The 56584-nt window shown below is 63.2% G+C and carries 52 protein-coding genes and 1 riboswitch (1 of these 53 cut by a window edge); of the genes, 27 read left to right on the plus strand and 25 right to left on the minus strand.

Annotated features, from left to right (window positions below; translation table 11 throughout):
- On the minus strand, positions 1-1117 hold a 1117-nt coding region (gene glmS / locus AC1DXM_RS28625; protein WP_477238401.1), incomplete at its 3' end, for a glutamine--fructose-6-phosphate transaminase (isomerizing).
- 212 nt (positions 1118-1329) lie between these two features.
- On the opposite strand from glmS, the gene AC1DXM_RS28630 reads away from it, so the two are divergent.
- Positions 1330-1692: an ADP-ribosylation/crystallin J1 gene (locus tag AC1DXM_RS28630; RefSeq protein WP_477238403.1), complete on the plus strand. Its 363-nt coding sequence runs from the start codon at positions 1330-1332 to the stop codon at positions 1690-1692.
- Positions 1693-1695: 3 nt separating this feature from the next.
- On the opposite strand, the gene glmU is transcribed toward AC1DXM_RS28630, so the two are convergent.
- Both glmU and AC1DXM_RS28640 read right to left on the minus strand, forming a co-directional pair.
- Positions 1696-3069: a bifunctional UDP-N-acetylglucosamine diphosphorylase/glucosamine-1-phosphate N-acetyltransferase GlmU gene (gene glmU, locus AC1DXM_RS28635; RefSeq protein WP_477238405.1), complete on the minus strand. Its 1374-nt coding sequence runs from the start codon at positions 3067-3069 to the stop codon at positions 1696-1698.
- Positions 3070-3214: 145 nt separating this feature from the next.
- Positions 3215-3961 (minus strand): cytochrome c biogenesis CcdA family protein, encoded by a 747-nt coding sequence (locus AC1DXM_RS28640; RefSeq protein ID WP_091575136.1) that lies wholly within the window; start codon positions 3959-3961, stop codon positions 3215-3217.
- A 218-nt stretch (positions 3962-4179) separates the two neighbouring features.
- Between AC1DXM_RS28640 and AC1DXM_RS28645 the strand changes: the two genes are divergently transcribed.
- The 8 genes from AC1DXM_RS28645 (at position 4180) to rpmG (ending at position 13247) form a co-directional block, all read left to right on the plus strand.
- Positions 4180-4557 carry a COG4315 family predicted lipoprotein gene (locus tag AC1DXM_RS28645; protein WP_477238407.1) on the plus strand — a complete coding sequence of 126 codons (378 nt, stop codon included), beginning with the start codon at positions 4180-4182 and terminating at the stop codon, positions 4555-4557.
- 333 nt (positions 4558-4890) lie between these two features.
- On the plus strand, positions 4891-7527 hold the full coding sequence (topA, locus tag AC1DXM_RS28650; RefSeq protein ID WP_477238409.1) for a type I DNA topoisomerase: 2637 nt from the start codon (positions 4891-4893) through the stop codon (positions 7525-7527).
- Between the two features lie 4 nt (positions 7528-7531).
- On the plus strand, positions 7532-9838 hold the full coding sequence (rnr, locus tag AC1DXM_RS28655) for a ribonuclease R (protein ID WP_477238411.1): 2307 nt from the start codon (positions 7532-7534) through the stop codon (positions 9836-9838).
- 18 nt (positions 9839-9856) lie between these two features.
- Positions 9857-10309: a DUF983 domain-containing protein gene (locus AC1DXM_RS28660; protein WP_477238589.1), complete on the plus strand. Its 453-nt coding sequence runs from the start codon at positions 9857-9859 to the stop codon at positions 10307-10309.
- Between the two features lie 87 nt (positions 10310-10396).
- Positions 10397-11137 (plus strand): NUDIX hydrolase, encoded by a 741-nt coding sequence (locus AC1DXM_RS28665; RefSeq protein ID WP_477238413.1) that lies wholly within the window; start codon positions 10397-10399, stop codon positions 11135-11137.
- A 37-nt stretch (positions 11138-11174) separates the two neighbouring features.
- Positions 11175-12353 (plus strand): MFS transporter, encoded by a 1179-nt coding sequence (locus AC1DXM_RS28670; RefSeq protein ID WP_477238415.1) that lies wholly within the window; start codon positions 11175-11177, stop codon positions 12351-12353.
- A gap of 113 nt (positions 12354-12466) precedes the next feature.
- Positions 12467-12925 carry a YqfO family protein gene (locus AC1DXM_RS28675; RefSeq protein WP_477238417.1) on the plus strand — a complete coding sequence of 153 codons (459 nt, stop codon included), beginning with the start codon at positions 12467-12469 and terminating at the stop codon, positions 12923-12925.
- 154 nt (positions 12926-13079) lie between these two features.
- The gene (rpmG, locus tag AC1DXM_RS28680; protein ID WP_006201775.1) at positions 13080-13247 is read left to right on the plus strand and encodes a 50S ribosomal protein L33; all 168 of its coding nucleotides are present in this window, start codon (positions 13080-13082) and stop codon (positions 13245-13247) included.
- A gap of 407 nt (positions 13248-13654) precedes the next feature.
- On the opposite strand, the gene AC1DXM_RS28685 is transcribed toward rpmG, so the two are convergent.
- Positions 13655-15028: a PleD family two-component system response regulator gene (locus AC1DXM_RS28685; protein ID WP_477238419.1), complete on the minus strand. Its 1374-nt coding sequence runs from the start codon at positions 15026-15028 to the stop codon at positions 13655-13657.
- 33 nt (positions 15029-15061) lie between these two features.
- Positions 15062-15433 (minus strand): response regulator, encoded by a 372-nt coding sequence (locus tag AC1DXM_RS28690; RefSeq protein ID WP_142864985.1) that lies wholly within the window; start codon positions 15431-15433, stop codon positions 15062-15064.
- 238 nt (positions 15434-15671) lie between these two features.
- Here AC1DXM_RS28690 and AC1DXM_RS28695 point away from each other — a divergent pair, with 238 nt between their 5' ends.
- The gene (locus tag AC1DXM_RS28695) at positions 15672-15971 is read left to right on the plus strand and encodes a DUF3572 domain-containing protein (protein WP_192258736.1); all 300 of its coding nucleotides are present in this window, start codon (positions 15672-15674) and stop codon (positions 15969-15971) included.
- Entirely contained in the window at positions 15968-16621 is a 654-nt protein-coding gene (locus AC1DXM_RS28700) for a hypothetical protein (RefSeq protein WP_477238422.1), read from the plus strand. The genes AC1DXM_RS28695 and AC1DXM_RS28700 overlap by 4 nt, the downstream gene beginning before the upstream one ends.
- A gap of 25 nt (positions 16622-16646) precedes the next feature.
- On the opposite strand, the gene AC1DXM_RS28705 is transcribed toward AC1DXM_RS28700, so the two are convergent.
- The 3 genes from AC1DXM_RS28705 to AC1DXM_RS28715 all read right to left on the minus strand — a co-directional run bounded on the left by AC1DXM_RS28705 (position 16647) and on the right by AC1DXM_RS28715 (position 18847).
- Positions 16647-17696, minus strand: coding sequence for a hypothetical protein (locus AC1DXM_RS28705; protein WP_477238424.1), 1050 nt, complete (start codon positions 17694-17696; stop codon positions 16647-16649).
- Between the two features lie 24 nt (positions 17697-17720).
- On the minus strand, positions 17721-18176 hold the full coding sequence (locus AC1DXM_RS28710) for a hypothetical protein (RefSeq protein WP_477238426.1): 456 nt from the start codon (positions 18174-18176) through the stop codon (positions 17721-17723).
- Positions 18177-18271: 95 nt separating this feature from the next.
- On the minus strand, positions 18272-18847 hold the full coding sequence (locus AC1DXM_RS28715; RefSeq protein WP_477238428.1) for an N-acetyltransferase family protein: 576 nt from the start codon (positions 18845-18847) through the stop codon (positions 18272-18274).
- Between the two features lie 67 nt (positions 18848-18914).
- Here AC1DXM_RS28715 and AC1DXM_RS28720 point away from each other — a divergent pair, with 67 nt between their 5' ends.
- Positions 18915-20243, plus strand: a complete 1329-nt coding sequence (locus AC1DXM_RS28720) for a DNA polymerase IV (RefSeq protein WP_477238430.1) — start codon at positions 18915-18917, stop codon at positions 20241-20243.
- A gap of 9 nt (positions 20244-20252) precedes the next feature.
- Here the strand turns inward: AC1DXM_RS28720 and AC1DXM_RS28725 are convergent, their stop codons facing one another.
- Positions 20253-20759, minus strand: a complete 507-nt coding sequence (locus AC1DXM_RS28725; protein ID WP_477238432.1) for a hypothetical protein — start codon at positions 20757-20759, stop codon at positions 20253-20255.
- Positions 20760-20920: 161 nt separating this feature from the next.
- Positions 20921-21502, minus strand: coding sequence for a hypothetical protein (locus AC1DXM_RS28730; protein ID WP_477238434.1), 582 nt, complete (start codon positions 21500-21502; stop codon positions 20921-20923).
- Positions 21503-21623: 121 nt separating this feature from the next.
- On the opposite strand from AC1DXM_RS28730, the gene AC1DXM_RS28735 reads away from it, so the two are divergent.
- Positions 21624-22505 carry a DMT family transporter gene (locus AC1DXM_RS28735; protein WP_477238436.1) on the plus strand — a complete coding sequence of 294 codons (882 nt, stop codon included), beginning with the start codon at positions 21624-21626 and terminating at the stop codon, positions 22503-22505.
- 96 nt (positions 22506-22601) lie between these two features.
- Here AC1DXM_RS28735 and AC1DXM_RS28740 read toward each other — a convergent pair whose 3' ends face one another.
- The 3 genes from AC1DXM_RS28740 to AC1DXM_RS28750 all read right to left on the minus strand — a co-directional run bounded on the left by AC1DXM_RS28740 (position 22602) and on the right by AC1DXM_RS28750 (position 28830).
- Positions 22602-22997 (minus strand): nuclear transport factor 2 family protein, encoded by a 396-nt coding sequence (locus tag AC1DXM_RS28740; protein WP_477238438.1) that lies wholly within the window; start codon positions 22995-22997, stop codon positions 22602-22604.
- A gap of 180 nt (positions 22998-23177) precedes the next feature.
- The gene (gene dnaE, locus AC1DXM_RS28745; protein WP_477238440.1) at positions 23178-26705 is read right to left on the minus strand and encodes a DNA polymerase III subunit alpha; all 3528 of its coding nucleotides are present in this window, start codon (positions 26703-26705) and stop codon (positions 23178-23180) included.
- A gap of 112 nt (positions 26706-26817) precedes the next feature.
- Positions 26818-28830 (minus strand): acetyl-CoA carboxylase biotin carboxylase subunit, encoded by a 2013-nt coding sequence (locus AC1DXM_RS28750; RefSeq protein WP_477238442.1) that lies wholly within the window; start codon positions 28828-28830, stop codon positions 26818-26820.
- A gap of 238 nt (positions 28831-29068) precedes the next feature.
- On the opposite strand from AC1DXM_RS28750, the gene AC1DXM_RS28755 reads away from it, so the two are divergent.
- From AC1DXM_RS28755 to AC1DXM_RS28790, 8 genes are all read left to right on the plus strand, one after another.
- Positions 29069-30196 carry an S-(hydroxymethyl)glutathione dehydrogenase/class III alcohol dehydrogenase gene (locus tag AC1DXM_RS28755; protein ID WP_477238444.1) on the plus strand — a complete coding sequence of 376 codons (1128 nt, stop codon included), beginning with the start codon at positions 29069-29071 and terminating at the stop codon, positions 30194-30196.
- A complete protein-coding gene (locus AC1DXM_RS28760) occupies positions 30193-30444 on the plus strand; it encodes a hypothetical protein (protein WP_477238448.1) in 252 nt (83 codons plus the stop codon). Before AC1DXM_RS28755 ends, AC1DXM_RS28760 begins: the two co-directional genes overlap by 4 nt.
- A 28-nt stretch (positions 30445-30472) precedes the next feature.
- Positions 30473-31042, plus strand: coding sequence for an S-(hydroxymethyl)glutathione synthase (gfa, locus tag AC1DXM_RS28765; RefSeq protein ID WP_477238450.1), 570 nt, complete (start codon positions 30473-30475; stop codon positions 31040-31042).
- 73 nt (positions 31043-31115) lie between these two features.
- Positions 31116-31445, plus strand: a complete 330-nt coding sequence (locus tag AC1DXM_RS28770; RefSeq protein WP_352588868.1) for a hypothetical protein — start codon at positions 31116-31118, stop codon at positions 31443-31445.
- A complete protein-coding gene (locus AC1DXM_RS28775) occupies positions 31432-31914 on the plus strand; it encodes a YaiI/YqxD family protein (protein WP_142864998.1) in 483 nt (160 codons plus the stop codon). Before AC1DXM_RS28770 ends, AC1DXM_RS28775 begins: the two co-directional genes overlap by 14 nt.
- A 142-nt stretch (positions 31915-32056) precedes the next feature.
- The gene (locus tag AC1DXM_RS28780) at positions 32057-32743 is read left to right on the plus strand and encodes a DUF1345 domain-containing protein (protein ID WP_477238452.1); all 687 of its coding nucleotides are present in this window, start codon (positions 32057-32059) and stop codon (positions 32741-32743) included.
- 135 nt (positions 32744-32878) lie between these two features.
- Positions 32879-33745, plus strand: a complete 867-nt coding sequence (locus tag AC1DXM_RS28785; protein WP_477238454.1) for a cytochrome b/b6 domain-containing protein — start codon at positions 32879-32881, stop codon at positions 33743-33745.
- 1 nt (position 33746) lies between these two features.
- The gene (locus AC1DXM_RS28790; protein ID WP_477238456.1) at positions 33747-34538 is read left to right on the plus strand and encodes a molybdopterin-binding protein; all 792 of its coding nucleotides are present in this window, start codon (positions 33747-33749) and stop codon (positions 34536-34538) included.
- A gap of 19 nt (positions 34539-34557) precedes the next feature.
- Here AC1DXM_RS28790 and AC1DXM_RS28795 read toward each other — a convergent pair whose 3' ends face one another.
- Positions 34558-35559 carry a hypothetical protein gene (locus AC1DXM_RS28795; protein WP_477238458.1) on the minus strand — a complete coding sequence of 334 codons (1002 nt, stop codon included), beginning with the start codon at positions 35557-35559 and terminating at the stop codon, positions 34558-34560.
- Between the two features lie 175 nt (positions 35560-35734).
- A riboswitch (glycine riboswitch) is annotated at positions 35735-35821 on the plus strand.
- 149 nt (positions 35822-35970) lie between these two features.
- Between AC1DXM_RS28795 and gcvT the strand changes: the two genes are divergently transcribed.
- From gcvT to gcvP, 3 genes are read left to right on the plus strand one after another with little or no spacing between them, the layout of a single operon-like run.
- Positions 35971-37071, plus strand: coding sequence for a glycine cleavage system aminomethyltransferase GcvT (gene gcvT / locus AC1DXM_RS28800; protein ID WP_477238460.1), 1101 nt, complete (start codon positions 35971-35973; stop codon positions 37069-37071).
- Between the two features lie 6 nt (positions 37072-37077).
- Positions 37078-37446 carry a glycine cleavage system protein GcvH gene (gcvH, locus tag AC1DXM_RS28805; protein ID WP_477238462.1) on the plus strand — a complete coding sequence of 123 codons (369 nt, stop codon included), beginning with the start codon at positions 37078-37080 and terminating at the stop codon, positions 37444-37446.
- Between the two features lie 18 nt (positions 37447-37464).
- Entirely contained in the window at positions 37465-40275 is a 2811-nt protein-coding gene (gene gcvP, locus AC1DXM_RS28810; RefSeq protein WP_477238464.1) for an aminomethyl-transferring glycine dehydrogenase, read from the plus strand.
- A 12-nt stretch (positions 40276-40287) separates the two neighbouring features.
- On the opposite strand, the gene AC1DXM_RS28815 is transcribed toward gcvP, so the two are convergent.
- From AC1DXM_RS28815 to cpaB, 10 genes are all read right to left on the minus strand, one after another.
- Complete coding sequence (locus AC1DXM_RS28815) at positions 40288-41460, minus strand: GGDEF domain-containing protein (protein WP_477238466.1); 1173 nt, start codon at positions 41458-41460, stop codon at positions 40288-40290.
- A gap of 162 nt (positions 41461-41622) precedes the next feature.
- Positions 41623-42093, minus strand: coding sequence for a hypothetical protein (locus AC1DXM_RS28820; protein ID WP_477238468.1), 471 nt, complete (start codon positions 42091-42093; stop codon positions 41623-41625).
- A 162-nt stretch (positions 42094-42255) separates the two neighbouring features.
- Entirely contained in the window at positions 42256-43077 is an 822-nt protein-coding gene (locus AC1DXM_RS28825) for a PA3715 family protein (protein ID WP_477238470.1), read from the minus strand.
- Between the two features lie 132 nt (positions 43078-43209).
- On the minus strand, positions 43210-44175 hold the full coding sequence (locus AC1DXM_RS28830) for a type II secretion system F family protein (RefSeq protein WP_477238472.1): 966 nt from the start codon (positions 44173-44175) through the stop codon (positions 43210-43212).
- Position 44176: 1 nt separating this feature from the next.
- Positions 44177-45142 (minus strand): type II secretion system F family protein, encoded by a 966-nt coding sequence (locus AC1DXM_RS28835; protein WP_477238474.1) that lies wholly within the window; start codon positions 45140-45142, stop codon positions 44177-44179.
- A 4-nt stretch (positions 45143-45146) separates the two neighbouring features.
- On the minus strand, positions 45147-46568 hold the full coding sequence (locus tag AC1DXM_RS28840; RefSeq protein WP_112564632.1) for a TadA family conjugal transfer-associated ATPase: 1422 nt from the start codon (positions 46566-46568) through the stop codon (positions 45147-45149).
- A complete protein-coding gene (locus AC1DXM_RS28845) occupies positions 46565-47779 on the minus strand; it encodes a CpaE/TadZ family protein (protein ID WP_477238477.1) in 1215 nt (404 codons plus the stop codon). Before AC1DXM_RS28845 ends, AC1DXM_RS28840 begins: the two co-directional genes overlap by 4 nt.
- A gap of 44 nt (positions 47780-47823) precedes the next feature.
- Positions 47824-48090, minus strand: coding sequence for a hypothetical protein (locus tag AC1DXM_RS28850; RefSeq protein WP_477238479.1), 267 nt, complete (start codon positions 48088-48090; stop codon positions 47824-47826).
- A gap of 4 nt (positions 48091-48094) precedes the next feature.
- The gene (locus AC1DXM_RS28855) at positions 48095-49495 is read right to left on the minus strand and encodes a type II and III secretion system protein family protein (RefSeq protein ID WP_477238481.1); all 1401 of its coding nucleotides are present in this window, start codon (positions 49493-49495) and stop codon (positions 48095-48097) included.
- Between the two features lie 78 nt (positions 49496-49573).
- Positions 49574-50500: a Flp pilus assembly protein CpaB gene (cpaB, locus tag AC1DXM_RS28860; protein WP_477238483.1), complete on the minus strand. Its 927-nt coding sequence runs from the start codon at positions 50498-50500 to the stop codon at positions 49574-49576.
- Between the two features lie 238 nt (positions 50501-50738).
- Here cpaB and parE point away from each other — a divergent pair, with 238 nt between their 5' ends.
- Together parE and AC1DXM_RS28870 are read left to right on the plus strand one after the other, a co-directional pair.
- Positions 50739-52793, plus strand: a complete 2055-nt coding sequence (parE, locus tag AC1DXM_RS28865) for a DNA topoisomerase IV subunit B (RefSeq protein WP_477238485.1) — start codon at positions 50739-50741, stop codon at positions 52791-52793.
- A gap of 44 nt (positions 52794-52837) precedes the next feature.
- A complete protein-coding gene (locus AC1DXM_RS28870) occupies positions 52838-54907 on the plus strand; it encodes an FUSC family protein (protein ID WP_477238487.1) in 2070 nt (689 codons plus the stop codon).
- A 4-nt stretch (positions 54908-54911) separates the two neighbouring features.
- Here AC1DXM_RS28870 and AC1DXM_RS28875 read toward each other — a convergent pair whose 3' ends face one another.
- On the minus strand, positions 54912-56036 hold the full coding sequence (locus AC1DXM_RS28875; protein ID WP_477238489.1) for a DUF2336 domain-containing protein: 1125 nt from the start codon (positions 56034-56036) through the stop codon (positions 54912-54914).
- Positions 56037-56187: 151 nt separating this feature from the next.
- Here AC1DXM_RS28875 and AC1DXM_RS28880 point away from each other — a divergent pair, with 151 nt between their 5' ends.
- Positions 56188-56584: the 5' portion of a MaoC family dehydratase gene (locus AC1DXM_RS28880; protein WP_477238491.1), read on the plus strand. The gene runs 56 nt beyond the window's last position; only the first 397 of its 453 coding nucleotides appear in the window; its start codon is at positions 56188-56190; the stop codon falls past the right edge of the window.

Raw genomic sequence — 56584 nt, forward strand, 5'->3', positions numbered from 1 at the left:
CATTGACGACGGCGCCGATCTTCATACCGGCCTTGCGGCAATAGCGCAGCGAGGCAAGCGTGTCGGCGGTCTCGCCCGATTGCGAGATGAAGAAGGCGGCGTCATCCGCCGACAGCGGCATTTCGCGGTAGCGGAATTCAGAGGCGACATCGATGTCGACCGGCAGCCGCGCATAGCGCTCGAACCAGTATTTTGAGATCAGGCCGGCGAGATAGGCGGTGCCGCAGGCGGAGATCGCCAGCCGGCCGATCTTGGCGAAGTCGAAGGGCAGCTCCAGCGGCTTCGACACGCCGGAGACGAAATCGACGTAGTGCGCCAGCGTGTGCGAGATCACTTCCGGCTGTTCATGGATTTCCTTCTCCATGAAGTGGCGGCGGTTGCCCTTGTCGACCATGAAACTGGTCGACAGCGACTGCTGGCGCTTGCGGTCGACTTTTTTGCCATCGATGTCGAAGATGCTGACGCCGTCGCGGCGCACCACCGCCCAGTCGCCGTCTTCGAGATAGGTGATCGAGTTGGTGAACGGCGCGAGCGCAATGGCGTCGGAGCCCAAAAACATCTCGCCGTCGCCATGGCCGACGGCCAGAGGCGGGCCGTTGCGGGCGCCGACGATGAGGTCCTCGTCGCCCGTGAACATGATGGCCAGCGCAAAGGCGCCTTCCAGCCGCTTCAGCGCCTTGTGCGCGGCCTCGACCGGCTTCAGCCCTTTGGCCAGTTCCCGCGCCACCAGATGCGCGACGACCTCGGTGTCGGTCTGCGACGAGAAGACGTAGCCGTTGCGGATCAGCTCGTCGCGCAACTCGGCGAAATTCTCGATGATGCCGTTGTGGACAATGGCGACGCCGTCGGAAAAATGCGGATGCGCATTGGTCTCGTTGGGCACGCCATGCGTCGCCCAACGCGTGTGGCCGATGCCGATCGTGCCATCGAGCGGCTCGTCCTTCAGCCGCCGTTCGAGGTTGATCAACTTGCCTTCGGCGCGGCGGCGACCGAGCGCACCTTTCTCGACGGTGGCGACGCCAGCCGAGTCATAACCGCGATACTCCAGCCGTTTCAAAGCGTCGACAATGAGCGGCGCGACCTGGTGCTGGCCGACAATTCCGACGATACCGCACATGCGCCTGCCCCCGAGTCCCGATGGAAAACCAGCGCTATCTAGGGATTGCCGGCCTGCCGCGAAAGTCACTTTGCGTTTCGTCTGGTGTAACGGAGCGCTTGTCAACTCGATGCACCATGACAGACCGCTCTTGCAATCCGGTTACTGCAATCGCTCGATTTTTCAGGCGTCCGGTTCTCGTTTTCGCAATATCTGGCTAAGGTCCGGCCACGATGAGCCAAGCCACCGTCACACTCTGGCGTCCTGTCGGACCGAAGGAACTGGAACTGATCAAGGCGTCAGGGATGCAGGGATTCCCGCCGCGCCTGCCCGATCAGCCGATCTTCTACCCGGTTCTGACCGAAGCCTATGCGACGCAGATTGCCCGCGACTGGAACGTACCGGCCAGCGGCTCCGGCTTCGTCACCCGCTTCGACGTGCTGAAAAGCTTTCTCGACCGCTATCATGTCGAACATGCCGGCAGCAGGGCACATCTGGAATACTGGATCCCTGCCGAAGACCTCGCTGATTTCAACAAGGCGATCGTCGGCCGGATCGAGGTGACGGCCAGCTTCGGCAAGGCTGCTACCGACTGACCGCTAGTGGTCGGCGCCGGCTTTCTTTTTCGCCGCCGCCGCTGAGGCAAAGCGCTCGCGCAATTCCTTGCCCTTGCCGGGGATGGTCTTCTGGCGGGCGCGGCCGAAGGCCAGCGCATCGTCGGGCACGCTTTGGGTGATGACGCTGCCCGAGGCGATGTAGCCGCCCTTGCCGATGGTCACCGGCGCCACCAGCGACGAATTCGAGCCGATAAAGGCGCCCTCGCCGATATCGGTGAAGAATTTCGAGTAGCCGTCATAGTTGCAGGTGATGGTGCCGGCGCCGATATTGGCGCCCGCACCCACTCGTGCGTCGCCGATATAGGTCAGATGGTTGACCTTGGCGCCTTCCTCGATAACCGCCTGCTTGACCTCGCAGAAATTGCCGACCTTGGCCTTCTGCCGAAGATCGGCACCGGGCCTGAGCCGCGCGAATGGCCCGACATCGCAATTGGAGGCAACGCTGGCGCCTTCGATGTGGCTGAAAGCGTGGATCTTGGCGCCGGTGGCGATCTTCACGCCCGGGCCGAACCAGACATTGGGCTCGACGATCGTATCGGCGCCGATTTCGGTATCATGCGAGAAATACACACTTTCCGGTGCGATCAGCGTCACGCCCGACAGCATCGCCTCGCGCCGCTTGCGCGTCTGCCAGATGGCTTCCGCTTCGGCGAGCTCGGCCCGATTGTTGATGCCGAGCGCGCTTTCGAAGCTGGCTTCGGTGGCGACGACATCGAGGCCTTCGGCGCTGGCGATCTCGACGATGTCGGTGAGATAATACTCGCCTTTGGCGTTTTTGCTGCCGACCTGGTCGAGCAGATCGAGCGCATGCTTGCCCGCCACCGCCATCATGCCTGCATTGCAGAAGCCGATCTTTTTCTCCTCCGCGGAACAATCCTTTTCCTCGCGGATGGCGGTGAGCTTGCCAGCCTTTTCAATCAGCCGGCCATAGCCGGTCGGATTGGGCGGACGAAAGCCGACGACCACGACGGCAGCCCCGTCGGCCAGCTTCTGCCGGGCATTGGTGAGCGCCTCGGCATCGATCAGCGGTGTGTCGCCAAACATGATGAGGATGTCGTCATAACCCTTTGATATCGCTTCGCGGGCGGCCAGCACGGCATGCGCGGTGCCGAGGCGCTTTTCCTGCACGAACGTCTCGGCCCTGGGCGCGAATTTCGTCGCAGCCTTGCGCATCTCGTCGGCGCCATGCCCGATCACCAGAGCCTGGCTGGCAGCACCGGCGGCTTCCGCCGCCTTCACCACATGCGCGACCATCGGCAGCCCGGCGATCTGGTGCAGCACCTTCGGCAGCGCGCTCTTCATGCGCGTGCCTTCGCCGGCGGCGAGGATGACGGACAGGCAGGATCTCTGGCTCATGGAAAGACAACCGTATGAAATGGGATCAGGAATCGGAGAGTGGTAGCATCTGGCGCCATGTTGCACCAATGCGGTTAAATTCCGGTGAGACCATAGAGCAGCTGGCTCTTAATCAGCGGGTTTGCGGTGCAGTTTGGCAGGCGACCTACCCCAGCCGCCCCAGCACCGGGAAATTCTCCAGCAGCCAGTAAGACACCGTCTGCACGCCGCCGGTGAGGAAAAACACGCCGGCGACGACCAGCAGTGCGCCGATCGCCTTTTCGACACGGCCGAGATGGACGCGGAATTTGCCGAGGAAGCGCATGAAGGCGCCGGAAAACAGCGCCGCGATCAGGAACGGGATGCCGAGGCCAAGCGAATAGGCGGCGAGCAGCAGCGCGCCCTCGCCCACGGTTTCACGGCCGCCGGCCAGCGTCAGGATCGGTCCCAGAACCGGCCCGATGCAGGGCGTCCAGCCGAAGGCGAAGGCCAGTCCCATGACATAGGCGGCAAGGGCATTTGCCGGCTTGCCTTGCGACTGGAAGCGCGCCTCGCGCGACAGCAGCGGAATGCGCAAGATGCCGAGGAAATTCAGGCCCATCAGGATGATGAGCACACCGGCCGCCATCGCCAGCGGCTCCTGCCAGACCCGTAGCCAATGGCCGATGGTTGAAGCGCCGGCACCGAGCGCCACGAACACGGTCGAGAAGCCGAGCACGAAGGCGACCGATGAATAGAGCAGCGCGCCACGCGTGCCTTCCCGAGCCGTCACGCCCGCATCGCCGCGAAAATCGTCGACCGAGACGCCAGCCATATAGCAGAGATAGGGCGGCACCAGCGGCAGCACGCAGGGCGACAGGAACGAGATCGCCCCCGCCCCGACCGCGCTGACATAGCCGATATCCAATGCCATCCCGAAACTCCAAATTCGCTGGCGCCGATATAGCGACGCAAAACATCGTTCGCCAATCACCATCGTGTGGCATTTGGCTACAGGTACGGTTCGGCCGGAGGAATTGTTACCGGCCCATCGTCAGATGACCAAGCCAGGGAAGAAACGCTCCTCGCCAAGCGTTCACAGAGCGAAGCCGCGATTTCTGCGCGCTTCTTCGGATACCCAGGGAGATTTCCATGAAAACGATCACTGTTGGCCTGGCCGCGCTTTTGCTCAGCACCGCCGCATCCTTCGCCGCCGAAGCGTGGAAGGAAGCCGAAGTCAACGGCACCAAGATCTACACCGATGCCAACGGCATGACGCTCTATACCTACGACAAGGACGAGAAGGGCAAGTCCAACTGCTACGACAAATGCGCCGCTAACTGGCCGCCGCTGAAGGCCGAGGCCGGCGCCAAGGCTGACGACGAATGGACCATTGTCGACCGCACCGACGGCACCAAGATGTGGGCCTATGACGGCAAGCCGGTCTACACCTTCATCAAGGACAAGAAGGCCGGCGACATGACCGGCGACGGCGTCGGTGAAGTCTGGCATATCGTCAAGGCCGACTGATCGTTCGACCTCTACCCCGCCTGACCGACAGGACTCAGTTGGCTGCCGGCTCCAAGCGACCCGGCGGCCGGTTTCGTTTTTGCGGAACCTCGCAAGGACCGACAAGCGCGCAATCCCGAGTCGTTCCTCAAGACTTGGCGCTCAAACCGCGTGTCCTCGAATTCTGTGATTTTCTCCATACACTCTTAGAGTGTATTGCGTCAGACGTGCCAGCAATTTGGCCGCCTCCCCTTGACCGGATGCAAAAGCGCGGCCATGTGAGCGACAAATAGAACGAGATTTCGTCGCGCGCAGCGGAATCCTTCTGCCGCACCACAGCTGATATGAGAACTCATGGACGTCGTCGTCGTCGAATCGCCGGCCAAGGCAAAGACAATCAACAAATACCTCGGCAAGAACTATAAGGTTCTGGCCTCGTTCGGCCATGTCCGCGATCTGCCGGCTAAGGATGGCTCGGTGCGTCCGGACGAGGATTTCGCCATGTCCTGGGCCGTCGACACCGCGTCGGGCAAGCGCCTCGCCGACATCGCCAAGGCGGTCAAGGACGCCGATGGCCTGATCCTCGCCACCGACCCGGATCGCGAGGGTGAAGCGATTTCCTGGCACGTACTGGAAGTGCTGAAGCAGAAGCGCGCGCTGAAGGACAAGCCGGTCAGCCGCGTCGTCTTTAATGCCATCACCAAATCCTCGGTGCTGGAAGCGATGGCCAATCCGCGCCAGATCGATGCGCCGCTGGTCGATGCCTATCTCGCCCGCCGTGCGCTCGACTATCTCGTCGGCTTCACGCTGTCGCCGGTGTTGTGGCGCAAATTGCCGGGTGCCCGTTCGGCCGGCCGCGTCCAGTCGGTGGCACTGCGCCTCGTCTGCGACCGCGAATCCGAAATCGAGCGCTTCATCCGCGAGGAATACTGGCAGATCGCCGCTCTGCTGGGCACGCCGCGCAATGAGACTTTCGAGGCGCGGCTGACCGCTTTCGAGCGCAAGAAGCTGCAGAAGCTCGATATCGCCAACAAGGCGCAGGCCGACGACATCAAGGGCATGCTCGAGGGCGCAACCTTCAAGGCGCTGTCGGTGGAAGCCAAGCCGACCCGGCGCAATCCCGGCCCGCCCTTCACCACCTCGACGCTGCAGCAGGCGGCATCCTCTGGCCTCGGCTTTTCGGCCACGCGCACCATGCAGGTGGCGCAGCGCCTCTATGAAGGCATGGAGATCGGCGGCGAGACCACCGGCCTGATCACCTATATGCGAACCGACGGCGTGCAGATGGCGCCCGAGGCGATCGACGCCGCCCGTGACGCCATCGCCAAGGAATTCGGCCCCAAATATCTGCCGGAAAAGCCGCGTCAGTACACGACCAAGGCCAAGAACGCCCAGGAAGCGCACGAGGCGATCCGCCCGACCGATTTCATGCGCACCCCGGCTTCGGTCAGGCAGTATCTCGATTCCGACCAGCTGCGACTTTACGAGCTGATCTGGAAGCGCGCCATCGCCAGCCAGATGCAGTCGGCCGAGATCGAGCGCACCACGGTCGAAATCGAGGCGGTCAACGGCGCGCGCACGGCGGAGCTTCGCGCCGTCGGTTCGGTCGTCCGCTTCGACGGCTTCATTGCCGCCTACACCGACCAGAAGGACGACGACGCGGAGGACGAGGAAAACCGCCGCCTGCCCGAGATTCGCGCCGGCGAGCAGCTCGCTCGCCAGGCCATCAACGCCACCCAGCACACCACCGAGCCGCCGCCGCGCTATTCCGAGGCCTCGCTGATCAAGAAGCTGGAAGAGCTCGGCATCGGCAGGCCGTCGACCTACACCGCGATCCTGAAGACGCTGGAAGACCGCGACTACGTCACCATCGACAAGCGCCGGCTGGTGCCGCAGGCCAAGGGCCGGCTTTTGTCGGCCTTTCTCGAAAGCTTCTTCGAGCGCTATGTCGAATATGACTTCACGGCCTCGCTTGAGGAAAAGCTCGACGAGATTTCCGACGGCAAGCTCGCCTGGAAGGACGTGCTGCGTGACTTCTGGAAGGATTTTTCCGGCGCCGTCGCCGACATCAAGGAACTACGCGTCACCGACGTGCTCGATGCGCTGAACGAGGAATTGGCGCCGCTGGTGTTTCCCGCGCGCGAGGATGGCTCGAACCCGCGCATCTGCCCGAAATGCGGAACCGGCAATCTGTCGCTGAAGCTCGGCAAGTTCGGCGCCTTTGTCGGCTGCTCGAACTATCCGGAGTGTTCGTTCACCCGCCAGCTCGGCGACGCTGCCAACCCCAATGGCGAAAATGGCGGCGGCGAGGAGGGCACCAAGGTGCTGGGCAAGGACCCCTACACCGCTGAGGAAATCACGCTGCGCTCAGGCCGCTTCGGCCCCTACATTCAGCGCGGCGACGGCAAGGAAGCCAAGCGCTCCAGCCTGCCCAAGGGCTGGACGCCGGATACAATCGACCATGAAAAGGCGCTCGCTTTGCTGTCGCTGCCGCGCGATGTCGGCAAGCATCCGGAGTCGGGCAAGATGATCTCGGCCGGGCTCGGCCGCTACGGTCCGTTCGTGCTGCATGACGGCACCTATGCCAATGTAGACAGCATCGAGGACGTCTTCTCGATCGGCCTCAACCGCGCCGTGTCGGTCATCGCCGAGAAACAGCTGAAGGGCAAGGGCGGCCGCAATGGCGGCACTGCCGCAGCACTCAAGGAACTCGGCGACCATCCCGACGGCGGCGGAAAGATCGTCGTGCGCGACGGCAAATACGGACCTTACGTCAATTACGGCAAGGTCAATGCGACCCTGCCCAAGGGCAAGGATCCGCAGTCAGTGACGGTCGAGGACGCGCTGGCGCTGATTGCCGAAAAGGAAGCCAAGGGCGGCGGCGGCAAGAAGCCATTCCGCAAGGCGGCAGCGGCCAAGGCGCCTGCAGCCAAGAAAACCACAGCAAAGAAGTCGGCAACCAAGAAGCCGGCGGCGAAGAAAAAGGGATAGCAGCGTGGCGCGCAGGATCACCGGTAGAAGCCACGGCGATCCGCGCACCGCCGACACCAGGGCCAAGGTCAAGGACGACTACCGGCCCTCGCGTGACGAAATCCTGCGCTACATCGCCGAAAACCCCGACCGCGCGGGAAAACGCGACATCGCCAAGGCGTTCGCGCTGCGCGGCGACGACCGAATCTGGCTGAAGGACATTCTGCGCGACCTGCAGGACGAAGGCGTGCTGACCAAGGAGCGCAAGCGGTTGGCCCGTGTCGGCGCCCTGCCGCATGTCGCCATACTCGACATTTTTGGCCGCGACGGCGACGGCATCTTGCTGGCGCACCCGGCCGAGGCCGTGGGCCCGGGCGAACCGCCCGTCGTCTCGATCCGCGTCTCGCGCGGCGGCAACGGCCCGGCGCCCGGAATTGGCGACCGCGTGCTGGCCAAAACCTTCCCGACCGATGAGCCGACCGGCCCCGCCTATACCGGCCGCGTGATGAAGATTTTCGAGAAGCGGTCCGATGCCGTGCTCGGCGTGTTCCGCATCCTTAAGGACGGCACATTCCGCATCGAGCCGGTCGAACGGCGCCAGCCCGAACTGATCGTCGACAAGGAATTCCAGAACGGCGCTAAAAACGGCGACCTGGTCGAGGTCGAGCCGGCCCGGGCCTCCCGTTATGGTTTGCCGCGCGCGAAAGTGCTGGCGGTGCTGGGCTCGCTGACCAGCGAAAAGGCGGTCTCGATGATCGCCATCCATGCGCATGACATCCCGCATATTTTCCCGGCCGACGTCATCGCCGAATCCGAAGCGGTTAAGCCGGCGACGCTTGCTCAACGCGAGGACTGGCGCGACCTGCCGCTGGTCACCATCGACCCAGCCGACGCCAAGGACCATGACGATGCGGTGTTCGCTACGCCGGACCTCGACGAGAAGAACTCGGGCGGCGTGATTGCCACCGTGGCGATCGCCGATGTGGCGGCCTATGTCCGCTATGGCACCGCTCTCGACCGAGAGGCCTTGAAGCGCGGCAATTCGGTCTATTTCCCCGACCGCGTCGTGCCGATGCTGCCCGAGCGCATCTCCAACGACCTCTGTTCCTTGCGCGAAGGCCAGGACCGGCCGGCGCTGGCCGTGCGCATGACCTTCTCCGCCGACGGCCGCAAGCTGCGCCACTCTTTCCACCGCGTCATGATGAAATCGGCGGCCAAGCTCGCCTACCCGCAGGCCCAGGCGGCAATAGACGGTGTGCCGGACGAGAAAACCGGCCCGATCCTCGACACCGTGCTGAAGCCGCTGTGGGACGCCTACGCAATCCTCAAGCGCGGCCGTGACGGCCGCCAGCCGCTGGAGCTCGAATTGCCGGAGCGCAAGATCATGCTCAAGCCGGACGGCACCGTCGACCGCGTCATCGTCCCGGAACGGCTCGACGCCCACAAGCTGATCGAAGAATTCATGATCCAGGCCAATGTCGCCGCTGCCGAGGCGCTTGAAGCGAAGAAACAGGCGCTGGTCTACCGTGTCCACGATGCGCCGTCGCTGGCCAAGCAGGAATCGCTGCGCGAATTTCTCCAGACGCTCGGCCTGTCACTGGCGCGCGGCGCGCAGATGCGACCGAACCAGTTCAACGGCATCCTCGAGCGCGTGCGTGGCGCCGACAATGAAGGGCTGGTCAACGAAGTGGTGCTGCGCTCGCAGAGCCAGGCCGAATACTCGCCCAAGAACATCGGCCATTTCGGTCTCAACCTGAAGCGCTACGCGCATTTCACCTCGCCGATCCGCCGCTATGCCGATCTGATCGTGCATCGCGGACTGATTGCCGCACTCGGGCTTGGCCCGGGCGGCTTGACCCAGGATGAGGGGGCGCGGCTGGTAGACGTGGCGGTGCTGATCTCCGGCACCGAGCGTCGCGCCATGGCGGCGGAGCGCGACACGGTCGACCGGCTGATCGCTGCCTATCTCGCCGAGCGCATCGATGACCGGTTTGACGCGCGCATCTCCGGCGTCACCAAGGCGGGACTGTTTGTCCAATTGCCGCAGTTTGGCGCGGATGGTTTCATCCCGGTGTCAAGTCTGAACGGCGATTACTATATATACGACGAAACCGCGCGATCGCTGTTCGGAGAACGCACCGGCAAGGGTTATCAGCTTGCCGACCGCGTCGAGGTTCGCCTGATCGAGGTGGCGCCGATGGCTGGCGCGATGCGGTTCGAAATGCTGACCGACCCGAAGCCCCTGCCCGGCTCCAAGAGGTCTTTTCACAAGGCAAAAGGCCGCGCCCGTGCGTCGCAATCGCGCCCGGGGCCGCGCGGCAGGAGGCGGTAAATGCCGAAAGAATTAGGGATGGCAAGCGAACTGGGGATCCAGGAACAGGGTTTCGGCGGTGAACATCATTCGGGCCGGGTCGCCCGCCCGCTATGGACGGCGATGAAGCGTGGCGCGCTTGGCCGCTGCCCGCATTGCGGCGAAGGCAAACTGTTTGCCGGCTTCACCAAGAGCGTCGATAAATGCAACGTCTGCGGCGAGGAGCTTTACCACCACCGCGCCGACGACCTGCCCGCCTATCTCGTCATCGTCATTGTCGGCCACATCGTTCTCGGCGCCTTCATGGCTGTCGAGGCGACCTCGACGCTCTCCATGTGGCAGCACATCGCCATCTGGGTGCCGCTGACCATCGTGCTGTCGGTCGCTCTGCTGCAACCGGTCAAGGGCGCCGTCATCGGACTGCAATGGGCGCTCTATATGCACGGCTTCGGCGGCGAAAAGGACGGGACCGAGTCACGTCCCGGAACCTGACCCGCATCGGGCAATGTCGCCTGGCGCAACATGCCGACCGTGAAAGGCCACTTTCGTTTGCCAGAAGTTTCCGCTAGGTCCTGCGCCATGGAAGGTATGACCAAGGCGGAAGTCGACAGGATGGAGCGGGGCACGATCGCCCATAGCAGCCAGCCCATGCGTCCCCGCGACGCTGCAACCTTGATCCTGCTGGAACGCCAGGGTGACGAGGTGCTGGTGCTGATGGGCCGGCGCCATGCCGGCCACGCTTTCATGCCCGGCAAATTCGTCTTTCCCGGCGGCCGCACCGATCCGGCCGACAGCCGCATTGCCGTTGCCACAGCGCTTCATCCCGAGGAAGAAGCCAAGCTGACCGCCAGCGTAGGTCGCATCAGCTCGTCGCGGGCCCGCGCCATCGCGCTCTCGGCCATCCGCGAGACCTATGAGGAAGCCGGCCTGCTCATCGGCCGCAAGGCCGCCTTCGCTACGGACAAACGCGACTGGCAGGGCTTTGTCGAGCACGGCGTCCAGCCTTCCTTGGCGCCGCTTCGCTTCATTGCCCGCGCCATTACCCCGCCCAATCGCGTGCGTCGTTTCGACACCCGCTTCTTCAGCGCCTGGCGCAGCGATGTCGCCGTCGAGCTGCCGGGTGGCGGTCCGACCAATGAGCTGGAAGAACTGGTCTGGTTGCCGCTGGCCAAGGCGAGAGAGGCCGATATCCCCGACATAACCCGGACGATCCTGCAGGAGCTGGAAAAGCGGCTTGCCGACGATCCGCGACTGCGCCCCGGTGGCTCCGCGCCGTTCTACCGGCTTGTCCGCAACCGCTTCGTTCGCGAAATCCTTTAGCCCCGAAATTCTCTAGCATCGAGTAATTAGGCATCCCATGACGGTCGATACCCAGCAAGAGGGCGACGAACGCGTACACTGGCTACCGATGGTGGCTGCGATCTCGTCCATCAGCGTCGTCGGCATCGCCATCGGCCTCGGCATGCCGCTGCTCAGCGTCATTCTGGAGACGCGCGGCCATTCGGCTTCGATGATCGGCCTCAACACCGCGGTCGCCGGACTCGCCTCGATCGCCGGCGCCCCGCTGGCCACGCCGGTGGCGATGCGCTTCGGCGTCGCCTGGACGATGGTTGCCATGATCGTCGCCGGCGCTCTCGCCTTTGTCGGTTTCCATTTCGCCCCCGACTTCTGGATGTGGTTCCCGCTGCGCATCGTCCTGCACATCGCGCTCACGGTGCTGTTCATCCTGTCGGAATTCTGGATCAGCACATCCGCGCCGCCGCGCCGCCGCGGCCTGGTGCTCGGGATCTACGCCACCGTGCTGTCGCTCGGCTTTGCTGCCGGGCCGTGGATCTTCGCCCATATCGGCAGCACCGGCTTCAGGCCGTTCGGGGTCATTATCGTCCTGGTGGCCCTGGCCGCGATACCGGTGCTGGCCGCGCGGAACGAAAGCCCCACCATTGTGGTTGACGGCGAGACCAGCCACTTCCTGCGCTACATCTGGCTGGTGCCAACGGCGACTGCCGCGGTGCTGGTGTTCGGCGCCGTCGAGACCGGCGGCTTTGCGCTGTTCCCGGTCTATGGCAGCCGCATCGGCTATTCCGAAGCGGATGCAGCCCTTCTCCTCACTATGATCGGTCTCGGCAACGTGTTGCTGCAGATTCCGATCGGCATGATCAGCGACCGCGTCAGCGACCGCCGCTATCTGCTTTTGGCTTGCGCCGCGGTCGGGCTTGCCGGCACCATCTTCATGCCGTTCTTCGCTCAGAATTGGCACCTGATGGCGGCGCTTCTGTTCGTCTGGGGCGGTGTTGTGGCCGCTATGTACACGATCGGCCTTGCCCATCTCGGCTCCCAGCTTTCCGGCCATGAACTGGCCTCGGCCAACGCCGCCTTCGTGCTCTGCTACGGTGTCGGCATGGTGCTCGGCCCGCAGGCGATCGGCATTGGCATGGATGCGTTCGGCCCGTCCGGATTTGGCTGGTCGCTCGGCCTGTTCTTCGGTGCCTACATCGCCCTGGTCAGCGTCAGGCTGATCCGCAAGCTCCTGTTGTAACCCGCCCCGGCAAGCCCCTTTCCACAACGCAAAGACATGGCTGCTGACAGAACCGTGTCAGGAGGCCTCAGCTAAAAGGGTGTCCCAAAACACCCGAGTTTGAGGATACTGCCATGATCGACAGCGGCTTTGAAACCACATCGTTACGCATGACGCTCCTGCTGCTTGTCAGCTTCCAGGCCCCGGCAGCCGATGTCGACCGCATCATGGACGCCGTGGTCGCGATCGCCCCGCTCGCCATGGGCAAATACGATCGCAACGCCTATCAAACAGCGCACGGCATCGAACGCTACAGGCCACTTGAAGGTGCTGCCGCCGGCGCCGAGACCGAACTGCGCCGCCGCCCCGGCACGGTCGAGGTCTCGTTCGAACTGCCCGATGACCAGCCGCTCGCCGCCCGCGTCGTCGAGGCGATTTTCCAGGCGCATTCCTATCAGGAGCCGGTGATCCGCATTCAGCCGATCCTAGCCAGCCGCTCCAAGGGCCTGGACGACCGCGCCAATCCGAATCGCTGGTGGAACACCACCGGCGACTGGAAGAAAGCGGCAGCGCCGATACCGCAAAGCGCGTGATTTCAAGCCAACGGGCGGCTTGCCTGGGTCACAGCTGGTGCGCCGGGCTTGACTTTCCGGGCACGTTCTTTATGTGTCGCGCCAAGTTTCCCGCGTCCGGGTGTTTTCCCCCGCTCCAGCGGCCAAAACCCCACGAACATAACGGACTGATACAATGGCCAAAGCCGCAAACATCAAGATCAAGCTTCTGTCGACCGCCGACACCGGTTTCTTCTACGTGACCAGCAAGAACAGCCGTACCAAGACGGACAAGCTGTCCTTCCGCAAGTACGATCCGGTCGCCAAGAAGCATGTCGAGTTCAAGGAAACCAAGATCAAGTAATCTGGTTTTCCACACGTCTTTAAAACGCCGTCCCTTGGGGCGGCGTTTTTGTTTTGTAGGCTCAGAAAAGCCAGAAACCTCGGCAGCCTGACGCGGAGGGTTCAAGGTAATTTTTGGCAAAAAAGGGGGCCGGTCGGCGTATGGCAGCGGTACGAGGAGGCCACTATGTGCCAGCGCCGGCCGGCCGACCCCACGGACCCAGGAGATGCGGCGGACCTGAGCATCATGGGGTATCTTCGGATCGATGCGGCTGTCTACCCTCGCGCCCGCATCGCCTTTGTTCTTGCACCGCACATTTGCGCAACAACGCTGGAAAATCAATAGTTTCTTAACCAAGCCTCCCGAATCGCTTGGATTAAGGTAAATTCCTAACCCTGTCCGGTTGACAGCATAATCGGCGGTCCAGCCTACGCCGCCTTGGCGACAACGCGGTTGCGGCCGCCGCTTTTGGCCTCGTAGAGCGCCACATCGGCGCGCTTCATCAGCGCCGCGACCGTGTCCGCGCCGCTCAGAACCGACGACACGCCGACGCTGACCGTGACCTCGATCATCTTGCCTTCTTGACCGATGACAAACGGCAACTGGGCGATTTCAGCGCGAATGCGCTCGGCAACCTTTTCCGCCACCGCGCCGTCCGTGTCCGGCATCACCACGACGAATTCCTCGCCGCCGAAGCGGCAGGCAAGATCGATGCCCCTGACATTCTTGCGCAGCCGCCGGGCGAATTCGCGCAGCACATCGTCACCGCCGTCGTGGCCATGCGCGTCATTGACGGTCTTGAAGCGGTCGAGATCGGTGATCATCACCGACAGAGGCCGCCGCCGCGCCACGGCACGGTCGAACAGCGTCTGCAGATGGCTGTCGAGGTAGCGGCGGTTGTGCAAGCCAGTCAGCCCGTCGGTCACCGCCATCTCGATGGTCTGGGTGACGCTGGCGCGCAGCTGGTCGTTGTAGCGCTTGCGGCGCACCTGCGTGCGCAGCCGCGCCATCAGCTCCTGCTGGTCGATCGGCCGCATCAGATAGTCGTTGATGCCGAGTTCGAGGCCGCGGATGATGCGGCCCTCCTCGCCTTCCTTGGCAAGCAGGATGATCGGCAGGAAGCGGGTGCGATCGAGCGAACGCAATTGCGAGCATAGCCGCAGCGGATCGAAATCGGCAAAACCGGTCGAGATCAGCACGCACTCATACGGCGCCTCGGCAGCCTGGAAGAAACCGGCATGCGGGTCGGTGGCAATGTCGAGCTCGGCGCTGCCCCGCAGCATTTTCTGGATGCGCTCGAAGGAGGATTTGCGCTCGTCGATCAACAACACCTTCGGCGTCGCGTCCTCGGACGTGAAGCTGCGGCTCAACAGCGCCTCGATGCCGATGTTGCGGGTGGTCGAGGCGCGCAGACGCAACTCGTCGGTCAGCGACTTCAGCCTGACCAGGCTCTTGACCCGCGTCATCAGCTGCAAATCGTTGACCGGCTTGGTCAGGAAATCGTCGGCGCCGGCCTCGAGGCCGCGCACCCGGTCCGAAACCTGGTCGAGCGCGGTGATCATGACCACCGGTATATGCGACGTCGCCGGATCGCTCTTCAGCCGCTTGCAGACCTCGAACCCGTCCATGTCGGGCATCATCACGTCCAGCAGCACGACATCGACCTTGCCGTTTTCGCAGGTCTCGATCGCATCCAGCCCGTTGGAGGCGGTCAGCACCTCGAAATATTCGGCCAGCAGCCGAACCTCCAGTAGCCGCACATTGGCAGGGATGTCGTCGACGACGAGAATCCGCGCAGTCATTTCACAAGGCTCCGGCTGGAATGGGTGCTGGCATCAGGCATCACCCAGATAGGATTTGATGGTTTCGATGAAACGCGGCACCGAGATCGGCTTGGAGATGTAGGCCTCGCAGCCCCCTTGGCGAATACGTTCCTCGTCGCCCTTCATGGCGAAGGCGGTGACGGCAATCACCGGAATGGAACGGAGGTCGTCATCCTCCTTCAGCCATTTCGTCACTTCCAGGCCTGACACTTCCGGCAGTTGGATATCCATCAGGATCAGGTCTGGCCGGTGCTGGCGCGCCAGATCGAGCGCCTCGAGGCCGTTGCGCGTGCGCACCGTCTCGTAACCGCTGGCTTCGATGAGGTCCCGAAAGAGCTTCATATTGAGCTCATTGTCCTCGACGATCATCACCTTCTTAGGCATCGATTTCCCGTCCCGGCCGGGCTTCTGCCTGAAGCCTGCCGTCATGCGCCCTTGTCGGAGCACACCAAACCCTCCTTTACTCTACGACAATATGATTGACGAAACGGAAACCCGCAGCTGTAAAAGCCCTTCGGATTCCACCTCGAAAACCACATTGGATTGGGGCGGTGGCTTGCCGCAAGCGACGCTTGCCATTACTGCGGAAAAGAGACTCATTTCCGCAAACCAGAAGGTAATGATGGCAAACGCAGCGTCAATGCGCGAGGAGGCGGAAACCATTGCCGTGAAGGCACTGGGCTTCGTCGCCGCGGACCCCGAACTCCTGCCGCGCTTCCTGGCAATCACCGGCATCGAGGCGTCTGCTATCCGGCGCGCCGCAGCTGAACCGGGATTCCTTGCCGGCGTCCTGCAGTTCATCCTGGCCCACGAGCCGACCTTGCTGCGCTTTGCCGAGGAAACCGGCACCCCACCGGCTGCCGTCGGCAAGGCGTTGCGCGCGCTGCCGCTTGGCGGCGACGACCATGAGCATTCGATATGAGCGACGATCCCGAGACGGCACGCCAGATCGCCGAACTTGCAGCCGACGACCGGCCTCTGCTGATCCTCGACGTCGATGATGTCGTGCTCGAATTCATCCGGCCGTTTCCGCATTTCCTTAAATCGCGCGGCTTTGGGCTCACGCTGGCCTCCTTCCGCCTCACCGGCAACATCGCCGAAACGGCGAGCGGCCGGCTGATCGAACAGCCGGAGGTGACGGCACTGCTTGGCGATTTCTTCGACGCGCAGGCCGACTGGCAGAGCGTCACTGACGGCGCCGAACAAGCGCTTGCCAGTCTCGGCGACCGTGCCGAAATCGTCCTTTTGACCGCCATGCCGCACCGCCATCGCGCGGCGCGCCGCGCCCATCTGGACGCGCTCGGACTGCCCTACCCGCTTTTGACCACCGAAATGGCCAAGGGACCGGCGGTGGCGAAACTGCGCGGCAGCAAAGGGCGGCCCGTGGCCTTTGTCGACGACCAGCCGTCCAACCTCATCTCAGCGCGCAATTCCGTCGCGGATGCGCACCTGTTCCATCTGATGGCTGACAATTCGCTGCGCGCCTACCTGCCGCCGGTGCCGGACGACATCGTCTCGGTCGAGGACTGGCGCGACGCCGCGCCGAAGATCGCCAGCGCGCTCGGGCTCTAAGCCCAAGCGCTTCCAGGCCTGGCGATCAGGGCTGCAGCTTCGCCCCTGCACCGCCACTATTGCCCTCGCCAGGGCTCACATCCTGACCGGCGCCGTCTTCCACGGCCGGATCGGGGCCCTTCAGCATGGCGCCGTTGACCGTCACTGACCCATCATGCCTGGCGTTGATCACCCATTCGATACGGCCGTCCGGCAGCGTCTTGGCAAATCCCTTGATGGCCAGCGCACCGGTAAAAGCCTGCGAGGCCTGTGGGTCCGTCTTCGCCGCCTCCTGCAGGCTTGCCACGATCTTGTCGTAGCCGGTCACGTCGATGGTCACGTTGGCATCGGGCTTCTCGCCATCGGGAAAGGTCATGTCGCCTTCCAGCGCGATTTCCACGGCGCCATTCTTGACTGTGCTGTGGCCGATGACGACTTTCGGCCCATTGGCCAGGAAACCAGCCTTCAAGCCTTCGCCAAATTCCTCCGACAGCGGCGGGTTCTGGTTGAGATCGAAGGCTTCGATCGCCTTCTTGGCCATCGTGTCGAGATCGATGTTGGCTCCGCCGAAATTGAGGTCGATGTCGGTGGGCAACAGCGCGACGCTCCAGGCTGGAACAAGATGTTGCGGTATCGAGAGCCCCGACGCTTTGATCCCGTAGTTGATCGTCCCGTTGCGGGCGACGCCGTCCATGCCGAAGGCAACGCCTACTTTGGTTGCGCCGAAACTGCCGACCGGGCTGCCGACACTCACACCCTTGAAACTGTAGGCTCCATCGATTCGCTCCCATAGTGGCAGCGCGGACAGGAGACGCGACTTGAGTTCGGCCTGGTTGGCCTTCAGTTTCGCCTCATCCTCATTGGCCACGGCGAAGGCCAACAAGTCCAGAAGGGGCTTCGCCCGAAGCCCCTTGCCTTTTGCATCCACCGACAACTCCGGTGACTTAAACGTCAACAGGAGTTTCTGATCGTTATTGGGATTGTCGGTAGTGACCGCCTCGTCAAAGTCGGCGATCGTCTGGACGAGGTTGAAATCCACACCGCCATTCGCGCCCTTGGTGGCGCTCATGGTCGCGGTGCCGGCGCCGGAGCTCATCTCCGTTCGCTGCCTGGCATCCTGCTACGTCATCGTCATGCCTTCCAGCGACGAAGTCGCGCTGCTGAAAGCCGCCAGTTCGGGATCGTAGATACCGACGAACTTGCCCCCCTTGATCGACATCTTCATGCTTTGCGGACCCTGAGGCCCGCTGAACTCCATCGTCCCTTCCGGTGCCAGATTGCCTGAAACATCCCACGCGCCATCGTTGCGCGGCTTGGTCAACAGCGCATAGGGCGTAAGATCGAGCTTCAGGCCATCCTGTTTTGCCAAGAGTTCCACGAGCGGCTTGAAGTCGAACGCAAGCCTGTAGGCATCGCCTTCGACCGAGACTTTTACAAATCCAATATCGAAAGGCTTCTTGCCGAAATAGTGCGCCAGATTGTCGGCAAGTTGCTTGGCGCCCTCGCTGTCGACCGTCTGGCCAAACGCCGGTGCGCTGCAGGCAAGAAGCAAAACAAATGGCAAAGCGCGCTTCATATCGATCCTCCACTCTATTGCAGCTGTGAAAGCCGTTTCTACCACTGGTAGGGAAATACAATCACAGCTGCAAGACAAACCCCATGCATTGCTGCCTACAGCACTAGCCGCATCAGCGGCCGGCCGGCCTTGCGTTCGACAAGCCGCTCGAAGCCGGCCTTTTCAAACACACGCGACGAGCCGACGAACAGCCCGATCGAACGCGAATCGCGCGACACGTCGATCGGACAGGCCTCGACCAGCCGCGCCTTGTTCTGGCGGGCAAAGGCGATGCCGCCCTCGACCAGACGATGGCTGATGCCCCTGCCGCGCGCACTGGCGCGAATGAAGAAGCAGGAGATCGCCCACACGCCGGGATCGGTGGCGTCGGACGGATCGAACGGCGCCGAACCCCTGCCCCGATTGTTCCATTCGGGCACGTCGGCGCGTGGGCCGATCTGCATCCAGCCGACTGCCACGCCGTCCTCGAAAGCCAAAAGCCCCGGCGGCGGCCCGGCCTCGATACGCGCCTTGATAAGATCCTTGTTGCGCTGCTTGTCGCTGGCGCGCCGCGCCGCCGGCGCCTGTCTGAAATAGGTGCACCAGCAGCCGTAACAGGCGCCCTGCTTGCCGAAAAGATCCTCGAAATCCGCCCATAGGTCGGGCTTCAGCGGCGCTATGGTCGTGCTCATGAATTCTCTCCCGGCTAACCGCTTGTGGCGGCTTCCGTCCTGACGTACCATTGCATTTGTTCTCTTTATGTTCGCAGCGATGGCGGCCCCTGTCAACAATCCCGAGCACGGTTTTTGCCGCGACTGCCTGACCCTTCAGCGCAGCGATGTCAGACGCTGCGAACGCTGCGGCAGCCCGCGGCTCGCCCGTCATCCCGAGCTGTACCGGCTGCATCTCGCCCATATCGATTGCGACGCCTTCTATGCGGCGATCGAAAAGCGCGACAATCCGGCGCTGAAGGACAAGCCGCTGATCATCGGCGGCGGCAAGCGCGGAGTCGTCTCCACCGCCTGCTACATCGCCCGCATCAAGGGCGTCCGCTCGGCAATGCCGATGTTCAAGGCGCTCGAGGCCTGTCCGGAGGCGGTCGTCATCCCGCCCAATATGGAAAAATATGTCCGCGTCGGCCGCGAAGTGCGCGCGCTGATGCAGGCGCTGACGCCGCTGGTCGAGCCGCTCTCGATCGACGAGGCGTTTCTCGACCTCGCCGGCACAGAGCGCCTGCACGGCATGCCGCCGGCAGTGGTGCTGGCGCGCTTTGCGCTGACCGTCGAAAAGGAAATTGGCATCACCGTTTCGGCCGGCCTCTCCTACTGCAAGTTCCTGGCCAAGGTCGCCTCCGATTTCCGTAAGCCGCGCGGATTTTCTGTGATCGGCGAGGCCGAGGCGTTGGGTTTCTTGGCCGAGCAGCCGGTGACGCTGATCTGGGGCGTCGGCAAGGCTTTTGCCGCAACGCTCGAACGCGACGGCATCCGCACCATCGCCCAGCTGCAGCGCATGGAGCGAGCCGATCTGATGCGCCGCTATGGTGTGATGGGCACCCGGCTCTACCATCTGTCGCGCGGCCAAGATGACCGCCGTGTCGACCCCGATCAGGATGCAAAAAGCGTCTCGGCCGAAACCACTTTCGACACTGATATAGCTGAAATGGACGAGCTGGTTCCGGTGCTGCGAGGACTGTCTGAAAAGGTTTCGGCGCGGCTGAAAAAGTCAGGCATTGCCGGGCGCACCGTGGTGCTGAAGCTGAAGACGCAGGATTTCAAGCTGCGCACCCGCAACCGCCAGCTCGGCGACCCGACAAGGCTGGCCGATCGCATCTTCCAGACCGGCCTCGACCTGTTGCGCAAGGAGGCGGACGGAACGAAATACCGGCTGCTCGGCATCGGCGTCAGCGATCTCTCGGATGACGGGAAGGCCGACCCGCCCGATCTCGTCGATGTCGGCTCGCGCAAGCGAGCCATGGCCGAAAGCGCCATCGACACGCTGCGCGACAAGTTCGGCAAGAAGGCGGTGGAAACCGGCTACACCTTCGGCAAGGGCCGCAACGCCAACCCACCGGAGCCGATCGAGGATTGACGCTCTTGGTCAGATGCGCTGCAGATCGATGCGGCTCGTCACCACGCTCTTGCCGGTTTTCGGATCGACGTCGGTAACGGTCAACCGCATTCCGTCGCCGCTGGTTTTCTCGACCGTCAACCGCGCCTTGCGGTCGCCATTGACCTCCGTCGCCCAGCTGATGCCGAGATTGATCGCGTTGCCGGATCGGCTGCCGGCGAGCTGTGCCGGCCCGGTGCGCGATCCGACATAGACGCCGGTGTACTTCGCTCCACTGGCCTTCAGATCCGCGCTGATGGCGCGCGTCACCACGACAAGACCACGGCAGTTGCCGTCAAGCGACAATGAGGTCGACGTCGCGTCGGAATTGAAGGTGCAGGACACATTCACCGTCGGTGCGTCGGTGGTGACCTTGACTGTGCCCTTGCCGGAGAAATTCCCGTCCAGCGAACTCAGAAAACTAGCCTCGTCGGCATGAGCCGCGCCGCTTGCGGTCAGCAGGCAGCCGGCTAGCACAAATAGCGCCAATGATTTCATCGGAACCTCTCCCCCGTTGATATCGAAAACAGTACGTCCAGGGATTTGGCAAATACCGAGGGTCAACGCCTGCCGCAGCCTCAGGTTCCTTCCTACATGACTGTTCTGCAACGCGGCTGGGCCCAGTCGATGCATCGGCCGGCACGGCACGAGTGGAGATTTCAGCTTCGGTTAAGATCGATCCTGCTTGTCACCACCGTGTTGCCAGTCCTGGGATCGACGTCGGTCACGGTCAGGCGCATGGCGTCGGCGCCGATCTTTTCCACGGTCATCTGGGCATCGCGATCGCCGTTGACGATCTTTGCCCAGCGGATGTCGAGGTTGATCGCATCGCCGGTGCGGCTGCCGCTTAGCGCCGCCGGTCCGCTTTTGGATCCGACATAGGTGCCGCTGTAGGTCGCTCCGCTGGTCGTCAGATCGGCGCGGATTTCACGCGTCATGATCATCATGGCGCGGCAGGTGCCGTCCAGCGCCAGCGAGGCATCCGTCGTATCCGACGTGAAGGTACAGGAAATGTTCATGACCGGCGAATTCGTCCCGATTCTGACAGTTCCTTTGCCGGCAAATTTTCCTTGCAACAAGCGCAGAAAGCTCTCTTCGTCGGCATGTGCCGCCGTCGTTGACAACAGGCAGGCGGCAATCAGCAACCCGGCGACTGATTTCATCCAGAATCCCCTCTCGCGATCACAAAGGTGGCGACTCCCCCGGGAGTTGGCCGACGCTGGACTCGAAACGAGCGCCATCGGCAGGTTCCGCCTTCGACGTGACGGTTTTTTTACAACCGTCTCTGCACCGCCCCGCTGGCCCAGTCGAATGCTTCGACTAACGGTTGCGGCACGCCTGCCGGCTTGCGACATAGCGCGCATGGCCCCTGCTCCCTCGATCCCCAAGGCCGCCTTCTGGATGGCGCTGTCGATCACGTCATTCCTGGCGATGTCGGTCGCCGGCCGCGCCACGACCGCAGAGCTCAACGTCTTCCAGGTGCTGGAACTGCGCTCGGTGATCGGCTTTTTCATCCTGTTGCCGCTGGTGATGATGAGCGGCGGTTTTGCGGCGATGCGCACGCAGCGCCCGCTGGCCCACATCGCCCGCAACGTCATCCACTATACCGGCCAGGCCGCCTGGCTCTATGCCTTGACGCTGATCCCGCTTGCGGTGCTGATCTCGATCGAATTCACCACGCCGATCTGGACCGCTATCCTGGCCGTCAGCTTCCTTGGCGAAAAGCTGTCGCGGCCAAGGCTGGCGGCAATCGTGCTCGGCCTGATCGGCGTGGTGGTCATCGTGCGCCCCGGCGTCGGCTCGATGGATCCGGGCCATCTTGTGGTTCTCGGCGCCGCTGTGTGCTTCGGCATTTCGCTGGTGCTGGTCAAATCGCTGACGCGCACCGACAGCGTCGTGCGCATCATCTTCTGGATGCTGGTCATCCAATCGGCGGTCGGCCTCGTGCCGGCGCTCTATGAGTGGCGCAACCCCTCGCTGGCGCTGTGGCCGTGGATTGTCGTCATCGCCTTCACCGGCATGTCGTCGCATTTCTGCCTGGCCCGAGCGCTGGTCTATGCCGACGCCACCATCATCTCGCCAATGGATTTCCTGCGCGTGCCGCTGTCGGCGCTGGTCGGCTGGCTGCTCTACAGCGAGCAGATCGACATTTTTACCGCCGGGGGCGCCCTGCTGATCCTGATGGGCAACCTGCTCAACCTGCAGCGCAAGGCGCCAAAACCGGCCGAAGTGGCGGCGTCGTAGCGATCCACCCGGTCAGTTCCCCTCATCAGGTATGTTGAGCAAGTGGCGGATTGCCTAGTGTCCGGCGCGCAAGCCGTCCGGTGGCCGGGGACGTCGTCAGCGTTGCACCGTGCCATCGGGTCCGACAACGCCCCAGGCGGTCGCCGTATCGTAGAAGAACTGCTCCTTGGCGATCCGATCACCGCGCCACTGCTGCAGCGCCACCTCTTCCAGCCGCTGGACGACACCATCCTTGTCGGTCTTGTCGAATGTCCAGCGGATGGCGACGTTGTCGCCGTCGACCAGAAAAGTCTGGACGGGATGCGTGTGCATCTTCTGGAGTTGGTCCAAAACTGATTGCTCGCGCGCCATCAGCATTTCCTTGCCGCGCCGCGGGACGCCGAGATTCTCCTGCATGGTTGCATCGTCATGGTAGAAGTCGGCGATCGCCTTGACATGGCTGCCTTTGACCACCTCCTTGAGGAAGGCTTCGACGCGTTCGCGGCTGGGCATGATTGTGCGTTCCTTTGAAGTTCGTACTCAACGCATGTGGTTCAAAGGAGCTTCACTTCAACCATGCGGGGCGCGCTGGCCCTATCGGCCGCAATGTCAGGCCCACAACTATCTTACGCAGTGATGCGCTGGCCGACGTCCATGTGATTGCCGTCGGCATCGCCTGAATATCAGCACCGCCTAGACGAGTTCGACCTCCACCACACCCGGCACCGCGCGCATCGCAGAGGCGATTTGCGGCGAGATGCGGTAGCGGTTGGGCAGTTCGATCTCGACCTCGCCCTGCCCGGCCTCCTTGATCAGCACGAAGCTGACCTGGCCTTCGCCCTTCACCGCCAGCTGGCCGGCCAGCATGCCGATCGGTGCGGCGTCACGCACGAAGATGCGCAGCGCCTTCTGGATGCGGCTGGCCTCATCCTCCAGCGACTGCACCGTCTGGATGCGCAGATTGACGCCTTCGGGCCTGTCTTCGGCCGAAACGGTGATCACCACCGAGCGGCCGGGCTCGAGCAGGTCGCGATATTGCGCCAGCCCCTCGGAAAACAGCACGGCTTCATACTGGCCCGACGTGTCGGAAAAGGCGATGACGCCCATCTTGTTGCCGGTGCGCGTCTTGCGCTCCTGCTTGGTGGTGACTGTGCCGGCGAGCCGCCCGGCAGCGGCACCGCGTTTGACCGCGGCCGAGAACTCGCCCCAGTTCTGCACCCGCATTTTCTGCAGCGCCGCCTTGTACTCGTCGAGCGGATGCGCCGAAAGATAGAAGCCGACCACCTGGAACTCGCGGTGCAGCCGGTCCGCTGCAAGCCATGGATCAGTCGGCGGCAAATTGAGCGCCTGCTGCTGCGCGCCGAGAGAAGCGCCGAAAATGTCGTGCTGGCCCGAAATCGCGTTCTGCTGCGCCAGCGAGGCCAGCCCCATCATCCGTTCGACGCCGGCCATCATCTGGGCGCGGTCATGGCCGAAACAATCGAGCGCGCCGGCCATGATCAGGCTTTCGAAGACGCGTTTACCGACGATCTTCGGATCGACCCGCTCGCAGAAATCGGCGAGGTTCTTGAACGGCTTTTCACCGCGCATCGCGACGATATGCTCGACCGCCGCATCGCCAACGCCCTTCAGCGCCGCAAGCGAATAATAGATGCGGTTCTCGCCGACTTCGAAATTGCGGAAGCTGGTCATTACCGACGGCGCCACCACCTCGATGCCGAGGCGCAGCGCATCCTGGCGGAAATCGGCGAGCTTGTCGGTGTTACCCATATCGAGCGTCATCGAGGCCGCCAGGAATTCGACCGGGTAATGCGCCTTGAGATAGGCGGTCTGGTAGGAAACCACGGCGTAAGCCGCGGCGTGCGATTTGTTGAAGCCGTAGTCGGCGAACTTGGCCAAAAGGTCGAAGATGAAGTCGGCCTGCGGCTTGCCGATGCCACGCTCGACGGCGCCGGAGACGAAGCGCTCGCGCTGCTTGTCCATCTCGGCGCGGATCTTTTTGCCCATGGCGCGGCGCAGCAGGTCGGCTTCGCCGAGCGAATAGCCCGACAGCTCCTGCGCGATCTGCATCACCTGTTCCTGATAGACGATGACGCCTTGCGTCTCCTTCACCAGATGGTCGATCTTGGGATGGATCGAGGCCATCTCCTCCTCGCCATGTTTTCTGGCATTGTAGGTCGGGATGTTCTCCATCGGGCCGGGACGGTAGAGCGCCACCAGCGCAATGATGTCCTCGATGCAGTCGGGCCGCATGCCGATCAGCGCCTTGCGCATGCCCGCACTTTCCACCTGGAACACGCCGACCACTTCGCCGCGCGACAGCATGGCGTAGGTGTCAGGATCGTCGAGCGGGATCGTCGCCAGATCGATCTCGATGCCGCGGCGGCGGATCAGCTTCACCGCCGTCTCCAGCACCGTCAGCGTCTTCAGGCCGAGGAAGTCGAACTTCACCAGCCCGGCCTGCTCGACATATTTCATGTTGAACTGGGTGACCGGCATGTCCGAACGCGGATCGCGGTACATCGGCACCAGTTCCGACAGCGGCCTGTCGCCGATGACGATGCCGGCGGCGTGCGTCGAGGCGTGTCGGTAGAGGCCTTCCAGTTTCTGCGCCATATCGAGCAGCGTCTGCACGATCGGCTCCTTCTCGGCCTCCTCGGCAAAGCGGGGCTCGTTGGCGATGGCATCCGCCAGCTTGACCGGATTGGCCGGGTTCTGCGGCACCATTTTGGACAGCTTGTCGACCTGGCCGTAGGGCATCTGCAGCACGCGGCCAACGTCGCGCAGCACCGCGCGCGCCTGCAGCGTACCGAAGGTGATGATCTGCCCGACCTGGTCGCGGCCGTATTTCTGCTGGACGTAGCGGATGACTTCTTCGCGCCGGTCCTGGCAGAAGTCGATGTCGAAGTCGGGCATCGACACGCGATCGGGGTTGAGGAAGCGCTCGAACAGAAGCGAGAAGCGCAGCGGGTCGATGTCGGTGATGGTGGTCGAATACGCGACCAGCGATCCGGCGCCCGAACCGCGCCCCGGCCCGACCGGAATGCCTTGCGCCTTCGCCCATTTGATGAAGTCGGCAACGATCAGGAAGTAACCGGGGAATTTCATCTTCTCGATGATGGAGAGCTCGAAATTGAGCCGCTCGCGATACTGCTCGGCGGTATAGCCGGCAGTGGGTCCATGCGCCGCCAGCCGCGCATCGAGCCCTTCATGGGCCTGGCGGCGCAGTTCGTCGGCCTCGGCCTTCAGCGCCACCTCATTGTCGGCGACATCGCCCCCAGTAAAACGCGGCAGGATCGGGCTGCGGGTCTTCGGATAATAGGAGCAGCGCAGCGCAATTTCGACGGTGTTGTCGATCGCTTCCGGCAGGTCGGCGAACAGCCGTGCCATGTCGGCCTGGCTGCGCAGGAAATTGTCCGCTGTCAGGCGGCGGCGGTTGTCGGCGGCGACGACCGAACCCTCCGCAATCGCGATCAGCGCGTCGTGTGCGTCATAGTCGTCGCGGGCAGAGAAGAACGCCTCATTGGTGGCGACCAGCGGCAGATCATGGGTGTAGGCAAGATCGACCGATGACTTTTCGATCGCGCGGTCATAGCCGGAAACTCGATCCAGTTCGACATAGAGCCGGTCGCCAAACAGCGCCTTGAGCGCCAGCAGCCGCGCTTCGGCGAGATCGCGGCGGTCCTCCTTCAGGGCCCGACCTATCGGACCGCGCGGGCCGCCGCTGAGGCATATCAGGCCATCGCTATGGCCCTCAAGCATTGCTGACGTCAGATGCACGGCCTCGCCCGGCGGCGTCTCCAGATAGACCTTGCTGACCAGCCTGACCAGGTTGCCATAGCCGGCCTCGGTGGCGGCGAGCAGCACCACGGCATGCATCTCCGGCCCATGGCGGCGGCGGTCGCGCTGCGCGTCGCTGGTCTCGCCGGAAAAGGCGATATCGATCTGGCAGCCGATGATCGGCTGGATGCCTTCCTTCACCGCCTTCTGGGCGAATTCCAGTGCACCGAACAGATTGTTGGTGTCGGTGACGGCGATGGCCGGGCACTCGTCCTTGACGGCATGACCGACAACGGCGCCGACCTGCAAGGCTCCTTCGAGCAGCGAATAGGCCGAATGCACGCGCAGATGGATGAATGGCCGCGCCGGTGCCTCCGGGCGCGAAGCGGCGATCGCTGCTTCGCGCTTCAGGGGATCGCGGGGAAGTTTGTCATCCGCCATGGTGTTTCAAATTGCTCGAAGGGCTTTGAGTCGATGGAAATGTATTGTCCGGGACCGGGCGATGCCAGTCCAGCACAAATGAACACCGACCACAGGCTTCCGTAGCCTTGCCTTATGCGAACTCCATGATCACCGCGTCCACGGCAAGGCTATCGCCAGGTTTGGCGTTGAGCTTCGACACGACAAGATCACGGTCGGCGCGCAGCACGTTTTCCATCTTCATCGCCTCGACCACGGCCAGCGTCTCGCCGGCCTTGACCTCCTGCCCCTCGACAACCGCGATCGACACGACCAGGCCCGGCATCGGGCAAAGCAGCATCTTGGACGTGTCCGGCGCCACCTTTTCCGGCATTAGCCGTTCCAGCTCCGCTATGCGCGGCAGCATGGCGCGTGCGTTCACCGACATGCCTTTCCAAGCGATGCGCAAGCCGTTCGGCAGCGGCCTGATCTGCGCTGTAACCTTGCGGGCGCCAACATGACCGCGCCAGATCAGATCGCCCGGCCGCCAGTCGGAAGTCACCGTCAGCGCCTTGCCGCCATTGACCGACAGGTCGATTTCCATCGGGATGGAGACCATGCCTTCCAGGATCGAGGCGAAAAGATAATCCTCGCCGATCTTCACCACCCAGTCGCGTTTGAGCGCACCCGAATGCGGCGCCAGCCGTCCGCCTAACCGGTCGAGCCGGTCGCGGCGCAGAAGCTCGACCGCGGTCGCGATTGCCGCCAGCACGGCCTTTTCGTCAGCGTCGGGTACGATCGGCGCAAAACCATCCGGATATTCCTCCGCGATGAAGCCGGTCGATATCCGCCCTTCGCGCCAGCGCGGATGCTGCATGAGCGATGCCAGGAATGGAATGTTGTGCTCGATGCCGTCGACGACGAAACTGTCGAGCGCCTCCGACATGGCATCGATCGCCTCGATACGCGTCCGCGCCCAGGTGCAGAGCTTTGCCACCATCGGGTCATAGAACATCGAAATCTCGGAGCCCTCGGTGACGCCGGTGTCGTTTCGGATGATGACATCGCCGAACGTGCCCTCCTCCGGCGGCCGATAGCGCGTCAACCGGCCGATCGACGGCAGGAAATTGCGATAGGGATCCTCGGCATAGAGCCGGCTTTCCACCGCCCAGCCGTTCAGCTTGACGTCGCTCTGCTTCAAAGCCAACCTCTCGCCGGCAGCGACGCGGATCATCTGCTCGACCAGATCAATGCCGGTGACGAGCTCCGTCACCGGATGTTCGACCTGCAATCGTGTATTCATTTCAAGGAAATAGAAGTTCTTTTCAGCGTCGACGATGAACTCGACGGTGCCGGCGCTCTGATAGTCGACCGCCTTGGCCAGCGCGACTGCCTGCTCGCCCATCGCCTTCCTGGTTTTGGCATCGAGGAATGGCGACGGCGCCTCTTCGGCGACCTTCTGGTTGCGGCGCTGGATCGAGCATTCGCGCTCGCCGAGATAGAGTGCATTGCCGTGCGCGTCGGCAAGCACCTGGATCTCGATATGGCGCGGATCGACGACGAATTTCTCGATGAAGACACGGTCGTCGCCGAACGAGCTTTTGGCTTCCGAGCGCGCCCGGTCGAAGCCGTCGCGCACTTCCGACTGGCTCCAGGCGATGCGCATGCCTTTGCCGCCGCCGCCGGCCGAAGCCTTGATCATCACGGGATAGCCGATCTCGCCGGCGATCTTTTCGGCATGGTCGGCATTCTCGATCACGCCAAGCCAGCCGGGTACCGTCGAAACCTTGGCCGCATTGGCGAACTTCTTCGATTCGATCTTGTCGCCCATCGCCTTGATCGCTTTGGGTTTCGGACCGATGAAGACAATGCCCTCGGCCTCTAGCGCTTCGCAGAAGGCGGCCCGTTCCGACAGGAACCCGTAGCCGGGATGCACGGCCTGCGCGCCTTTTTCCTTGCAGGCAGCGATGATTTTCTCAGGCACGAGATAGCTCTGCGCGGCGGGCGACGGCCCGATATGCACAGCTTCGTCGGCCATCTCGACATGCATGGCGTCGCGATCAGCGTCGGAATAAACCGCGACGGTGGCGATGCCCATCTTGCGCGCCGTCTTGATGACGCGGCAAGCGATCTCGCCGCGATTGGCGATCAGGATTTTCGTGAACATCGAAGGCGCTTCCTCGGGTCTTTCGTCCTTCTTATGGGCTTCGGCAGCCCGGCTCAAGCACCGCCCGGCCGCGCACCCACCAAGACACTTCCGGCACGCCAGGCCCGAGTCGCGCGACAAAGGTCGGGCTCGCCGACGCCTGAGCCAAGATTTGCGCCATATTTGGTCGCCAAATCGGGTTGAAACAGTATAAAAATCCTGAAAGCCTGAAGACCAATCGCATGGGAGGAATTGCCTGATGAAAACCCGCGCCGCAGTCGCTGTCGCCGCCGGAAAGCCGCTGGAGATCTTGGAGGTCGACCTCGACGGTCCGCGCGAGGGCGAGGTGCTGGTAGAGATCAAGGCGACCGGCATTTGCCACACCGACGAGTTCACTTTGTCGGGCGCCGACCCGGAAGGCCTGTTCCCGGCGATCCTCGGCCATGAAGGCGCCGGCATCGTCATCGATGTCGGCAAGGGCGTTACCTCGGTCAAGAAGGGCGACCACGTCATTCCGCTCTACACGCCGGAATGCCGGCAGTGCCCGTCCTGCCTATCCAGGAAAACCAACCTGTGCACCGCCATCCGCGCCACGCAGGGCCAGGGCCTGATGCCGGACGGCTCGTCGCGCTTCTCGATCGGCAAGGACAAGATCTTTCACTATATGGGCTGCTCGACCTTCTCCAACTTCACCGTGTTGCCCGAGATCGCGGTCGCCAAGGTCAACCCCGACGCCCCCTTCGACAAGATCTGCTACATCGGCTGCGGCGTCACCACCGGCATCGGCGCCGTCATCAACACGGCCAAGGTCGAGCAAGGCGCAACCGCCGTCGTCTTCGGCCTGGGCGGCATCGGCTTGAACGTCATCCAGGGCCTGAAGCTGGCAGGCGCCGACATGATCATCGGTGTCGATCTCAACAACGACAAGAAAGCCTGGGGCGAACGCTTCGGCATGACGCATTTCGTCAATCCGAAGGAGATCGACGGCGACATCGTCCCTCACCTCGTCAACATGACCAAGCGCGGCGCCGACCAGATCGGCGGCGCCGACTACACATTCGATTGCACCGGCAACACCAAGGTGATGCGCCAGGCGCTGGAAGCCTCGCATCGCGGCTGGGGCAAGTCAGTCATCATCGGCGTCGCCGGCGCCGGCCAGGAGATTTCGACCAGACCCTTCCAATTGGTCACCGGCCGCACCTGGATGGGCACCGCTTTTGGCGGCGCACGCGGCCGCACCGACGTGCCGAAGATCGTCGACTGGTACATGGACGGCAAGATCCAGATCGATCCGATGATCACCCATCTGCTGAAGCTGGAGGACATCAACAAGGGCTTTGACCTCATGCATGAGGGCAAGTCGATCCGGAGCGTGGTCGTCTATTGAAGGAGGTTCGAATTCGCTTCGTCGACCCTAAGAAGTCGACGATCCATCGAATACGGAACTTTGGCGAGGATCTCTGGCGCAGCTTCCGCGAAGAAAAGCGCGTCACGGTCAATCTGGAGGAGATCGACCGTGCCCAAGATGAGATCGCCTACCTCGTGCATGGACAGTTTCTAAGGAGGAGCCTGACCGAAGTGCATCGTCTGCTGAAGGTGCACTTCATGGAAAATGAGGTGGTCATCGAGACCTAGTCGAGGTGACAAAACAGGGAGGAAGAAAATGCCGGAAAAATTGCACCCCAAGATCGACAATGGGCTGCCCAAGGAAAGCGCGAGCTTTGCCGGCGGCACGCTGGTCTGCGCCTGCACCAGCAAGCCGGTCAAGGTGAAGGTCAAGGGCCAGATCGCCCACAACCATGCCTGCGGCTGCACCAAATGCTGGAAACCAGAAGGCGCCGTGTTCTCGGTCGTGGCGGTCGCCGGCACCGGCGACGTCACCATCACCGAGAATGGCGATAAGTTGAAGGTCGTTGATCCCTCCGCACTCATCCAGCGCCATGCCTGCACCGGATGCGGCGTCCACATGCACGGCCCGGTCGAGCGCGACCATCCGTTCAAGGGCCTGACCTTCCTCCACCCCGAACGCTTCGAGGAAGACGGCTGGTCGCCGCCGGGCTTTGCCGCCTTCGTCTCCTCAATCATCGAGTCCGGTGTCGATCCGAAGCGGATGGACGGCATCCGCGCACAACTGAGGTCGATCGGGCTCGAGCCCTATGACTGCCTCAACCCCGGCCTGATGGACTACATGGCCACTTGGACGGCAAAGAAATCCGGCGCGCTTCCGGCCTGAATGAAAACGAAAGGGCTGGCTTGCGACGCCGGCCCTTCTCCCCAGCCCACCGCGTATTGCTACCGGGTAGTTGATGAATCTCAGGGGCTTCAAAAACTGGAAGTTGAAGCTCCGCTATGGGCGGGTGAGGACCGACTTTCATCACTACACGCTGCTTGCCGACGGCGAAGTGGTGTCTCCAAACGCGGAGTACGGAACTGCCGACGCGGGACCCGCCTTCTTTGGCATGAGCGTCTGGGCTTATAACTCCGATCAAGCGACCGATATGATCCGCACCATCGGCCAACATGTCGGATTTGCTTGTACTGGGAAAATCTACGTCTATGACACCGAGGCCGAGGAACCGCCCGGCGCCGAGCCGCGCGGTTATAATCTGAAGTTCACACGCTATGAACGCGACTAGTGTCGACCCTCCCCAGATCTACGTCGACGCCGACGCCTGCCCGGTGAAAGCCGAGGTCGAAAAGGTCGCCGAGCGCCATGGCGTCGTCGTCACTTACGTCTCCAATGGCGGGCTTCGTCCCTCGCGCGATCCGATGATCCGCAACGTCGTCGTTTCCAAGGGTGCTGACGCCGCCGACGACTGGATCGTCGACAACGCGAAATCCAACGACATTGTGATCACCGCCGACATTCCGCTTGCCGCCCGCGCCGTGGCGTTGGGCGCCCATGTGCTTGGGCCAACCGGTCGCCCGTTCACGCCTGAAACCATCGGCATGGCGGTGGCGATGCGCGATTTGAAGCAGCATTTGCGCGAGACTGGCGAGAGCAAGGGCTACAATGCCAGCTTTGCGCCGCAGGACCGCTCGCGCTTCCTGGGCGAACTCGACCGTATCTTGCGGCGCGCGCTGAAATCCGTCACACCGGGCTAGAGCAATTCCAGGAAAAAGTGTGTAGCGGTTTTCCCGGGAAAAGCGCGTAGCGCTTTCCCCAGGGAATTGCCTCAAAGAAAAAGATAGAGCGGTTCGCCGTTTCCGTGAAACGGTGAACTGATCTAGAAACGGCACCCGGGCCATGGCGACTGACATCCCGATTACAAACCCGCTGCACCGGCACAAACAATTCCTGGTGTCGGCCTGTGTCGGCCTGCCGGCGCTGGCGATCGCACTGATAGCGGGCGCGCCGCTTGCCTATTCGATTTCGATTGCCGCTGACGCCTTCTTCGTCGTCTTCATTGCGCTGGTCATCGCCAAGATGCCGCTGCTGTCCGGCCGCTATCTCAGCAAGAATGCGCGCGAGGTCGACCTGCCGGTGCTGAGCATTTTTGCCATCACGCTGGGCGTCGTCAGCATCGCCATTATCCTGTTGTTTCTGCTGATCAATCACAAGGGGCGTGACCCTATCGAGCTTGGCGTCGCGATGCTGTCTGTCCCGCTCGGCTGGTTCACCATCCATGCCATGGCCGCACTTCACTACGCGCATGTCTACTGGATGGACGGCGATGCGATCGATGCCGAAACCAAAAAGAAGATGCCGGTCGGCGGCCTCGAGTTTCCCGGCAGCAAACGGCCGGATGGCTGGGATTTCCTCTATTTCGCGACGGTGATCGGCATGACCGCGCAGACGGCCGACACGGCGATAACCACCTCGCATATGCGCCGCGTCGTGCTTGTCCATTCGATCCTGTCGTTCTTCTTCAACACCGTGATCGTCGCTGCCGTGGTCAATCTCGCCGTCAGCCTTGGTAATTCGGGGCCGTAATAAAAATTCGCTCGTAATAAAAACGTGATCGGATGAAACATCGCTTTCGATAGAGACGTATTGGGAGGAGAACGACAAGCGCGGCCATGTCGGGATCGCGCAGCCGGGAGACCAGGAAATATGGAATCCGTTGCCATGACCCAGCCCAGCATCGGGGCTGATACCACTACGCCGAAGGAGACGACACTGATCTACCGGCAGTCGCACTGGACGCGGCTGACGCACTGGCTGTGGGCCATCTCGCTGTTCTTCATGTTGTTGTCCGGCCTGCAGATCTTCAACGCCCGCCCGCAGCTCTACATCGGCAAGCAATCCGGCTTCGAATACAACAACACTGTCTTTGCCATCGGCGCCGAAAACACCACGACCGGCCCGCGCGGCTATACCGAAATCTTCGGCCATCGCTTCGACACCACCGGCGTGCTCGGCTGGTCGGGACCGGCGGGCCAGGAGACCTCGCGCGCCTTTCCGTCCTGGGCGACGATCCCGTCCTACTACGACCTCGGCACCGCCCGCGTCGTGCATTTCTTCTTTGCCTGGATACTGACTACCACCTTGGTCGTCTGGCTGATCGCCAGCCTGGGCAACGGCCATTTGCGCCGCGATCTGGCGCCGCGCCTGGACGACCTTAAGCGCTTGCCGCAGGACATTGTCGACCACGCCAAGCTCAGGTTTCACCACACCCGCGAATACAACACGCTGCAGAAAATGGCTTATGGCGGCGTGCTGTTCGTGCTGTTGCCGCTGATGATCATCACCGGCCTTGCCATGTCGCCGAGCATGGACTCGGTGCTTCCCTGGCTCAACGAGGTGCTCGGCGGCCGGCAGACGGCGCGCACCATCCATTTCACGGTGATGGTGCTGCTGGTCGGGTTTTTCATCATCCACATACTGATGATCCTTGCTGCCGGCCCGATCAACGAACTGCGCTCGATCATCACCGGCTGGTACCGCACCGATCCTCCCGCGCATGACGACAAACCCGCCGAGAGGAGCGTCTGACATGGCCAAATTCCAGATCAGCCGCCGCAAATTCCTGACGGGTGCCAGCCTCGGCGTTTCCGGCATCATGCTGTCGGGCTGCGATGCCTTTGATAGCCAGCTCGGCATGGGCGACGGCCTGCGCAGCTTCCTCGAAAATGCCAACGGCTTGACCTATCGCGCGCAACGCTGGCTGGCCGGTCGCGACGCGCTGGCGCCGGAATTTTCCGAGGCCGACATCCGCCAGCCGCAGCGGCCGAACGGCGTGACCGCGCCCGACGACGACACCTACAAAGGCCTGCTCGCCAACAATTTCGCCGATTGGCGGCTGGAAGTGACGGGCCTGGTCGAAAAGCCGCTGTCGCTCAGCCGCGAGCAGCTGCAGAACATGCCGAGCCGCACCCAGATCACCCGGCATGACTGCGTCGAAGGCTGGAGTTGCATCGCCAAATGGACCGGAACGCCGCTGTCGCTGGTGCTCGACCAGGCCGTGGTCAAGCCTGAGGCCCGCTACGTCATGTTCCACTGCCTGGACACGATCGACCGCAGCCTCTCCGGCGAGATCAAATATTACGGCACCATCGACCTGATCGATGCCCGCCATCCGCAGACGATCCTGGCCTATGGCCTCAACGGCAAGCCGCTGCCGGTCGAAAACGGCGCGCCGCTTCGCGTGCGCGTCGAGCGCCAGCTCGGCTACAAGATGCCGAAATATCTCTACAAGATCGAGTTGGTCGACAGTTTCGCTAATGTCGGCGGCGGCCGCGGTGGCTACTGGGAAGACAATGGTTACGACTGGTATGGCGGGATTTGATTGAGCCTGCCGATCGAGTTCACGCCACCTTATCGAGCAGCGGCTTCAGCGCCGGATGGATTTCCGGCGAGGCGTGCTTGATCAGCGTCAGCAGCGCGCGTTCATTGTCATGCAGCGGGCGGTGGGTGCCGATACGCTCGGCCAGCCATTTCGCCTCGCCGGCATCGATCGTTTCGGCACGGCGCGCGAACGCTTCGGCAGCCCGGTTCTTCGATTCCCACTCGGCCTCGATATCGCCGGGCGAACGATAGGCTTCCATGATGCCGGCGAGCCCACCCGACACCATGCGGGCGAAAAAGCCACCAATGTCGGGCTCGGCCTGTTCGAAGAAGCTGTCACGGCGCAAGGCAGCCTCGCGCGTCGGCGCTTCGTAGCCGGCCGAACACATGACGAAATTTGCGAGCGCCTTGACGAACAGCTCGTTCCAGGACGGATCGTTGCCGGCCGCGGAAGTCTGCTCGTTGATCCTGAACAGCACATCGGCCTCGGCGCGGGTGATGGCGATGTTGCCGTCGCCGCCATAGGCATAGAGGATGCGGCGCAACAGATCGACTTCGGCCTTGGCGACCAGCCCGGGAACCAGCGCGCCACCGAGCATCAGCGGTCCCTTGCCATCCACCACCGCATGGGCGACCTGTTCCAGCGCATAGGCGGACAGCCGGCCGGGCGATGATTTCGCCCTCTCCAGCACATGCACCAGGAGCTCCAGCTCGGTGAGACTATCGACCATACCGTCGCACGAGATTGTCCTGACGAGCCAGTCGGCATTGTCCTCGGAAATGTAGCCCGCCGGCTTTTCCTGATGGACGATGTAGTCGGTGACGGCCTCGACGAAAAAAGGCGGCCATTCCTGACATTTGTTCGTCGCTGACGCGTCGAGCGCGAACAGCGCCTCGGCCTCACCACGGCTCACCACGCCATCGGTGAACACTTCGCGGCGCAACATGACGACATCTTCCGCCGTGATGCGATCTTTCGAAGTCAGCCCCGCCACCGGTGCGCTCTGGATCCGTTCGCCCATCTGTCAATCCCCGTCCGCCGTGCCCAACGCAATTGCCCACCAAACTATCAGCAGTGTCTTGAAAAACCGGCAAACGGCGTGGTTAGCGAAGACTTGTCAGGAAGATGTCGCTGGCAGGTGACAAGGTGTCGCCGACAAGCTATGGATGGCGCGTCGAGGGCTCAGGTCTGAGTCCTACCTGTTTGCGGGAGAGAGCAGCGCGAGCTGCCGCCGAAGGGGAAATCGCCCGAAATCTCTCAGGCAAAAGAACCGTAGACGGGAAAGACACTCTGGAAAGTCGGGGCTTGCCCCCGCGCCGAAGGTGTAAGCGTCGCCGACAGAGTTCCGGTTGCGCGAGTCTCTCAGGCTTCAGACAGAGGGGCACGGACTGGTCGCCAGCAGCGGCCGATTGCGTGCGATTCTGGAGATGACATGACGGGCGACGATACCAAACACCTTCCCCTCGAGGACCTGCACACCGCCGTCGGCGCGCGCTTTGGCGCCTTTGCCGGCTGGTCGATGCCGCTGACCTATCCGGCCGGCGTGATGAAGGAGCACCTCCACACCCGCGAACATGCCGGCCTGTTCGACATTTCGCATATGAAGCTGTTCGAAGTCAGCGGCCCTGGCGCCGGCGCCCTGCTCAACCGCGCCTGCCCGCTCGATGCCGGCGCGCTCGGGATTTCGCAGTCCAAATACACCTTTTTCCTCAACGAAGCCGCCGGGATCATCGACGACCTGATCGTCACCCGGCTCGGCGATACCAGGTTCATGGTGGTCGCCAATGCCGGCAATGCTGTCGAGGACGAGAAGCATTTGCGCGCGCTGGCGGTGGATTTCGATGTGAAGGTCGAGGCGCTCGACCGCGTCTTTCTCGCCATCCAGGGTCCGGAAGCCTGGGCTGCCTTGTCCCGCGCCGGCATCGAGACCGGCTCGCTGCTGTTCATGCACGGCATCGAGCCGAAGCAGAACTGGTTCATGAGCCGCTCAGGTTACACCGGCGAGGACGGGTTCGAGATCGGCCTGCCGGAAGCGGATGCGCGGGCTTTGGTTGCGAAATTGCTTGAGGACGAGCGCGTGTTGTGGATCGGCCTTGCCGCCCGCGACTCGCTGCGGCTGGAGGCCGGCCTCTGCCTGCATGGCCAGGACATCACGCCGGAAGTCGATCCGGCCAGTGCCGGCCTGATGTGGGCGATCCCCAAGGATCTCCGTGCCAGCGGATCCTTCATCGGTGCCGATGCCTTGCGGGCGATCCTGGAGCGTGGCGCGGCGCAAAAGCGCGTCGGCCTGAAGCCGGAAGGCCGCCAGCCGGTGCGCGCCGGCGCCGCCCTGTTCGACGCCGACGGCAATCCGGCCGGCCATGTCACATCAGGCGGCTTCGGCCCTTCGGCCGGCCACCCCGTCGCCATGGGCTATGCCTCGGCGTCCCTGGCCAAGCCAGGGACAAAACTCTTCGCCGACGTTCGCGGGACGAAAATCCCGATCGATATCAGTTCCTTGCCCTTCACTCCTCATCGCTACCGCAAAGGATAAATCCCGATGGCAAAAACCTATTTCACACAAGATCACGAATGGCTGAGCGTTGAGGGCGGCATCGCCACCGTCGGGATCACCGACTATGCGCAGGAACAGCTTGGCGATCTTGTCTTTGTCGAACTGCCTCAAATCGGCACGAAGCTGAGTAAGGGCGATACGGCCGTGGTTGTCGAATCCGTCAAGGCGGCCTCCGACGTCTATGCGCCGGTCGATGGCGAGATCATCGACGCCAATGGCGCGCTGTCCTCGGACCCGTCGCTGGTCAATTCGGCGGCCACCGGCGACGGCTGGCTGTGGAAGATGAAGCTTGCCGACGAAGGCCAGCTCGCCGGCCTCATGGATGACGCCGCCTACAAAGCCCACATCGGCTGATAACAGGACTTAAAAACGATGAGCGCAGCACTTACCCCCTTCTCGGCCCGCCATATCGGCCCGGGCGTCAATGATGTCAGAGCCATGCTTGCCGTGATCGGCGTTCCCTCCGTCGAGACGCTGATCAGCCAGGCCGTGCCGCAGTCGATCCGCCTCGACCTGCCGCTGACCCTCCCCGCACCGGCGAGTGAAGCCGAGGCGTTGGCCGAATTGTCCGCGACCATGGCGAAGAACACGGTGCTGAAGAGCTTCATCGGCGCCGGCTATCACGGCGTCCATGTGCCGCCGGTCATCCAGCGCAACCTGTTCGAGAACCCGGCCTGGTACACCGCCTATACGCCCTACCAGGCCGAGATCAGCCAGGGCCGGCTGGAAATGCTGTTCAATTTCCAGACGCTGGTCACCGAATTGACCGGCCTGCCGGTGGCCTCGGCTTCACTGCTCGATGAGGCGACGGCGGTGGCCGAAGCCGTCGGCATCGCCTTGCGCCATCATCGCGACAAGCGCACCAAGGTGGCGCTGGCCGGCACACCGCACCCGCAGACGCTGGACGTCGTGCGTACCCGCGCTGAACCGCTCGGCATCGAGATCGACGGCGAGACCATCGACGACAACACCGCCGCTCTGCTCGTCTCCTCGCCGGACACGTTTGGTGTCTATGGCGACCACAAGGCGGCGATCGACAAGGCCCGCGCCACCGGCGCGGTCGTCGTCTTCATCGCCGATCCGCTTGCGCTAACGCTCACCGATGCGCCGGCCAAGCTTGGCGCCGACATCGCCGTCGGTCCGATGCAGCGCTTTGGCGTGCCGATGGGCTTTGGCGGCCCGCACGCCGCCTACTGCGCGGTCTCCGACAAACTGACCCGGCTGATGCCCGGCCGCCTCGTCGGCCAGTCCACCGACAGCAAGGGCCGCCCGGGCTATCGTCTTGCCCTGCAGACACGCGAACAGCATATCCGCCGCGACAAGGCGACCTCCAACATCTGCACCGCGCAGGCGCTGCTTGCCAACATGGCGACGGCCTATGCGATCTGGCATGGCCCCGCCGGACTGCAGGCGATTGCAGCGCGCATCCATGAGCTCGCCAATCGCCTCGCGGCGGGCCTGAGGGCCGCAGGTGTTTCCATACTCGGCTCAAGCCGCTTCGACACGGTTACGGCCGAGGTGAAGGGCAAGGCAGCCTCGATCGACGCTGCCGCTGAAAAGGATGGCCGGTTGCTGCGTGTCATCGATGCCGACCGCATCAGCATCGCCTTCGACGAGACCTCGACCGAGGCCGATCTCGAGGCGATCGCCGCCCTGTTCGGCGCCAAGCCCGGCGCTGCCGAAGCCGGCGTGATGCCCGGCAAGCCGCGCGGCAAGGAATTCCTCACCCAGCCGGTTTTCCGCGAGAACCACTCAGAGACCGACATGATGCGCTTGCTGCGCCGGCTGGCCGACAAGGACCTGGCGCTCGACCGCACCATGATCCCACTGGGATCCTGCACCATGAAGCTCAACGCCGCGGCCGAGATGATGCCGGTCAGCTGGCCGAGCGTCGCCAATCTGCACCCCTTTGCACCGGCCAGCCATTCGCAGGGCTACCGCGCCATGGTCGGCGAACTGGAGGGCTGGCTGTCTGAGATTACCGGCTTCGACGCCGTCAGCCTGCAGCCCAATGCCGGCAGCCAGGGCGAATATGCCGGCCTGCTCGCCATCCGCGCCTATCACCGCGCGCGCGGCGAAGGCCATCGCACCATCTGCCTGATCCCCTCCTCCGCGCATGGCACCAATCCGGCGAGTGCGGCCATGGCCGGCATGAGCGTCGTCGTCGTGCGCTGCCTGGAGGACGGCAATATCGACATGGACGATATGCGGGCCAAGGCCAACGAGCATTCGAAGAATCTCGCAGCGCTGATGTTCACCTATCCTTCGACGCACGGCGTCTACGAAGAAGGCGCGCGCCACCTCTGCGCCCTGATCCATGAGCATGGCGGTCAGGTCTATTTCGACGGCGCCAACCTCAACGCGCTGGTCGCCCTGGCGCGCCCCGCCGACATCGGCGCCGATGTCTGCCACATGAACCTGCACAAGACCTTCTGCATCCCGCATGGCGGCGGCGGTCCGGGTGTCGGCCCGATTGGCGTCAGGGCGCATCTCAAGCCCTATCTGCCGGGTCATGTCACCGAAGGCTCGGCGCATGCCGTGTCGGCTGCCCCGTTCGGCAGCGCTTCCATCCTGCCGATCACCTGGATGTACATCCGCATGATGGGCGCCGCCGGCCTGAAGCAGGCGACGGAGACGGCGATCATCTCGGCCAACTATGTGGCGACGCGGCTCGCGCCGTACTTCCCGCTTCTCTATAAGGGCAGGCACGATCGCATCGCGCATGAATGCATCCTCGACACCCGCGTGCTCAAGGAAAGCGCCGGCATCAGTGTCGACGACATCGCCAAGCGCCTGATCGACTACGGTTTCCATGCGCCGACCATGTCGTTCCCGGTCGCCGGAACGCTGATGGTCGAGCCAACCGAGTCCGAGCCCAAGCGCGAGCTCGACCGGTTCTGCGAGGCAATGATCGCCATCGCCGGCGAGGCCGCCAAGGTGGCGAAGGGTGAATGGCCGCTTGACGACAACCCGCTGGTCAACGCGCCGCACACGGCAGCCGAAACGCTTGCCGGCCAGTGGACGCATCCTTATTCACGGCTGGAAGCGGCCTACCCTGCCGGAGACGCCGATACATCAGCCAAGTACTGGCCGCCGGTGTCGCGCATCGACAATGTCGCCGGCGACCGCAACCTCGTCTGCTCCTGCCCGCCGCTTTCGGAATATCTCGGCGCCGCCGAGTAACACTCTGGCCTGTCAGGCAGAACGCAAGGCCGGCCCGTCGGCCTTGCTGTTACGGTCGTGGACAAGCACGCGGTTTCGCCCGGCGTGCTTGGCCGCGTAGAGCGCCTTGTCGGCCTCGGCCAGCACGTCGTCGAGGCTGCTGCCGCCCTCCGCGCCGAAGCCGATGCCGCCGCTGACGCTGCTGCGCAGCGGACCGCGCGGCGTCGGCACCACTTCCGTACCGAAGGCGACGCCGATCTTGCTGGCGAGATCGTAGGCCTTGTCCTCGGTCATCCGCGACATGACCAGCGCGAACTCCTCGCCGCCCAGCCGGAAGGCGTGGACGCCGGCCCTGTCATACTTCTTGATGATTGCGGCGAAGCGGCACAGCACCCGGTCGCCGACCGGATGACCATAGACATCGTTGGTCCGCTTGAAATGATCGAGGTCGAACATGGCGACCGACATAAACGGACCGAAGACGCGCTCGCCATAGAGTGAATTCAAAGCCCGCCGGTTCATCAGACCGGTCAGCGGGTCGGTCAAGGTCTCGGCCTTCAGTTCGATCTGCGCCTGCAAATGATGCAGCGACAGCGTCAGCGCGCCGAGCGCCGTCATGCAGGCGACCGCCACAACCGAATTCAGCCGCTCGGCCCAATTGTCGGGCGCGACGCCAAGCACCCACTGGCCCTTGACCAGAAGCACCGCACCGCAGAGCCCGAAGGACAGCCCGCAGACACCGCTCAGAGCCGAGACAACCAGGAGAATGCCGCGATCATGACCGCCGCCCTTGATCCAGAACATCACCCCGATCAAGGCGAGCAGCATCGTTACCGTCATATAGGTGAGGATGAAGCCGACACCGTCGAAACCGAGATAGGTCACGCCGGCGCAGATCGCCATCGCAAGCAGGGCCGGCAGGACGGCGCGACTGTAATTGCGCACGCCGAGATACTGCATGGCCGAAAGCGAAAGGACCAGGAAACCGAGGCTGAGCAGCGCCAGAGCTGCCTGGCAAAGCCAGGGATTGGGCTCCCTTGTGTAGCGCCAGAAGACGATGACATGGGCGACAAGGACCAGAATGCCGCACGCCACCGTCAGCACAAAGCGCGCACGCGGCGCCGTGAACCAGATTGCAAACATGGTAACGCTGAGGCATGTGCCCGACAGCGCAGCCGCCAGCAGGAGCGAACTGAAATCCAGCATGGGTGAACGACAGCCTTCAGGGATCGTCGGTTGCGCCGCATCATAGGCGAGCGGTGGCTTCGAGATACCGTTTTTGACCGGGCTTGCAGTGCAAATTTCCGACCAGGGTTTATAAACCGTCGATAGATAGCGGCAGATACCGCAAACGAGGGTTGCGAAGCCTCACCCCTTGTTGAGCAGCGCCAGATTGGCGTTGACCACGGTCGGGTCGGCCATCCCGGCCCTTGCTTCCATCAGCAGGGCTCTTGCCTTCTTCTTGTTGCCGCGCAGGAGCTGCGAATAGCCCATATTGTTGACGATCTGCGGCTTGCGCCCCGCAACCTTCAACAGCTGGTCGTAGGCACGGTCGGCGAAGTCGAAGCGGCCGAGCTCGTCATAGGAGGCGGCCAGCCCCATCCATCCCTCGGCACTGTCGGCCTTCAGCTCCACGGCCTTGCGGAAATGCTGTTCGGCAAGACCGTAATTGGCGTCGCGGAACTGCGCCTTGCCCTGCGCCAGGTCGGACGTGCTGACGTCCTTTGCGGCCGGTTGGATCGATGTGGTCTTGGTCTTGTCGACGTTCTCAGTCGTACAACCGCTGACTGCCAAGACGGCCGCTAGCGCGGCCATTGCCGTGAAACTTCTGTGACGCATGCCCCTGCCCCAATCGCCCGATTTACCGGGTCATTCTCTGGGGATCATTTGTACAGGAGAGCGATTAAGCTTCGGTGCTGAAATGCGCTGAAAATTTGGTTTCCAGCACACCGTCCATTAACCAGCAGGCGCAGCCTTCGATCGGCACCGACGCGAGCGGCCTCAAGGTTCCAAGGCGTTGAGCGCCGCCGGAACCGGATAGCGGCTGCCGTCATAACGCAGCCGATAGGTATGGCCTGTGGACTTGCCGGGATGAGACTGGCACTCCCCATTGGCATCAGGAAATGGATTATCGGTATCCGATCGCTCGACCACATGAATGTCGTGATAGCCGTGATGTATCGCGCGGCCCATGGTCAGCGTCACCTGAGTGGAATGAAACGATCCTGCGCAGTTGGTATCGCCCTCGCCGCCACTGCCTGCCACGATCATGCCAGCGAGCACCACCCGCAGGCCGTTGCCGTCAACCGCATAGAGCCGCAGATCGGTCTCGCTAAAGGGATTCGGCTGCGAATGGTTTGCCATCTCGATGCGCAGGCCGAAGGCGGTGACACCAGGGGCCAGCCCATAGCGGCCGGTGTCGAACTCGATCTCGCGGATTGCGATGGCGTCATCCGTCATAAGATCAGGCTGGAGCAGCCGCTGGCGCACCTGCAGGCTGTTCCGGTCGACCACCAGCAACTCGATATCGCCGACATGTCGGTCGTAGCTGGATTGGGCGCTGTCGAGCAGCGGCACTGCGACCAGCAACAATTCGTCATGGGCGGGCCAGACCTTGCAGACCAAACCGAACGGCGTATCGCCGTCCCGGAGAGTTTGAGCGATGCTGGTATGGGGCTCGAGTGTGAACGAGGTCCCGTCAGCACTCTTTCGAGCCTTGGGATAGGCCTGCTGCACGAGAGCGGCAGCATCGCCGCAGTCGCCGGCTGCAGCCTGGGCAGGCGACAAGCCGGCCGTGGCAAGGCAGAGGAAGACGGTGCACAAGACTATTCGCATTGGCTGATCACTCATTTGCTGGTTTTGCCGAAGCAGCCGCACTGGCCGGGTCCCACGAAATCCAGGCAGGGCTAATTGAAGTGAGTAACCGCAGGAAGTCGCCTGATGGCTCCGACGTATCTACTGCGCGGCAGTCATTTTGACGATGATCGGGATGACGGCGATCATCAGCACCACCGGCAGGATGCACACCACCACCGGCACCGACATCTTGGCCGGTAAGGCATGTGCCTTTTCCTCCGCCAGCGACATGCGCTTGTGGCGCATTTCGTCGGAGAACACACGCAGCGCCCCGGAGAGGCTGGTGCCGAGTTCCTTGGACTGCTGCAGGAGCGTGGCGAAGGAGCGCACCTCGTCAAGGCTGAGGCGATCGGCGAGCGCCTTCAGGGCATCGTCCAGGCTGCGGCCAGCCCTCAGTTCCAGCGACACCAACTGCAGGTTCTGGCTGAGCGACGGATAGGTCTTGGCCAATTCCTTCGAGACACGCTCGATGCCGGCTTCCATGCTCATGCCGGCATCGGAACAGACGATCATCAAATCCATGAAGTCGGGAAAGCCGTTGCGGTATTCGCGCATCTTTTCCCGCACCTTCTGGCTGAGCACCAAGCCGGGAACGAAATAGCCGGCGGCTCCCGACAGGATAACGAAGGTCCAGCGGCTGGTCGCGGTGGAATCGGCGCTCGCCATCCACTGATTGACCAGGAACGCGCCGATCGCTGTGCCCACGAGGCAGCCGAAGCGGATCAGGAAGAACGTGCCGACCGCGCGCGGCTCCATATAGCCCGCCTGGATCAGCTTCATGCGCAGCCGGGCGACATTTTCCGGATCGCTCTTGGCGTAGAATTCCTGCGCCCGCTTCACCGCCTTCTCGCGCACGACGCTCTGGCTCTTCTTCGGCGCCGCCTCGACCTGTTCGGGAGCCTTCCTGTCGTCCACCTTGAGCCGGCGCTTGAGATCGTTGCGGTCGCCCTTGGCCAACACCAGCGGCCATGCCACCGCGCTGCCGCCCAATGCCAGGAGCAGCGCGGCCACCGGCATCATCGAGGTCGGCGCCAGCGAGGCGAGGAACTGGATCACCTGTTCCATCTCAGAACCGGAAGTTCGACATCTTGAACATGATGATGTTGCCCAGTATCAGCCATGTCACCGAGCCGCCCAGCAGGTACCAGGTCTTCGGCACATCCCAAACCTGGCTGTAAAATTGCGGCATCAGCACCATGATGGCGGCGAACAGCAGCGCCGGAACCGCCGTCAGGATGTAGGCCGACATACGGCCTTCCGTCGAAATGGCGCGCACCTTGCGGCGCAGCTTGCCGCGCTCGCGGATGGTCGTTGACAGCCCGTCGAGGATCTCGCGCAAATTGCCGCCCGAACTCGTCTGGATCGACACCGCGGTGACGAACAGCGGCAGATCCTCCTGGCCGACCCGGTCGAACAGTGAGTTCAACGCCGAGACCAGGTCGGAACCATAGGTCACCTCGTCGGAGATAACGCCGAACTCCGTGCCGATCGGATCGGGCATCTCGCGCGACACCATGGAGATCGCCACCGGAACCGGATGCCCGGCCTTAAGGCCGCGCGTAATCAACTCCAGCGCTTCCGGCAGTTGCACGCCGAACCGCTTGACCCGGCGGCTGCGCTTGGTACGCAGCACCAGCACCGGCAGCAGTGGCGCGAGCATCACAAACAGCAAGATGGCGAGCAGCAGCGGCAGACCGTACCAGAGCGCGGTGAGCATCATCGCCAGTGCCACGCCCGTCGTGATCATCAGGAATTTCGGCAACGGCATCACCATGCCCGACTGCGTACGCAAGGCGCGAAAACGATCGGGCGAGAACAACGAGGTGCCGGCGTCCAGGCCGCGCTCCTTGCGCAGCTGGATCAGCACCTGTTCCTGGCTGATCTTGTTTTCCTGCAGCTTCATGCGCCGGTTGATGGCCAGGCGCTTGTCGCTACGGCCGGCATAAAGCAGATAACAGCCTTCGGCGATCATGATGCCGGTCAGCGCTGCCGCGGCATAGACGACATAGATCGGGCTGAAACTCTCGAACACCAGCCTACTCCTGCGGTCGGCCGGGTTCGAAATATTTGCCGGGGAATTCGATGCCCATATTGCGCAGATCCTCAAGAAAGCGCGGGCGAATACCGGTCGCCTCGTAGTGACCGAGGATGGTGCCGTCGGCTTCCATGCCGGTGCGCACGAAGCGGAATATCTCCTGCATCTGGATGACGTCGCCTTCCATGCCGGTCACCTCGGCGACGCTGGTCACCTTGCGCTTGCCGTCGGAGAGGCGCGTCAGCTGGACGATAAGGTCGAGCGCGCTGGCGATCTGGCTGCGGATCGACTGCACCGTCATGGGCATGCCGGTCATCCCCAGCATCTGCTCGAGGCGTGAAATGGCGTCGCGCGGTGTGTTGGCGTGGATGGTAGCCATCGAACCTTCATGGCCCGTGTTCATCGCCTGCAGCATGTCGAAGGCCTCCTCGCCGCGGCACTCGCCGAGGATGACGCGGTCGGGGCGCATGCGCAGCGCGTTCTTGACCAGGTCGCGCTGCTTCAGCTCGCCATGACCTTCGATGTTGGCGGGGCGCGTTTCCATGCGCGCGACATGCGGCTGCTGCAATTGCAGTTCGGCCGCGTCCTCGATGGTGATCAGCCGCTCGTCTTCCGGAATGAAGGCCGACAATGCGTTGAGCATCGTCGTCTTGCCGGTGCCGGTGCCGCCCGAGATGATGGTCGTCTTGCGGGCGTGCACGGCGGCGGCCAGCACCTCGGCCATATTCTGGGTGATGGCGCCGAATTCGACCAGCTTATGCAGGCCGAGCTTGTTCTTGGAAAACTTGCGGATCGACACCAGTGGCCCGTCGACGCCCACCGGCCGGATGGCTGCGTTGAAGCGTGAGCCGTCGAGCATGCGGGCGTCAACCATCGGCTGCGATTCGTCGACCCGGCGACCGACGGCGGCGACGATCTTGTTGATGATGCGCAACAGGTGCGCCTCATCCTTGAACGGGATGTGGACCTGCTGCAGCTTGCCGCGTTTTTCGACGAAGCAGTTCTGGTGGCCGTTGATCAGGATATCGTTGATGTCGGGGTCCTTGAGCAGCGGCTCCAGCGGACCGAGGCCGACCATCTCGTCGACAATGTCGTCGACCAGCGACTCGAGCTCGACGGTGTTGATCGCCATCCGCTCCTGACGGGTCTTTTCCGATACGAATTCCTGCACCTGCCGGCGCATCTCTTCCTTGGGCAGGCGCTCCAGTGCGACAAGGTTGATTTCCTCGAGCAGCAGACGGTGAATGCGCACGCGGGCGTCGAGCACCTTGTTGGCGCTTTTTCCCGGTGTTGTATCTGGCTTCGGCGGCAAAGCCTTGCGGATCGTCGGAATGACCACGGCGTGGTGCGCAACTGGCGCCGCATCGGCCGGCTTCAGCGGGCGGACGTCACGGTTCTGCAGGGTCGAGAAGCGGCTGGTCATCCGGCTTTCCTCTTCAGGAGGCCCCTGCCGATACCGAACAGCGAGCGCGATTTCTCCGGCGTCGCCACGGCTTCCTCCGGCAGGATGATCTTCTTCAGATCGTTGACGACATTGGCGTTCGGGTCGATCTCGTGCAGCGGCACGCCGCGGTCGACTGCTTCACGCACCAGCCGGTAATTGTTGGAGATGCCACCGACGAAATGCTCGCCGAGGATTTCTTGGACATCCGCCTGCTTGATGCCGTTGTCGAACATCTTCTGCTCGAACCGGTTGACGATGACATTGGGCTTCACTTCCTTGCCGGCCGTCTCGTAGACCGCCTGGATCAGCCGCTGTGTGTGACGCAGACATGGCACCGTCATTTCGGCGACGATGTAGAGCTTGTTGGAGCCGAGCAGCACCGTCTCCGTCCACGGGAACCAGGTGCGCGGCATGTCGATGACGACATTGTCGAAATAGGCCGAGACCAGATCGAGCATGCGCACTACGACATCGGTCTTGAACGAGCGCATTTCCGATGGATGTGTGGGGGCGGCCAGCACGCAGAGCCCGCTGGCATGCTTGGACAGCATCACATCCAGCAGCTGCCGGTCGAGGCGCTCGGGCTGGTTCTCGATTTCGGTGATGTCGAAGCGCGGCTCAAGGTCGAGATATTCGGCGCAAGCGCCCTGCTGGAAATTGAGGTCGACCACGCAGGTCGACGCGCCGCGCGTCACCGAATGATGCAGCTGGAAGGCGGTCTGCAACGCCAGCGTCGTGGTGCCGACGCCACCGGCGGCCGGCATGAAGGTGTAGATCTGCGATTCGGTGTTTTCCTCGCGTCCCGGGCCTTGCAGCGCGCGGATGACAGAACGCACCAGGTCGGCGGTGGTGATCGGCTTGACCAGGAAATCGGCGACCTGGAGCTGCACCAGGATACGCACCGCAGCTGCGTTGAACTCCTGGGTGACGACGACGACCGGAACGCGGCCTTCGAGCCGGCGCATGATGCGCTGCAGCGACTCGATCTCTTCGAGCTTGGCTGCATCCATGTCGACGATGAGCGCGCCGAAATCGGCTTCCTGGACCTCGCCGCGCAGTTCGGAAATCTTCTTCTCGACGGTCGAAAGCTGGATCACCTCCGAAGCCGCGAATGCCGTGCGCGTATCCTGCACAAAGGTCCGGTCGCTGGACACCAGCAGGATTTTCTTGGTCTTGATGCCGCTTGCCATTTTGTCAGCCTGTCAGGTCATTCCCGGTCAAATCGCCAGGCAGATCAATCGGTTGTCGACGTTGGTTGCACGGCCTTGGCGCTCGCCGCCTGATCGGCGGCGTTCACCGCCGCCTCACTGCGCTGCGCCGGCACCAGCAGCCTGGTGTTCTGGACGCCGTATTTCCAGGGATCGACCATCTGCATGGCCGTATTGGCAGCCTGCGCGTTGCCGGCGGCCGTCGTCGGCCCCTCGCTGCGAACATAGTCGTCGCTGGTGCAACCGCTGGCGAGGCCGGCAAACAGCAGGGCAATGCATGGTCCCACGCGCATGGCTTCAATCCTTCGGCAGGTCGAGGAAATGCCCGACCGTGGTGACCGGGGCCGGCTGTGCCGTGCTGCCGCTGGCCATTGCCATTGCGCGGTTCGCGTCGGACGCCTTCACTTCTTCGGTGTTGTTGAGGAAATAGTCGACATTGCTGGCCGGCTGCGTGCCGTCGGTCGGCTCGAGCAACTTCTTCGACGGATCGACCGGCTTGACCAGATAGGGGGTGACGATGATCACCAGGTCGGTCTCGCGCCGCTGATAGGATTTGGACGAGAACAGCGGGCCGAGCACCGGCAGCTTGCCGAGGCCGGGAAGACGCGACGTGGTGATGTCGTTCTGCGATTGCAGCAGACCGGCGATCATGAAGCTCTGGCCGTTCTTCAGGTCGACCGACGTCCTGGCGCGGCGCACGATAAAGCCCGGCACCGAAATCTCACCGATATTGTAGGAGGCCGAGGCATCGATCGAAGAGACTTCCGGCGCGATGTCGAGGCTGACCAGCCCGTCCTTCAGCACGGTCGGCGTGAAATCCAGGCTGACACCGTATTTCTTGTAGCTGACGGAGATCTTGCCATTGTCCTCGGAGACCGGGATCGGGAACTCGCCGCCGGCGAGGAAGCTTGCCGTCTGGCCCGAACGGGCGATCAGGTTCGGCTCGGCCAGCCGCCTGGCAAGGCCACGCTCCTCCAGCGCCTTGATGGCAACGTCGATCGACAGGCCGTTCGACAGCAGCCGGCCGATGATCTCGCCATTGCCCGCCGCCGGCAGCGCGCCAGGCTCGATGGTGACGTCGCGCCCGCCAAGGCCGTAAGCGAAATTGGCGCTGTATTTGGCGCCGAGATCCTGTCCGGCCTGGCGGTTGATCTCGACGAAGCGGACGTTGAGCTGAACCTGCTGCGAAGACGAGATGTTGACCGAATTGATCACTTCCTCATTGCCGGAGAAGCGGCTGGCGATCTTGCTCGCCTTCTCGGCGGCGACCGCGTCATCCGCCTCGCCCGACAGCACGACGCGGCCATTGGCCGAGCCGACCTTGATCTTGGCGTCCGGCACGCTGGCACGAATGGTGCTGGCCAGCTGGTCGGTGTCCAGCGTCACCTCAATGTCGACGGTGCCGACCAGTTGCTTGTTCTCGTCGAACAGCGCGATTCCGGTGGTGCCGAGATTGTTGCCCAGCACATAGAAGGATTTGTCGGTCAGCGGATTGACGTTGGCGATCTCCGGATCGCCGATGACGATCTGGTAGAAGGCGGCATTGGTCATGATCGTCTTCGGCTTGCCCTTGGCCACCTTGATCGACGCATTCTTGGTCGACGACACGTAGACGATGTCGTTGTCGGCCCTGGCCGGCGCACTGAGGCCGAGCATTGCGGCCGCGGCGAGGCAAGCCGCCATCGCAAGCGCCCGCATTGGGCGCAGCCCTTTCGTCATCCGATATGCATGAAATCCCGACATCTGTCCCGTCCCTCGCCCGGTCCCCACCGGCAGTTATGGCTGGTCCCGCGTAGGAACCTGGTATTCTTCGACCTGCGTGCCGCGCGTCACGATGATCGTCTTGAATTTCGGCTTCTCAGGCTCCTTGGTCGCGGCAGTGAACAGCGCGCCGGCAGCGGCCTGGACGCCGGAGGCGACCGACCCGCCGAAGGATGAGATGGTGGTGACGCCGTCCTTTGCGGCGCCGCCGTCAGCGGAAGAGCGGAGCGACAGCGACAAGGTGCCGACAGTGCGGGCAAGCGCCACTTTCTGCGCGCCGTCCGTCGTCACCTCGATGGTCACGGAATTGGCGATCTGCGGCGTGGTCTGGCGCTCGTCGGCGCCCTGGCCGACGGTCAGCACCCTGGCGTCGGAGACGACGATTTCGGAGGTAACGGTCGAACCGGCCGCGCCTTGCGCATTCTTGGCCACTTCCTGGATTTCGCCGGCATCGCGTGTCAGCACCACGTCGACCCGGTCGCCCGGCATCACGAAGCCGCCGACACCGGCGATCTCGTCGGTGCGGATGGTCACCGCCCGCATGCCGGGCGTCATCATGTTGGACAGGGTCGCGCGGCCGTTCGGCCCCGACAGCTTGCTGAGCAGCACCGGCTCGTTGATCTCGATCGGCGACAGCACAACACGGCTGCCTTCGGCAAGCAATGCATTGATGGTGGTGAAGGCTCCCTGCGGCACGGACTCTTCCGACCACGGGATTTCGGTGAGCTGTGCGCGATCGAGTTCCATGCCGTAACGCAACGGTGCGTTGGCCACCACAATGGTCTTGAACTCAACTTTTGGGGTCACGGGCGCCGGGATCGCCGCCGTCTTTTCCTCGGCATCGGTCCTGGCCTGGCTCTTGACCCAGAAATCCGCGGCAAAGATCGAGATCGCGCCGAAAACGGCGGCGATGCCGATCATCGTTATGGCCTTGCCCCTCACAACTAACCCCTGACACCTAGTGGTCTTTTATTTGTTGAGGCCCACGCTAGGCCGCATAGTTAAAGATTCAGGAATCCCGGGCGCCCCACACGGGCCTATTTCCGCCGGCTTGGTTATCGAAAGGTTTTAGGATAAGAAGGGGTTAAATCCCCGAACGTAACAGGAACTTCCGTCGCTTGGCGCTGAAAAGCGTGGCAGTATCGGCGGGTGATTCGCGGCACCGGATTCTATGGCAGGCATGGACGACAATAACGACCTTTTCGGCAATCTGGACAACAAGCCCCAGCCGGTTCGGACGCCGACGCGCCCGGCTGATCCGCTGGTGCAGGCCGCGAAACGCCCTGCTGCGACCAAGGACGGCAGCGAAGGCTATAGCGCTGCCGACATCGAGGTGCTGGAAGGGCTGGAGCCGGTGCGGCGCCGTCCCGGCATGTATATTGGCGGCACCGATGACAAGGCGATGCACCATCTGTTCGCCGAGGTCATCGACAATTCGATGGACGAGGCGGTAGCCGGCCATGCCACCTTCATCGACGTCGAGCTTTCGGCCGACGGGTTTCTGACCGTTACCGACAATGGCCGCGGCATCCCGGTCGATCCGCATCCGAAATTCAAGAAGCCGGCGCTCGAAGTCATCATGACGACGCTGCATTCGGGCGGCAAATTCGACTCCAAGGTTTATGAGACCTCGGGCGGCCTGCACGGCGTCGGCGTCTCCGTCGTCAATGCGCTGTCGGACCATCTCGAAGTCGAAGTGGCGCGAGGGCGCCAGCTCTACCGCCAAAGATTCTCTCGTGGCGTACCGGTAAGCTGGCTGGAGCAGCTCGGCGAGGTGCACAACCGACGCGGCACCAAGATTCGTTTCCATCCCGACGAGCAGATTTTCGGCAAGGGCGCAGCCTTCGAGCCGGCGCGGCTCTATCGCATGACGCGCTCGAAAGCCTACCTGTTTGGCGGTGTAGAGATCCGCTGGAGCTGCGATCCGTCGCTGATCAAGGAAAAGGACCAGACGCCGGCCAAGGCGGAGTTCCATTTCCCCGGCGGCCTGAAGGACTACCTCAAGGCATCGCTCGGCGACGACTTCCAGGTGACGCGAGAAATCTTCGCCGGCAAGAGCGAGAAGCAGGGCGGCCACGGTTCGCTCGAATGGGCGGTGACCTGGTTCGGCGGCGACGGCTTCATCAATTCCTACTGCAACACCATCCCGACCGGCGAAGGCGGCACGCATGAGGCCGGCTTCCGCAACGTGCTGACGCGGGGCTTGCGCGCCTATGCCGACCTCGTCGGCAACAAGCGCGCCTCGATCGTCACCTCCGAAGATGTCATGATCTCGGCGGCAGGCATGCTGTCGGTGTTCATCCGCGAGCCGGAATTCGTCGGCCAGACCAAGGACCGGCTGGCAACAATCGAGGCCATTCGCATCGTCGAGACCGCCATCCGAGATCCTTTCGACCATTGGCTGGCCGACAACCCGCAGGAAGCCTCCAAGCTCTTGGAATGGGTGATCGCGCGCGCCGACGAGCGGGTGCGCCGGCGTCAGGAAAAGGAAGTGTCGCGCAAGAGCGCGGTGCGCAAGCTCAGGCTGCCCGGCAAGCTCGCCGACTGCACGCAGAATGCCGCCGCGGGTGCAGAACTCTTCATCGTCGAAGGCGACTCGGCCGGTGGCTCGGCCAAGCAGGCGCGCGACCGCGCCAGCCAGGCCGTCCTGCCGCTGCGCGGCAAAATCCTCAACGTCGCCAGCGCCGGCAACGACAAGCTGGCCGCCAATCAGCAGATTTCGGACCTGATCCAGGCGCTCGGCTGCGGCACGCGCTCAAAATACCGCGACGAGGATCTGCGCTACGACCGCGTGATCATCATGACCGACGCCGACGTCGACGGCGCCCACATCGCCTCGCTGCTGATCACCTTCTTCTACCAGGAAATGCCGAACCTGGTGAATGGCGGCCATCTCTATCTGGCGGTGCCGCCGCTCTATTCGATCCGGCAAGGCGGCAAGATCGCCTACGCCCGCGACGATGCGCACAAGGACGAACTCTTGCGAACCGAGTTCACCGGCCGCGCCAAGGTCGAGATCGGCCGCTTCAAGGGCCTGGGCGAAATGATGGCCGCGCAGCTCAAGGAAACCACCATGGACCCGAGGAAGCGCACGCTGCTCAGGGTCGATGTCATCGATGCCGTGGCGGCGACCAAGGATGCGATCGACGCGCTGATGGGAACCAAGCCTGAGGCCCGCTTCCGCTTCATCCAGGAACGCGCCGAATTCGCCGCGACGGAAGTGCTGGATATCTGAGCGTCAGCCGGTCTAGCCTGCGCTTCCGATACGGAGACCAGCCTGTGATCTGGGCGCGGCTGAAGAGCTATTTCGAAGCCAGTTTGGCGGGGCTGACTCAGCCGACACGCTCGGACTGGATTTTCGCGCTGCGCACCGTTTCGGCCGGCCTGATCGCGCTTCTCGTTGCCTACGCGCTAAAACTCGACCACCCGCAATGGGCGATGATGACAGTCTTCATCGTCGCCCAGCCGGTCGCCGGCATGGTGCTGGCGAAAGGCTTTTACCGGCTGCTCGGCACGCTGGCCGGTGGGCTTGCGGCGATCGGCATCACCTCCGTTTTCGGGACCAACCCCTGGCTGCTGGTCACGGCGTTGTCCGTCTGGATTGGCCTGTGCACGCTGGTCTCGTCGCTGCTGCGCAACCCGGAAGCCTATGGCGCCGCACTTGCTGGTTATACCGCAATGATCATTGGGCTGCCGGCCTTCGGCCAGCCGCATGTGATCGTCGATCTCGCTGTCGCGCGCTGCGCCGAGATCGTGCTCGGCATCGTCTGTGCCGGGCTGACCAGCCGGCTGATCCTGCCCAAGCTGGCGGCCGACGCCATCATCTCCAGGCTGAAGCGCAGCATCCTCGACCTTGCCATTTATGCGGGCGGCGCTTTTTCCGGCGGAGACCCGGCGACGCTGGCCGGCCTGCATCGCAAGCTGATTGCCGACGCCCAGACGCTGGCCGAGATGCGCACCTATGCAAGGCTCGAAGCGCCGAGCTTCGCCACCCGCGCCCATCCGGTCCGGCGCACCATCGGCCAGCTTCTGTCGGCACTGTCGGCCGCACGTGCCTTGCATTCTCACGCCGCTCCCAAAAACGCGGCACTCATTCCGGTGCGCTCGGAACTGCAGTCGCTGGTCAGCGAACTAGCAGCCACGCCCGAGGCGCTGGACGACACGTCACCATGGGTGACGCTGCTCGACGCGATTGCCGGCAAGGCCAGGCAAATGCCCGACGCCTCGACCGATCAAGGCGACGACAGGGTCGGCACCATAACACGCCTCACCATCGCCGCCGATTTTGCCGAAGCCTTCAAGCAGGTGCTGCGCGGCCTCGACGCTTTGCGCGCACCGGTGACCCGCCCAGGTCGGGGCAATAGGCAGCAGCCCGCGCTGGTGGTGCACCGCGACTACCCCGGCGCTTTTCGCAATGCCATACGCGCCGCCATTGCCACGCTGGCGGTCGCCGCCTTCTGGCTGACGACGAAATGGTCCGACGCGGCCGGCACCGTCATTCTCGTGGCCGTCGTCTCCAGTCTTTTCGCCGCCCGGCCTGACCCGGTGCAGGTGTCATGGGGCTTCTTTAGGGGAACGCTGCTGGCTTTGCCCTTTGCCTTCCTTGTCGGCCAGGTCGCGCTGCCCGCCCTGCCCGGCTTCGGCTGGTTCACGCTGTTTGTGGTGCCGATCCTGATACCGACGGCGCTGGGCATGGCCAATCCGCGCACCGTCGGCGTGGCGACGGCCTTTGCCATCAACTTCCTCGCCTTCCTCAGCCCGCATCAGGCGATGACCTACGCTCCAGGCCCATTCTTCGCCGGCTCGGCGTCGGTGCTGGTCGGCATCCTGCTGGCAATCGGCGTCTTCATCGTGGTGCTGCCCGCCAACCCATGGCTCGCGGCCAACCGCATCGTGCGCGCCATGCGTGAGGACCTGGCCCGGCTTTGCCTGCATGAGCGTGTGCCGCGGCGTTCGGCCTTCGAGAGCCTTGCCTATGACCGCATCAACCAGCTGATGCCGCTCTTGCAGAACGCCGGCAGGAAAGGCGATGCCGTCCTCGGCGGTGGCGTCGCCGCCGTCACCGTCGGCCTCGAAATCCTGCGGCTGCGCACCGCGCAGCAGAGCCCGGCCACGCCTTCCGAAACCGCGCTTTCGATCGGCAATTTCCTGCGCGGCCTGGCGCGTGAACTGCTCTTTCGCGCACCCGGCGATCCGCAGACGGCGACGGTCGCCGTCGCCCGGCAATACGCAGCCGCCCTCAGCGAGCGCAGCGGCAGTGCCGACACGCTGCAGATCGCAGCCTCGCTACGCATCATCGCCGCGGCGATCGAGGATTTCCCGGATTTTTTCGCCAAGGATCGCGGCTAGGAAGTTATGCTGCGGCGATCGCCAGCGCATGCCCACGCGCATTTTCGCGCAGGGCGTCGAGATGGATCGACTTGACCAGGCCGGCAAGATCGCCCTCGGTAGACTGGCCGCCGAGTTCCTTCAGCATCAGCCAGCTGACTTCCTGGACGCCGGCGACGCGCTTGCCATTGGCAACCTCGCGCCAGATCTTGAGCGCGCGCAGGATGATGGCGTGGGTGGGAGCGGCAAGGCCGGCGCTGCGAAACAGCGCCTGGAGCGCAACGTCTTGGCCGCCGGCAAGCAGCGCCCGCACCCGTTGCTGCGACTGTTGGCTGAGCGCGACCAGGGTTGAGCCGAAAAAGTCGACCTTGCCATGGGCAATGGTGCGGATGATGAAACTTGCGGTCAGGTCGCCGCGCAGGCGCAGATGTTCGATGAGTGCGGCATGTTCCTCCGTGCGCGTGCCTTCAATCAGCCGCACCGAAGCCTTGACGCAGGCATCGCGCGTGACGCGCTCGGCTCTGGCCGCCCCCATCAGCGCCATCACCAGCGGTGAACCCTTCAGCGTTTCGCCGAGCTTGACCAGCAGCATGTGCCGGCAGTCGGCGGGCAGCCTGATATCGGTGACCATAGCCTCGCGCAAATGAGCGATATGGCCATGCCGCTCGGCCATGCGGCGAAAGCTGAGCGACGCGATATCGGCGCCGTCATTGGCGAGCAGCGCGGCACACGCTTCCGGTTCGCCGATCTCGGCAATGGCCGCGGCAACCGCCATCGAGACGACCGGCCGGTCCGCGATCAGCTTTTGCGTCGCCTTGTGACCGGCCGCCACGCGGTCGATCAGGTCTGCATCGGTGAGCAGCGGCGAGCGCGCCAGCACCAGGGCTGCCACTTCCGGCTGGTCGGAGGCGAGCGCGCTGATGATCTGCAGCGGGGCGTGATGGCTCATCGACAGTGCCTCGGCCAGGGCCAGCCGCACCTTCGACGAGGCGTCGTCAAGCAGCAGCGTCAGTGCCGCCTCCGCAGCGCAGCGGTCCTCAAAGGGCAGTTCGGCGTTGATATAGGCGCGAGCCAGCGCGCTCGCCGCGGCCGCACGCTCCGATACCTTGGCGGTGTAGATCCATTTCAGGAAATGCGAAACAACGACCATGCCGCCTGCTTTTGCCCCTTGCCGGAAGGTTTCCGGCCCCACGAGGACCCTAGGCAGAAATGGTTTACGAACGGTTCACCATGTTTATTAACTGGCTTGCGGGTGGCATGGGCAGCGCCTATCAACCGTCAGGCTGCAGAGGAGGACGATAATGGCCGGGCTTTATCTCGAAGAGTTCGTCGTCGGCCATGTCTTCAGGCACACGCTGCGCAAGACCGTCACCGAAAGCGACAACATGCTGTTTTCGGTGATGACGCTGAACCCGCAGCCGCTGCATATCGACTTCGACTTCGCCGCCAAAAGCGAATGGGGCAAGCCGCTGGTCAATTCATTGTTCACGCTCGGCCTGATGATCGGCATCTCCGTCAATGACATCACCGTCGGCACCACGGTCGCCAACCTCGGCATGAAGGAGACGGTGTTCCCGCACCCGGTCTTCCACGGCGACACCATCCGTGTCGAGACCACGGTGCTCTCGGTCAGGGAATCGAAATCGAAGCCGGACCGCGGCATCGTCGAGTTCGAGCATCGCGCCTACAATCAGAACG

It is taken from the genome of Mesorhizobium sp. P3_A2, assembly GCF_056403115.1.

Excerpts from the sequence above, each read along its gene's own strand:
- AC1DXM_RS28630 (WP_477238403.1), top strand. The coding sequence starts at position 1,330 with ATGAGCCAAGCCACCGTCACACTCTGGCGTCCTGTCGGACCGAAGGAA.
- glmU (WP_477238405.1), bottom strand. The coding sequence starts at position 3,069 with ATGAGCCAGAGATCCTGCCTGTCCGTCATCCTCGCCGCCGGCGAAGGC.
- AC1DXM_RS28640 (WP_091575136.1), bottom strand. The coding sequence starts at position 3,961 with ATGGCATTGGATATCGGCTATGTCAGCGCGGTCGGGGCGGGGGCGATC.
- AC1DXM_RS28645 (WP_477238407.1), top strand. The coding sequence starts at position 4,180 with ATGAAAACGATCACTGTTGGCCTGGCCGCGCTTTTGCTCAGCACCGCC.
- topA (WP_477238409.1), top strand. The coding sequence starts at position 4,891 with ATGGACGTCGTCGTCGTCGAATCGCCGGCCAAGGCAAAGACAATCAAC.
- AC1DXM_RS28660 (WP_477238589.1), top strand. The coding sequence starts at position 9,857 with ATGGCAAGCGAACTGGGGATCCAGGAACAGGGTTTCGGCGGTGAACAT.
- AC1DXM_RS28665 (WP_477238413.1), top strand. The coding sequence starts at position 10,397 with ATGGAAGGTATGACCAAGGCGGAAGTCGACAGGATGGAGCGGGGCACG.
- AC1DXM_RS28670 (WP_477238415.1), top strand. The coding sequence starts at position 11,175 with ATGACGGTCGATACCCAGCAAGAGGGCGACGAACGCGTACACTGGCTA.
- AC1DXM_RS28675 (WP_477238417.1), top strand. The coding sequence starts at position 12,467 with ATGATCGACAGCGGCTTTGAAACCACATCGTTACGCATGACGCTCCTG.
- rpmG (WP_006201775.1), top strand. The coding sequence starts at position 13,080 with ATGGCCAAAGCCGCAAACATCAAGATCAAGCTTCTGTCGACCGCCGAC.
- AC1DXM_RS28685 (WP_477238419.1), bottom strand. The coding sequence starts at position 15,028 with ATGACTGCGCGGATTCTCGTCGTCGACGACATCCCTGCCAATGTGCGG.
- AC1DXM_RS28690 (WP_142864985.1), bottom strand. The coding sequence starts at position 15,433 with ATGCCTAAGAAGGTGATGATCGTCGAGGACAATGAGCTCAATATGAAG.
- AC1DXM_RS28695 (WP_192258736.1), top strand. The coding sequence starts at position 15,672 with ATGGCAAACGCAGCGTCAATGCGCGAGGAGGCGGAAACCATTGCCGTG.
- AC1DXM_RS28700 (WP_477238422.1), top strand. The coding sequence starts at position 15,968 with ATGAGCGACGATCCCGAGACGGCACGCCAGATCGCCGAACTTGCAGCC.
- AC1DXM_RS28705 (WP_477238424.1), bottom strand. The coding sequence starts at position 17,696 with ATGAGCTCCGGCGCCGGCACCGCGACCATGAGCGCCACCAAGGGCGCG.
- AC1DXM_RS28710 (WP_477238426.1), bottom strand. The coding sequence starts at position 18,176 with ATGAAGCGCGCTTTGCCATTTGTTTTGCTTCTTGCCTGCAGCGCACCG.
- AC1DXM_RS28715 (WP_477238428.1), bottom strand. The coding sequence starts at position 18,847 with ATGAGCACGACCATAGCGCCGCTGAAGCCCGACCTATGGGCGGATTTC.
- AC1DXM_RS28720 (WP_477238430.1), top strand. The coding sequence starts at position 18,915 with ATGTTCGCAGCGATGGCGGCCCCTGTCAACAATCCCGAGCACGGTTTT.
- AC1DXM_RS28725 (WP_477238432.1), bottom strand. The coding sequence starts at position 20,759 with ATGAAATCATTGGCGCTATTTGTGCTAGCCGGCTGCCTGCTGACCGCA.
- AC1DXM_RS28730 (WP_477238434.1), bottom strand. The coding sequence starts at position 21,502 with ATGGCGCTCGTTTCGAGTCCAGCGTCGGCCAACTCCCGGGGGAGTCGC.
- AC1DXM_RS28735 (WP_477238436.1), top strand. The coding sequence starts at position 21,624 with ATGGCCCCTGCTCCCTCGATCCCCAAGGCCGCCTTCTGGATGGCGCTG.
- AC1DXM_RS28740 (WP_477238438.1), bottom strand. The coding sequence starts at position 22,997 with ATGCCCAGCCGCGAACGCGTCGAAGCCTTCCTCAAGGAGGTGGTCAAA.
- dnaE (WP_477238440.1), bottom strand. The coding sequence starts at position 26,705 with ATGGCGGATGACAAACTTCCCCGCGATCCCCTGAAGCGCGAAGCAGCG.
- AC1DXM_RS28750 (WP_477238442.1), bottom strand. The coding sequence starts at position 28,830 with ATGTTCACGAAAATCCTGATCGCCAATCGCGGCGAGATCGCTTGCCGC.
- AC1DXM_RS28755 (WP_477238444.1), top strand. The coding sequence starts at position 29,069 with ATGAAAACCCGCGCCGCAGTCGCTGTCGCCGCCGGAAAGCCGCTGGAG.
- gfa (WP_477238450.1), top strand. The coding sequence starts at position 30,473 with ATGCCGGAAAAATTGCACCCCAAGATCGACAATGGGCTGCCCAAGGAA.
- AC1DXM_RS28770 (WP_352588868.1), top strand. The coding sequence starts at position 31,116 with ATGAATCTCAGGGGCTTCAAAAACTGGAAGTTGAAGCTCCGCTATGGG.
- AC1DXM_RS28775 (WP_142864998.1), top strand. The coding sequence starts at position 31,432 with ATGAACGCGACTAGTGTCGACCCTCCCCAGATCTACGTCGACGCCGAC.
- AC1DXM_RS28780 (WP_477238452.1), top strand. The coding sequence starts at position 32,057 with ATGGCGACTGACATCCCGATTACAAACCCGCTGCACCGGCACAAACAA.
- AC1DXM_RS28785 (WP_477238454.1), top strand. The coding sequence starts at position 32,879 with ATGACCCAGCCCAGCATCGGGGCTGATACCACTACGCCGAAGGAGACG.
- AC1DXM_RS28790 (WP_477238456.1), top strand. The coding sequence starts at position 33,747 with ATGGCCAAATTCCAGATCAGCCGCCGCAAATTCCTGACGGGTGCCAGC.
- AC1DXM_RS28795 (WP_477238458.1), bottom strand. The coding sequence starts at position 35,559 with ATGGGCGAACGGATCCAGAGCGCACCGGTGGCGGGGCTGACTTCGAAA.
- gcvT (WP_477238460.1), top strand. The coding sequence starts at position 35,971 with ATGACGGGCGACGATACCAAACACCTTCCCCTCGAGGACCTGCACACC.
- gcvH (WP_477238462.1), top strand. The coding sequence starts at position 37,078 with ATGGCAAAAACCTATTTCACACAAGATCACGAATGGCTGAGCGTTGAG.
- gcvP (WP_477238464.1), top strand. The coding sequence starts at position 37,465 with ATGAGCGCAGCACTTACCCCCTTCTCGGCCCGCCATATCGGCCCGGGC.
- AC1DXM_RS28815 (WP_477238466.1), bottom strand. The coding sequence starts at position 41,460 with ATGCTGGATTTCAGTTCGCTCCTGCTGGCGGCTGCGCTGTCGGGCACA.
- AC1DXM_RS28820 (WP_477238468.1), bottom strand. The coding sequence starts at position 42,093 with ATGCGTCACAGAAGTTTCACGGCAATGGCCGCGCTAGCGGCCGTCTTG.
- AC1DXM_RS28830 (WP_477238472.1), bottom strand. The coding sequence starts at position 44,175 with ATGGAACAGGTGATCCAGTTCCTCGCCTCGCTGGCGCCGACCTCGATG.
- AC1DXM_RS28840 (WP_112564632.1), bottom strand. The coding sequence starts at position 46,568 with ATGACCAGCCGCTTCTCGACCCTGCAGAACCGTGACGTCCGCCCGCTG.
- AC1DXM_RS28845 (WP_477238477.1), bottom strand. The coding sequence starts at position 47,779 with ATGGCAAGCGGCATCAAGACCAAGAAAATCCTGCTGGTGTCCAGCGAC.
- AC1DXM_RS28850 (WP_477238479.1), bottom strand. The coding sequence starts at position 48,090 with ATGCGCGTGGGACCATGCATTGCCCTGCTGTTTGCCGGCCTCGCCAGC.
- AC1DXM_RS28855 (WP_477238481.1), bottom strand. The coding sequence starts at position 49,495 with ATGCGGGCGCTTGCGATGGCGGCTTGCCTCGCCGCGGCCGCAATGCTC.
- parE (WP_477238485.1), top strand. The coding sequence starts at position 50,739 with ATGGACGACAATAACGACCTTTTCGGCAATCTGGACAACAAGCCCCAG.
- AC1DXM_RS28875 (WP_477238489.1), bottom strand. The coding sequence starts at position 56,036 with ATGGTCGTTGTTTCGCATTTCCTGAAATGGATCTACACCGCCAAGGTA.